The sequence below is a fragment of the Streptococcus tangpeifui genome, from assembly GCF_011038795.1.
GTDB classification, from domain to species: domain Bacteria; phylum Bacillota; class Bacilli; order Lactobacillales; family Streptococcaceae; genus Streptococcus; species Streptococcus tangpeifui.
Window position 1 is genome coordinate 1 of the sequence record NZ_JAAKDU010000001.1, and the last position, 57,671, is coordinate 57,671.

Consider the following 57,671-nt stretch of genomic DNA (forward strand, 5'->3'; position numbering starts at 1 on the left):
AGATGGCAAAGACGGTAAAGCAGGTGCCGCCGGTTTCGTCGATGTTGTGGATAACCACAACGGCACCAAGACGATTACGACTGGTACGGATACCAACGGTGATGGCATCGTTTCTGACGATGAAAAGAGCAGCGTGACGGTTTCCGATGGAGCCCAAGGCGCTAAAGGCGACAAGGGAGATAAAGGCGCTAAAGGAGATACTGGAGCTGCCGGTCGCGATGGCCGTGACGGCGTAGATGGTAAAGCTGGTGCGGCTGGTTACGTCAATGTTGTTGATAACCACGATGGTACCAAGACAATTACAACTGGTACAGACACTAACGGTGATGGCATCGTTTCTGACGATGAGAAGAACAGTGTTACTGTTTCTGATGGTGCCAAAGGTGATACTGGTGCCAAAGGCGATAAGGGTGAAAAAGGAGACACCGGAGCTAAAGGTGACAAAGGCGATACCGGAGCTGCAGGTCGCGATGGTGTAGATGGCAAGGACGGTAAAGCCGGCGCCGCAGGCTTCGTTGATGTCAAGGATAACAACAATGGCACTAAGACGATCACCACAGGTACGGATACTAATGGCGATGGTGTGGTCTCAGAAGATGAAAAGAGCCATGTCACTGTTTCCGATGGAGCCCAAGGAGCTAAAGGAGATACCGGAGCCGCAGGTCGAGATGGCCGAGATGGCAAAGACGGTAAAGCAGGTGCCGCCGGTTTCGTCGATGTTGTGGATAACCACAACGGCACCAAGACGATTACGACTGGTACGGATACCAACGGTGATGGCATCGTTTCTGACGATGAAAAGAGCAGCGTGACGGTTTCCGATGGAGCCCAAGGTGCCAAAGGTGACAAGGGTGATAAAGGAGACACAGGCGTTGCAGGTCGCGATGGTGTAGACGGTAAAGCAGGTGCCGCCGGCTTCGTCAATGTTGTAGATAACAATAACGGCACCAAGACAATTACGACTGGCACCGATACTAACGGCGATGGTGTCGTTTCTGACGATGAGAAAAACAGCGTGACAGTTTCAGACGGAGCCCAAGGTGTTAAAGGTGACAAGGGTGATACCGGAGCTACAGGTCGTGACGGCGTAGACGGCAAAGCAGGCGCCGCGGGTTACGTCAATGTTGTCGATAACCACAATGGCACCAAGACAATCACCACAGGTACGGATATCGACGGTGACGGCATCATTTCTGACGATGAGAAGACCAGCGTAATTGTTTCCGATGGCGCCCAAGGTGCCAAGGGTGACAAGGGCGATACAGGTGCCGCCGGTCGTGATGGCGTAGATGGTAAAGCTGGTGCCGCCGGTTTCGTCGATGTCGTGGATAACCACAACGGCACCAAGACAATCACTACAGGTACGGATACTAATGGCGATGGTGTAGTCTCAGAAAATGAGAAGAGCCGTGTCACTGTTTCTGATGGCGCCCAAGGCGTTAAAGGCGATAAGGGTGAAAAAGGAGACACCGGTGCCCAAGGTGCCAAGGGTGATACCGGAGCTACAGGTCGTGACGGCGTAGACGGCAAGGACGGTAAAGCCGGCGCCGCAGGCTTTGTCAATGTCGTGGATAATCACGACGGTATTAAGACGATCACCACAGGAACCGATACTAACGGTGATGGCATCGTTTCTGACGACGAAAAGAGCAGCGTTACCGTTTCCGATGGTGCCCAAGGCGTTAAAGGCGATAAGGGTGACAAAGGAGACACCGGAGCCGCTGGTCGTGACGGTGTAGACGGCAGGGACGGTAAATCGGCTACTGCAACCGTTAAAGATAACGGAAATGGTACATATACTATTACGCTAATGAATGGCGATGGAACAACCTCATCAGTAACTGTAAGAGATGGTAAAGACGGTAAAGATGGTAAAGCACCAATCGTACAAGTTACCGATAATCATGATGGTAGCTATACGATTACAGTAACGAATGCAGATGGATCAACGTCAACAGTGACTGTTAGGGATGGAAAAGATGGTCGTGGCGGTATCTGTGGTTGTCCGCCGGTAATTCCTGGTCAACCTCTGCCTCCGCTCCCTCCAATTGTACCTAATGCCCCTACTCCTGATTCATCTGACGATCCGGGGACTCATGATACTGATCTTCCAAATTCAGTTTCTAGTGAGAGTAGAAAGACCAGCGTCGTTGTTAATGAAGTACCTGTACAGTTGGTGACGAAAAAGCATGATAGACAGTCAAAACGTTTACCAGAGACAGGTGATAAAAATCTAAGTTTTGCTAGTCTTGCAGGTAGCGCTCTTGTCCTTGTAGTCATGGTTGGGGTATTTGGAAAAAGACAAGATGGCGATATTTAATTAACGCAATACGGAAGTTAAATTTAGCTTCATTTAGGTCTAAGTTGATAAATAGTCCCATACAGTAAAAGCAACAGTTGATTGACTGTTGCTTTTTAGCTTAAAGTGATTTGAGTTTTGTGGTATCTGTATTGATGTAGCAAACATTGATCATTTCATCATCAACTAACCGAGAAAGATAGGTTATGCAATAGTGTTTATTCGCATAGAAGAGGAACATTTCAATGCCAAATTTAAGACTTTTCAATTATAGTTTATTCCTATCGCAATCAAGGGAAGCGATTTGAGTTACGAACTGAATTAATTGTAATCTGACTTATTTTTGAATAAGCCTATTAAATCTGACTATCCATAGCAGGCTGCCAGATACTTTGTTGTTAGAAAAATAAATGGCCAATTCAACCTAGTATTTTGAATGGATTAGGCTAGTTGAATTATTGTATCGGTATGGCTTTTATGATAAAATATGATGTTAGTGACTATCGAAAGGAAAAGAGATGGCAAATATTTTACGCAAGGTCATTGAAAATGACAGAGGCGAAATTAGAAAATTAGAAAAGATGGCCAAGAAGGTTGAATCTTATGCGGACGAAATGGAAGCATTGTCAGATTCAGAACTTCAAGGCAAAACTGAGGAATTTAAGAAGCGTTATCAAGAGGGAGAGACGCTGGATCAATTGCTGTTTGAGGCATTTGCGGTTGTTCGTGAAGGCGCTAAGCGGGTGCTTGGCCTCTTCCCTTACCGTGTGCAAATCATGGGGGGGATTGTTCTCCACAATGGTGATGTTTCAGAAATGCGGACTGGTGAAGGTAAAACGTTGACGGCAACTATGCCTGTTTACCTCAATGCCTTAGCAGGCGATGGGGTTCATGTTATTACCGTCAACGAATATCTTTCCGCTCGTGATGCCACTGAGATGGGAGAGCTTTACAGCTGGCTTGGTCTCTCGGTTGGGATTAACTTGTCTTCTAAGTCGCCAGCTGAAAAGCGGGAAGCTTATAACTGTGACATTACTTATTCAACCAACTCAGAAGTCGGATTTGATTATCTTCGTGATAACATGGTTGTCCGCAAGGAGGATATGGTACAGCGTCCGCTTAACTACGCTCTGGTTGATGAAGTTGACTCGGTTCTAATTGACGAAGCGCGGACACCTTTGATCGTATCAGGGCCTGTCAGTTCCGAAACTAGTGCTCTCTATACACGGGCTGATAAGTTTGTTAAGACGTTGGAATCTGTCGATTATGCTATTGATGTCCCTTCTAAGACCATTGGCCTTATGGACTCAGGAATTGATAAGGCTGAGGAATTCTTCAATTTAGAAAACCTTTACGATATTGATAATGTTGCCTTGACCCATTATATTGATAATGCTTTGCGGGCCAACTATATCATGACTCTTAATATGGACTATGTGGTTTCTGAAGGAGAAGTTCTCATTGTCGATCAGTTCACTGGTCGAACCATGGAAGGACGGCGTTTTTCTGACGGTCTCCACCAAGCCATTGAAGCTAAAGAAGGTGTGCCAATTCAAGATGAATCCAAGACGTCGGCTTCAATCACTTATCAAAATATGTTCCGGATGTATCGTAAGCTCTCAGGGATGACTGGTACTGGTAAAACTGAGGAAGAAGAGTTCCGTGAAATTTACAACATGCGGGTCATTCCGATTCCAACCAACCGACCTGTCCAGCGTATTGACCACCCAGACTTGCTTTTTGCAACTACAGATGCTAAGTTTAGGGCGGTTATTGAAGATATTAAGGAACGTCATGAAAAAGGACAGCCTGTTTTGGTCGGTACCGTAGCAGTTGAGACTTCTGATTTAATCTCTAAGAAGTTGCAAAAGGCTGGTATTCCGCATGAGGTCCTAAATGCCAAGAACCACGAAAAAGAAGCGCAAATTATTATGAATGCGGGGCAACGCGGCGCTGTTACCATTGCAACCAATATGGCTGGTCGGGGTACAGACATTAAGCTTGGTAAGGGTGTTGTAGAGTTAGGCGGCCTTTGCGTTATTGGTACAGAACGCCATGAAAGCCGCCGGATCGATAACCAGCTGCGCGGTCGTTCAGGTCGTCAAGGAGACAAGGGAGAATCTCAATTTTATCTATCCTTCGAAGATGACCTGATGAAACGTTTCGGGTCTGAGCGAGTTAAGTTCTTCTTGGAGAGAGTCTCGCCAGAGGATGAAGATGTGGTGATAAAATCGCGCCTTCTGACCAGTCAGGTGGAGTCTGCTCAAAAACGCGTTGAAGGAAATAACTACGATATTCGGAAACAAGTCCTCCAATACGATGATGTCATGCGGGAACAGCGTGAAATCATCTATGCCGAGCGTTATGATGTTATTACGGCTGAACGCGATCTTGGCCCAGAAATTAAAGCGATGATTCGGCGGACCATTGACCGTACCATAGATGGTCATAGTCGCAATAGTAATGTTGACGAAGCCTTGGAAGCTATTCTTAATTTTGCTCACAATAATCTCCTGCCTGAAGATTCTATCAGTATGGATGACTTAGATGAGTGGTCTTATGAAGAAATGAAGGATGAACTCTACGACCGCGCTATGGACGTTTACGATTCGCAGATCGCTAAGCTGCCGGATCAAGAGTCTGTTATCGAGTTTCAAAAGGTGCTGATTTTACGAGTTGTGGATAACAAATGGACCGACCATATCGATGCTCTTGATCAATTGCGTAATTCCGTTGGTCTGCGTGGGTATGCCCAGAATAACCCTATCGTTGAATACCAATCTGAAAGTTTCCGCATGTTCAATGATATGATTGGAGCCATTGAGTTTGATGTGACTCGTCTGATGATGAAGGCACAAATTCATCAGCAAGAACGGGAAAAAACAACAGCTCAGGCTCATACAACTGCAGCGGCTAATATTGCAGCTCAAAGGTCTGGTCAAGTAGTAGCAGATCAAGACCTTGACTTCACCGATGTCAAGCGCAATGATCCTTGTCCGTGCGGTTCTGGTAAGAAGTTCAAAAATTGCCACGGCCGTCGTCGGGTTAGTTAGGCAGGCAGATTGTTGAGCCGTTTAAAGTCAGCAGAACTTAGAAACTGTATTCACAAGTTTAAATTCTTAGCGTCAGCTGGGAAAAGCGACCATAAGGTCGCTCAAAACAGACAGTTGCCGCCGTGGTAAAAAGACGATTGTCCTATTTAAGTCAATCGTCGAGGGGATTTTCAAGACTCTGGCTTGAAAATGAGCAATGGAACTCCGTTAGGAGGTCGCTTGCGTCCCTACCACATAAGGCTAACTGTCAAAAAATGTGAATACAAGTTCTTAATGCTGGTATAGAGTTGCATAACTGTCTAAAATCAGATTGAAATAAGACTAGAAAGTGATATAATGTATTTTATATCACTTTTACTTTTACAAATTCAAAATGTTACTGGGTTGTAAGGGCAATTTCCTCCCAAGTTTTTGGAGTTACCCTAGCAAATCTAGTCTTCAAAATAAGTCTCTTCGGAGTTTTATTTTATATTAAAAGGGAGGCAAGTATGGCATTTATTCCAGAAAGTGACAAAATTGATGTTGAGAAGGTTCGGCAGATTTCTAAATTAACCGGCCAAGCCTTATCACGTAAGGAAGCACGTGATAAAGAGCTAGAGGCGATTATCAAGGGAGAGGACGACCGTCTGCTCTTGGTTATAGGTCCTTGCTCATCAGACAATGAAGATGCTGTCTTAGATTATGCCCATCGTTTGGCTGATTTACAAGAAAAGGTCAAAGAACGCGTCTTTATGGTGATGCGGGTTTACACCGCTAAACCGCGGACCAATGGTGATGGGTACAAGGGTTTGGTTCACCAGCCAGATGCTCAAGGTCAGCCCAATCTGATTAATGGTATCAAAGCTGTTCGTAATCTCCATTATCGGGTGATTACCGAAACTGGATTGACCACGGCAGATGAAATGCTTTATCCAGAAAACCTCTCTTTAGTTGATGATTTGGTATCTTATATTGCTATTGGAGCTCGTTCGGTTGAAGATCAACAACACCGTTTTGTAGCTTCGGGTATTGATGTCCCAACTGGCATGAAGAATCCAACTTCAGGTAACCTCAATGTTATGTTCAATGGCATGTATGCTGCCCAATCTCCGCAGAACTTCCTCTATAACGGTCAGGAAGTCAAAACAACAGGAAACCCTCTAGCTCACGCTATTTTGCGGGGGGCTCTCAATGAGTATGGTAAGAATGTGCCAAACTACTATTATGATGATCTTCTGGCGACCATCGATCAGTATGAAGAGATGGGCTTGGAAAATCCATTTATCGTTATTGATACTAACCACGATAACTCTGGAAAGCAGTATCTGGAACAGGTGCGGATCGTCCGGCAAACCCTGATTAACCGTGACTGGAGTGATAAAATTAACAAATTTGTTCGTGGCTTTATGATTGAGTCTTATTTAGAAGACGGCCGTCAAAACCAACCAGATGTCTATGGTAAGTCTATCACTGACCCTTGCTTGGGTTGGGATAAAACTGCTGAACTCATCCACGAAATATACGAAACACTAGGAAAATAATATGGGAATTCATCAAAAGAGCCAAAAAATTAACGTTGCTCAAGTTAAACAACTGTCAAAACTTGAAGGAGAGGCACTGGCTAAAAAAGAAGCTAGAGATAAAGAACTAGATGCTATCATTAAAGGAGAGGACGATCGCCTGCTCTTGGTTATCGGACCTTGTTCATCCGATAATGAAGATGCTGTTTTAGAATATGCTCACCGCCTATCTGCCTTGCAGGAAGAAGTTAAAGACCGTGTTTTTATGGTTATGCGGGTCTATACAGCTAAGCCACGGACTAATGGTGATGGCTACAAGGGCCTGATTCACCAACCGGATACTTCAAAATTACCCGATCTCATCAATGGGATTGCAGCAGTCCGAAATCTGCACTATCGTGTGATTACCGAAACTGGTTTGACCACAGCAGATGAAATGCTCTATCCCTCAAATCTACCCTTAGTTGATGACTTGGTTTCCTACCATGCGATTGGGGCGCGTTCAGTTGAAGATCAGGAACATCGTTTTGTGGCTTCGGGGATTGATGTCCCAACTGGTATGAAAAATCCAACTTCCGGCAATCTTAATATTATGTTTAATGCTATCTATGCAGCTCAGAACAAGCAGAACTTTATCTATCATGATGCTGAAGTTGACACTGATGGAAATCCACTGGCTCATGCCATTCTGCGTGGAGCAACGAATGAACATGGTGAAAATGAGCCTAATTTTTACTATGATATTTTAGTCAAGGCCATTGAACGTTACGAGCAGATGGGATTAGCTTATCCCTTCATCCTGATCGACACTAATCATGATAATTCTGGCAAGAACTATCTGGATCAAATTCGAATTGTTCGGCAAACCTTGATTAATCGTGATTGGAATAAGCAGATTAACAAGTATGTGCGTGGCTTTATGATTGAATCTTATTTAGAAGATGGCCGTCAGGACAAGCCAGAAGTCTTTGGTAAATCTATTACGGATCCATGTCTGGGTTGGGATAAGACCGAAAAATTGATTCGAGAAATCTACCAAACCTTAGGTAAGGATTCCTTTGAAGACTTTTTAAATAACTAATGGTCGGGAGCTGGGAAAATCTCAGCTCCTTTACCGTGAGATTAAGGTGGAAGTCAGTGGCTAATCTCTTTTTAAAAATCACGCTTTTTAAGCTGAACGAGGGATTATTTTACTGAAACATACTGCAATAAGAAAGAGTCAGCCCGGGTTTCTAGGCTGGGATGAATTTTATGTGAAGGATAAAAGATGATTATTGGACACGGTATTGATTTGCAGGAGATTTCGCGGGTTGAAGGAGCTTATGTCCGCAATCCTGCTTTTGCTCAAAAAGTTCTGACCGATTTAGAGTTTCAGCGTTTTGACTCTCTCGAAGGTCGAAGAAAAATGGAATATCTGGCAGGACGCTGGTCAGCCAAGGAAGCTTTTGCCAAGGCCTGGGGGACTGGAATCGGTAAATTACGTTTTCATGATATTGAGGTGGCAACTAATGAAAAAGGAGCTCCTATTATTACCAGCAAGGTCTTCTCAGGTAATGCTTTTGTCTCTATTTCTCATAGCGGTGGTTTTGTTCAAGCCAGTGTGATTTTGGAAGTGGATTAGCGGAAGTTAGAATTTTTTTACTGTCTTTGAAATAAAATCAAAAAAGAGGTTCTGATATGATTTCAAGTTTACACCGACCAACTCTGGCTAAGGTTGATTTGTCAGCTATTTCAAATAATATTAAACAGGTTCAGGATCGTATTCCTCAAGCAGTTAAAACCTTTGCTGTTGTTAAGGCCAATGCCTATGGACATGGAGCTGTTGCTGTTGCCAGCCATATTCAAAGGTTGGTAGATGGTTTCTGTGTTTCTAATATTGATGAAGGGATTGAGTTGCGTCAGGCTGGAATAAGAAAGCCTATTCTCATCTTAGGTGTGGTTCTGCCAGATGAAGTTGCCCTAGCTCGAGATTATCGCCTGACTCTGACAGTAGCCAGTTTAGAATGGTTAGAAGCAGCTCAGCAGAAGCAGCTTGATTTAGAAGGAATTTTGATTCATGTTGCTGTAGATTCAGGTATGGGGCGAATTGGGGTTCGCAGTCTGGCTGAGGCTAACGACTTGATTTCAGGACTATTGAAGGCTGGCAGTCAGGTCAGAGGGATTTTTACCCATTTTGCTACAGCTGATGAAGCTGATGATCATAAGTTCCAAGAACAACTGGCTTTTTTCAAGGAGTTAGTAGCAGGCTTAGATTATTGCCCAGAAATTGTTCACGCGAGTAATTCGGCAACGAGTCTTTGGCACAGGGAGGGCATTTTTACCGCTGTTCGCTTAGGCTTGGTTATTTATGGTCTCAATCCTAGCGGTTGTGAGTTGACTTTACCCTATACAATAAAACCTGCTCTGACCTTGGAGTCTGCCTTAGTTCATGTGAAAAAAGTTCCGGTTGGCACAGATATAGGTTACGGGGCCACTTATACTAGTTCTGAGGAAGAATGGATCGGTACCCTGCCTCTTGGCTATGCGGATGGCTGGACCCGGGATATGCAAGGATTTGATGTTTTGATTGATGGGCAGAGATGCCCCATTGTCGGACGTGTGTCTATGGATCAGATTACAGTCAAATTGCCTCAAAGTTATCCTTTGGGGACAAAAGTGACTCTAATTGGTACAAGCGTTGATCAAACCATTTCAGCCACCGATGTGGCTCAAAAGCGGGGAACGATTAACTATGAAGTACTCTGCCTACTTAGTGATCGTGTACCGAGAGAATATGAATAAAAAGTAATCAAACAGCCCTCACTTAGCAACCGTTGTTGTTTCAGTGGGGGCTATTTCTATTATTTAAGGGGGGATTAAGCCTATTTTTCAGCTAGTCTCGTTAGCTTTTATCCTTATCCGTAAGAATTGCATATAGCAAAAGGGAGAGGCCAAGGAGGTTAATCACTTGCGCTAATAATCCCAGATGTCTAAATAAATTTGTGATTCCTAAAACTACTAAAATCAGTAAGGATGCTAATTTTTGTTTTCGCATATCCTGCTGGCCTCCTGATATGGTGAAAATGCAAGAGATGAACTTGATAAGAATTTAGAAAAATTTTCTTCAAATATATTAGGCAGGAATATAGTAGCATAAAATGTCAGTGATAATATATACTTGTCGTGAAACGGTCAAAATATGTCGTGAACGGGATATTATTATAAAAATCTGATAATTTAATTTTGGCAATCATAGGAATCGGCTATAGTAGCTGAGTATCCTTCCAGTCGGACGGTATGTTATAATAAACTCATGTTATGTGACCAACCAATTGCGGTACTCAAGGGATTTGGGCCCAAGTCCGCTGAAAAATTTACCAAGTTAGGCCTTTATACAGTGGAGGATCTCCTACTTTACTATCCTTTTCGCTATGAGGATTTTAAGGCTAGGTCTGTCGCCGAACTGATCGATGGGGAAAAGGCTGTTGTTACAGGAACTGTTGTGACACCTGCCAATGTTCAATATTATGGTTTTAAGCGCAATCGTCTATCCTTTAAGCTCAAGCAGGGTGATGCTGTGATTGCAGTCAGTTTTTTCAACCAACCTTATCTAGCCGATAAAATTGAGCTGGGGCAAGAAGTTGCTATTTTTGGCAAGTGGGATGCTCGCAAATCAGCTGTGACAGGTATGAAGGTCCTAGCTCAGGTCCAAGATGATATACAGCCAGTCTACCATGTAGCCCAAGGAATTTCGCAAAATGCCTTAGTCAAGGCCATCAAGGCAGCCTTTGATAGCGGAGCTTTGGAAGAACTTGAAGAGAATCTGCCTCAGGACCTGCTAGCAAGGTATCGTCTTTTAGATCGTCAGACAGCAACTAGGGCTATGCATTTTCCAAAAGACCTAGCTGAATACAAGCAGGCCTTGCGACGAATTAAATTTGAAGAACTCTTTTATTTTCAGCTCAATTTGCAGGTTCTTAAATCGCAAAACAGGGCGGCAAGCAACGGACTAGCTATCCCTTACGACGAGCAGGCCCTCAAAAAAGAGATTGACCAGCTCCCCTTTAGTTTGACTCAGGCCCAGAAGCGGAGTTTGGAAGAAATTTTAGCGGACATGAAATCAGGTGCTCACATGAATCGGCTTTTGCAAGGTGATGTGGGCTCTGGCAAGACAGTCATCGCCAGTCTGGCTATGTATGCAGCCTATACAGCAGGCTTTCAATCAGCCCTGATGGTACCGACAGAAATCTTGGCCCAACAGCATTTTGAGAGCCTGATTAAGCTCTTTCCTGATCTTAACATTGCTCTCTTGACTGCTGGCATGAAATCAGCGGTTAAAAAGGCAGCTCTGACTGGGATTGCAGACGGTTCGGTGGATATGATTGTTGGAACTCATTCCTTAATCCAAGACGGGGTTTCCTACCACAAGTTGGGGTTGGTCATTACCGATGAGCAGCACCGTTTTGGCGTTAATCAGCGCCGAATTTTCCGTGAAAAGGGGAATAATCCTGATGTTCTCATGATGACAGCTACTCCTATCCCTAGAACTTTGGCCATTACGGCTTTTGGCGAAATGGATGTCTCTGTTATTGACCAGATGCCAGCTGGGCGTAAGCCCATTATTACCCGCTGGGTTAAACATGAGCAATTAGAAACAGTCCTAACTTGGTTGCAGGGAGAAGTAGGCAAAGGAGCTCAAGCCTATGTTATTTCCCCCTTGATTGAAGAATCCGAGAGTCTGGATTTGAAAAATGCTCTTGATTTGCACCAAGAGCTGGTTGATTTCTTCGGAGCCCAAACTCAGATATCCCTCATGCACGGTCGCATGAAAAATGATGAAAAAGATCAGATTATGCAGGACTTCAATGATGGAAAGCTGCAAGTTCTGGTTTCAACGACTGTGATCGAAGTCGGAGTCAATGTTCCCAATGCCACAGTCATGATTATTATGGATGCCGACCGCTTTGGTCTCAGCCAACTCCACCAACTGCGAGGCCGAGTCGGTCGGGGTGATAAGCAGTCCTACTGTGTTCTGGTAGCCAATCCTAAAAATGAGGTTGGTAAACGGCGGATGCAAGCCATGTGTGAGACTACTGATGGTTTTGTTCTGGCTGAGGAAGATCTGAAAATGCGGGGGTCTGGTGAAATCTTTGGTACCCGTCAGTCGGGAATTCCGGAGTTTCAAGTGGCAGATATTGTCGAAGACTATAATATCTTAGAGGAAGCCAGAAAAGTTGCCAGTCAAATTGTTACTCAGAAGGATTGGCAGGCTGATCCCCGTTGGTCTATGCTCTCAGCCAATTTAAAAGAACAAGGAAATTTTGATTAGAAAACAATAAAAAATTCAGAAAAGAAATTTTTCCTTTCTGAATGGTTAAGTGGTTTAGGCTAAAACTTCCTTGATGACCTTAGCAGCATTTAAAACTCTAGCAATACCACAATAGTTGATGTCTTGAATCAAAATCTCAACGATTTCTTCTTTGGTCACACCAGCAGATAAGGCAGCATAAGTGTGCATCCGTAGCTGTTCTTCACAGCCTCCCATAGCCAGCAAGGTAGATATGGCTATAAGTTCCCGTGTTCTTAGGGATAATCCTTCTCTTTTGTAAACATCCCCAAACATTTCAATGACCATTCTAGAAAGGTCAGGCGAAATTTGGTCTAAATTTTCTTTGGTGGCCTGTCCTAACTCCCCGTCAATTTCAGCGAATTTTTCTAAACCAATGTCAAAGCGCGATTGTGTCATAAGATTTCTCTTTTCATTTTTTATTTCACAAATTCATGTGATATACTGATTGTAAAACTTAAAGGGAGGTTTAAGTCAAGGGAAAAATGAAAATTAGTGAATTTGCTAAAAAAACGGGGATTAAAGAGAGTACATTAAGGTATTATGAAAAGCAAGGTTTCCTGCAGGTCCAACGTCATAATGGTATTCGTGAGTTTTCGGAAAAGGATTTAGAATTTGCTGAGTTCATTAAACGCTTAAAGGCCATGGGAATGCCCTTATCCCAAATCAAACGCTATGCCGATTTGCGATATCAGGGTGAGGAAACTGTTAAAGAGCGTTTTGACATTTTACAAGAACACCAACTTTTTCTGGAATCTAAGATAGCCGATTATCAATTGTTTATGGAAAATTTGAAGGATAAAATGGCTATTTACCGAGATATGATGAAATGAAGAGAGTGGGACAAACAGCCATGATGGCTTCGCTCTCACCCACAAAACATTGTAATCTTTGAAGATTACGTATAAGAAACCAATTTTTTATATAAATTGACTTCGTCGTCCCATCTCCGCACAGCTGACTAGGATGGCCGCTAACAATTGCAGAGTAGTTAAACAGTCCAGTGGACTGTTTAAGGGGGTGCCTGAAAATGGGACTGCACCCCAAGATAAGGACCTCCAATCAGCAGTGGTTCATTGGTGCTGACTAAAGTACTTAATGAACTGTGCAGGGGTAAGACTTCTTGGTATAGCCAACAGGTCTTACTTTCAACCACTGCGTTAAACTGTTATTACTGCAAAAAAATAGAAGGCTGGAATACTTTTTTCCAGCCTTCTATTTCGAAATAGCTCTCTTAACGTAGTGGGGATTCGTGATGGTAGACTGGATGCTTTAAGCATTAATCAGTATCAGCGAGAATACAGTATTATACCTATAGGTTAAACAGTCTGGCGAATTAAGTTGGTCACCGAGTGCGGCTACTGGTCTTGTTCTTCCTCCATTGTTATCCCTCAATATATTCTTTTAATGCTTTTCCTTTTAACCCAGCACTGAGAGCGATAAGAAGCTTGAGTCTGGCCTTTTGACTATTGAGTTCCTTGACAAACATAACCCCAGATTCCTGCAATTTAGCGCCCCCACCAGGATAGGCGTAGACGGGCTCGGCAATGCCATTGAAGCAGCGAGAGACAAGCACAACTGGCACGTTTTGACTCATCAGCCATTCCAACTCACTCGCTGCTTCGGGTGGTAGGTTTCCAGCACCTAAGGCCTCGATAACTACCCCATCAATTTTCTGCGGATCTAAAAGACTGATAATCCCCTCGCCCACTCCCATGCCAGCATAAGCCTTGATGATGGGCACCGTTCCGGTGATGGTATCTAAGTCAAAACGGACCCTAGGTTCTGCCGTTTTAAAAAAGAGAATGTCATGTTTCATAATAATGCCAAGGGGACCGTGGGTTGGGGTATTAAAGGTAGCCACATTGGTGGTGTGGGTCTTGGTCACATACTTGGCTGCATGAATTTCATCGTTCATGACTACCAGAACTCCCTTGTCTGTCGCCTTATTGTGACTGGCTACTCGAATGGCTGACAGGTAATTATAGACGCCATCACTTCCCAGTTCATTGGATGACCGCATGGCTCCTGTCAAAACAATGGGAATCTCTGGGATTGCCATGGTATCCAAAAAATAGGCTGTTTCTTCTAAAGTGTCAGTCCCATGAGTGATGACCACTCCATCAAACTGATCGGCGCATTCCCTAATCTTATGGTAAAGGGCCAGCATGTGGTAAGGAGTCATGTGGGGGCTGGGAATATTAAGAAAATCAAGAACGGTTAACTCAATGTTGGACAAGTCTAGCCCAATATGGTTCATAGGGTTATCCTTGCTGGAGTTAACTTGACCAGCATCGTCTGCCTGCATGGAAATAGTACCGCCAGTATGGAGAACAAGGATTTTTTTCATCGTACTTTTTTCTTTCTGAAATTGTGTTATAATTTATTCTATCATAAAAGACTGGAAAGGAGCCGGCGTTTTGGCAATTAAGGCAGTATTTTTTGACATTGATGGCACGCTTTTGAACGACCGTAAAAACGTTTCGCGGACGACCCAGCAAGCTATTGCTGAGCTGAAAAATCAAGGCATCTTTGTCGGCCTAGCTACTGGTCGCGGTCCGGCTTTCGTCGCTCCTTTCATGGAAAATCTGGGGTTGGATTTTGCGGTCACCTATAACGGTCAGTACATCGTCAGTCGCGATCGGGTTATCTACCAGAATCAATTACCCAAATCAACTGTTTACCGCTTGATAAAATATGCTCAAGAACGCCGAAGAGAGGTTTCTCTAGGGACATCGGTCGGCCTCTTAGGTTCTAATATCATCAATATGGGAACTTCCCGCTTTGGTCAAGTGGCCAGTCGGCTGGTCCCCAAACGTCTGGCCAAGTTTGTTGAGCGGTCCTTTAAAAACATTATTCGTCGTGTCAAACCTCAGAACTTAGAGGCCCTAAAAACTATTATGCGAGAGCCTGTCTATCAGGTCGTCATGGTGGCAACTGAAGGCGAGACCAGTAAGATTCAGGAAAAATTTCCTCATATTAAAATCACTCGTTCCAGTCCTTACTCAGCTGACTTGATTTCAGAAGGTCAGTCCAAAATTAAGGGAATTGAACGCTTGGGTCAGATTTTTGATTTCGAGCTATCTGAAGTCATGACCTTTGGCGATTCGGAAAATGATATTGAGATGCTGCTGGGTTCTGGTATTGGTATTGCCATGGGGAATGGGACTGAGGCGCTCAAGCAGACGGCTCACTATATCACTGACTCCAACAATCAAAATGGTATTGCCAAGGCTCTGTCCCATTATGGTCTCATCCATCTGGGAAGTGAAAATGACTTTCTGTCAGCTGATGATAATTTCAATAAAGTGCGTGATTTTCACCGGCTTATGGATGGGGCAACTAACAATACTCCTCGAGTTTATGGTCTTGAAGAAGCAAGCCATCGGGCTGACTTTAAATTGGAGGAAATTGTTGAATTCATTTATGCAACCTGTCAGACCTCAGATGACTTTGAGCAGGCCCTAGCTAACTTGCATACTGCTTTAGATAAGGCAGCGACCAAGGTGCAAGCCAAGAAGCATCCAGAAAGTCCGCTGGTTGGGCAAGTTGATGCTTTGATTGATTTGCTCTATCTAACCTATGGCTCCTTCGTCCTGATGGGCGTTGATCCTAGTGGTGTTTTTGATATTGTTCATGCGGCTAATATGGGGAAGACCTTCCCGGACGGCAAAGCCCATTTTGACCCAGTGACTCATAAAATTTTAAAACCAGATGATTGGGAAAAGCGTTTTGCTCCAGAACCTGCCATTAAGCGAGAAGTTGATCGCCAGCTGCATAAAGCTCTGCGGCGAAAAGCCAGCGAGACTAGCAGTCTAAATGATTAGCTTTACTTTCCTAACTGAAAATAGCCGAAGCTATCAGAAAAATCCTTGCTCAACAGGCAAGGATTTTTCATCATTTTTGCAAACAGCTACTAGCTGATTTACAAAGTCTTTTGTTCATCACGAACAACTAAAATATCCACCTTGGCATGACGCATGATATACTCAGAAGAAGAACCAATTAAAAGACGTTCAAAATTATTAAGACCGGTCGCTCCTAAAAGAATCAAGTCAGTCTTTTCACGTTTAGGAATATCAATGGCTAAAAGACGTTTAGGGTTGCCGAATTCGATTACTTTACGGACTTCTTTGACGCCGGCTTCCTTGGCAGTTTTTTCGTAGCCGCCTAAAAGAGCATCAGCTTCTTTTTCAAGGTTTTCGTAGGTGAAGGTATCAACGGCAGCGATGTTCTGGATAGCCCGAGTATCAATAACATGGGCTAAGACAAGTTCGGCATCATTGCGCTTAGCAACAGCAATCCCTTTTTTAAAAGCCAATTCGGCCTGGTCAGAACCATCGACAGCAACGAGGATATGTTTATAAGCTTGAATCATAGGATTGTTCCCCCTATTCTTGTTTTCGTAAGTTTATTATACCTCTTTTTCAAACTTTATGAAAGCGATTGCTAGAATTTTCGGAAATTTCTTCCAATCCTCTCAGCTATCTTTTTTAGCGAAAGCTCTTAAAATTGTTTCCAATTTTTTATTAATTCAGCTATAATAAAGCGACAGAGGTTACAAGTAATGAAGCAATTTAATAAGTCATCCAAACTCGAACATGTGGCTTACGACATTCGTGGGCCGGTCCTTGATGAAGCTAATCGTATGTTGGCTAATGGTGAGAAAATTCTCCGCCTCAACACAGGGAATCCTGCAGCTTTTGGATTCACAGCTCCTGACGAAGTTATCCGAGACTTGATTTTAAATGTCAGAGAGAGTGAGGGGTATTCAGATTCTAAAGGAATTTTTTCTGCCCGCAAGGCTATTATGCAGTATTGTCAGACCAAGGGCTTCCCACCGGTTGATATTGATGATATTTATATCGGTAACGGGGTTTCTGAGCTGATCTCTATGTCCCTGCAAGCTCTGCTAAATGATGGGGATGAGGTTTTGGTTCCTATGCCCGACTATCCTCTTTGGACGGCTTGTGTCAGTCTAGCGGGAGGTAAGGCTGTCCACTATCTCTGTGATGAGCAGGCTGAATGGTATCCGGATCTCGATGATATCAAGTCCAAAATTAGCTCAAATACCAAGGCGATCGTGGTCATTAATCCCAATAATCCAACAGGTGCCCTTTATCCTAAGGATATTTTGGAAGACATTGTTGAGCTTGCTCGGCAGAATGATTTGATTATCTTTGCGGATGAGATCTATGATCGTTTGGTAATGGATGGGGCACAGCATATAGCCATCGCCAGTCTGGCTCCTGATGTTTTCTGTGTGTCTATGAATGGTCTCTCCAAGTCCCATCGTATCTGTGGTTTTCGGGTTGGATGGATGGTTTTGTCCGGACCTAAGGAGTCTGTCAAGGGGTATATTGAAGGACTTAATATGCTGTCTAACATGCGACTCTGCTCCAATGTTTTGGCTCAGCATGTTGTTCAGACTTCCTTGGGCGGCTACCAATCTGGTGATGAATTGTTAGTCCCAGGCGGTCGAATTTATGAGCAGAGAGAGTTTATCACTAAGGCTATCAATGATATTCCTGGCTTAACAGCCGTCAAACCTAAGGCTGGCCTCTACATCTTTCCTAAGATTGACCCGAATATGTATAGGGTCGATGATGATGAAGAATTTGTTTTGCGCTTGCTTAAGCAAGAGAAGGTCATGCTAGTTCCTGGTAAAGGGTTCAATTGGAACAAGCCTGATCACTTCCGCATTGTTTATCTGCCCCGAGTATCTGAACTGGCAGAGGTTCAAGAAAAGATCACTCGGGTCTTGGCTCAGTATAAACGTTAAAGTTATAAAGTCTATTATTGGAGAAACTTCCCTAGAATTGGGAGGTTTCTTTTTTCTGGCGTTTGCCAAGCATTGCAAAGATTTTCTTCGTAAAAAAGCGATAGCAGCTTGATTTTGAGCAAGATACCAGCGGGGCTATTATGTAAAAAGGGAAAAAGATCCATTAAAATCCGAACATTTTTATTAAAATTGTAAATTATTGACTATAATTTTGGAACTATAAGAAATTTTCTGATAATTGATTGCGATTTCAAAAAGACTCTGATATAATGAGGTGAAATCATAAAGAGGGAAAAGAGAAATGCCTAGCTTATTAGAAAAAACAAGAAAAATCACATCCATCTTGCAACGCTCGGTTGACAGTTTGCAAGAGGATTTACCTTACAATATTATGGCCTTGCAGTTGGCTGATATTATTGATTGTAATGTCTGTATCGTTGATGGTGGGGGAACGCTTCTTGGCTATGCCATGAATTATAAAACCAACACCGACCGTGTTGAGGAGATTTTTGACGCTCAGCAGTTCCCTGATGACTATATGCGGGGGATTAGTCGGGTTTACGATACCGAAGCCAATATCCCTGTCTCCAGCGAGTTAACCATCTTTCCAGTAGAGTCCCGAGATATCTATCCGAGAGGTCTGACCACTTTAGCACCGATCTATGGTGGTGGCATGCGGCTGGGATCTTTAATTATCTGGCGCAATGATGATGAATTTACCGATGATGACTTGATTTTGGTTGAAATTGCAGCGACCGTTGTTGGGATTCAATTGCTCAATCTGCAAACAGAAAATTTGGAAGAAACCATCCGCAAGCAAACAGCTGTTAATATGGCCATCAATACCCTGTCTTATTCGGAAATGAAAGCTGTAGCTGCCATTCTTAATGAATTAGGAGGTCTTGAGGGGCGTTTGACTGCTTCTGTGATTGCTGATCGGATTGGAATTACTCGTTCGGTTATCGTCAATGCTTTGCGAAAGTTGGAAAGTGCCGGTATTATCGAAAGTCGTTCTTTGGGAATGAAGGGAACCTACCTTAAGGTTATTAACGAAGGTATCTTTGATAAGATTAAAGATTTTGAGTAGTAGAAAAATCCTGTCCCTATGGCAGGATTTTTTAGTATAATGAAGAAAATATCTATGTCTAAAATGGAGGATAAAAATGACTAAAGCGCTGATTTCGATTGATTATACCTATGATTTTGTGGCGGATGATGGCAAACTGACAGCAGGTCAGCCTGCTCAGGCCATTGAAACAGCCATTGCTGCTAAAACCCAGACAGCCTATGAAGCTGGTGATTATATTTTCTTTGCCATTGATGGCCATGATGAAGGAGATACTTTTCATCCCGAAACCAAACTCTTTCCACCCCACAATATCAAGGGGACCAGCGGACGCAACCTCTATGGTCAGCTGGCTGATGTTTATGAAGCTATCAAGGATGACAGTCGGGTTTTCTGGCTGGATAAGCGCCACTATTCAGCCTTTGCGGGAACGGATTTGGATATTCGGCTGCGGGAAAGGTGGGTGACAACTTTAGTCTTAACTGGTGTTCTCACTGATATCTGCGTCCTTCATACAGCTATTGATGCTTATAATCTGGGTTATGATATTGAGATTCCTGCTTCCTGCGTGGCAAGCCTGACTCAAGAAAATCATCAATTTGCCCTTGATCATTTCAAGAATGTCTTAGGGGCGACTGTTACAGAATGAAAATCGAATCGCTATTTAAGCGATGACTAGGGGCGCAATTTTCGGTAAGCTTTACCTACTGAGTGCCATAATTTCAAACTTTGGGTAATACTCCCCCTTCTTTAAGTAGACACAAAAATAACCAACTGGATCTCAGACGGAAAAATTTCCTGATGTCCAGTTGGTCGCTTGAGTATGTGTCTGACTTAACTTAATGACAGTGGATTTATACGCAATCTTCAGAGATTCCCATATTTATGGGTGAAGGCAAAGCCATCATAGATGTTTGTTCTGGACTGGGGTGTCTTCCTGAACCTTATAAAAGGAGTGGCGGCAAAAGATGAAGAGGACTACAAGAGATATCAGCCAGATAGTTATTAAGATAGGGTTAATCGCTGAGGCAGGGAATGAGACTAGAAGACTTTTGAGCAGAATACTGAATACTATTAGAAAGAGCAATAGGAGCAGTAAGGAAAGTTTGTTGCTTACCTTTACCACAGATTCTCTATCTTCTCGAATATTTATAGTCAGTACTGGACTGGTAAATCCTAAGATATCTTTGACATAAACAGTGTGTTCGCTCGCTGGGATAGAGCATTCCCTCGGCTTGATAATTGTCAGTTGGCCAATATTCTTATTGTCAAGTATGAGAAAGAGCGGACTTCGGACGTTGAAAAGACTGATGTTTCGATGGATAGATAGCCTTGCCATAATGCGACCTCCATATTTTTGATTATTTTTGATAAAATCCTCGGACAACTAGAATCATATCCGCAACCTCTTGGGGAGATTCTTGAGCACCTGTTAGCATCCAATGAGCATAGATGCTTTCAATGCTGGCAACATAGGTTGTCAGCCTATAATCTTGGGGGAGGGGTAGATCTGGGTTGACCGCATCATAGAAGAGGGCAGGATCGTTCTCGACCAGCTCAGTAATAAACTGGCGTGTTTTTTGTGAAAAATTTATCGGTGCTATATCAATGATGAGCTTGATAAATTCTTGCTGGCTTTGTAGGTAATTGAGACTGTGAATGAGTTTTTCTTTAATACTGGCAGGATCATCGCTCAATTCTTTGCGGAGATGGTCAGTGATTTCGTGCATAAGCTTTTCAATCAAGTCATATTTATCTTGATAATGAAGGTAAAAAGTGCTGCGGTTGATGTGGGCTTTTTCAGTGATTTGACGGATAGTGATATCTCCAAATGCTTTCTTTTCTAGCAGCAGCTCGGTAATAGCTGCTTTTATTTTGGCCTTACTTTGTGTGTGACGTTTTTGAGTCATAGGATATCCTCTCTTTAAATAGACAAAAGTCTATATAATGCTGCTTGTTTTTCACTTTAGTCTATTATATACTAAAGGAAAGATTAAAGCAACAAGTGTCTAAATAAGGAGATGGTTAGATGAGTTATGTTGAAATGAAACATTCCTATAAGCGTTATCAGATGGGAGAAAGAGAAGTTATCGCCAATAATGATATCAGCTTTGGGATTGATGAAGGAGAGCTGGTTATTATCTTGGGAGCTTCTGGTGCCGGCAAATCAACGATTCTTAATATTCTTGGTGGTATGGATACGAATGATGATGGGGAAGTTTGGATTGATGGTAATAATATTGCCGCTTACAGTCCCAAAGAGTTAACGGCTTATCGCCGCAATGATGTTGGCTTTGTCTTTCAATTTTATAACTTGGTTCCCAACTTGACAGCCAAAGAAAATGTGGAACTGGCTTCAGAAATAGTGTCTGATGCTAAAGATGCTGCTGAAACCCTAGAGGAAGTTGGGCTTGGAAATCGGTTAGACCACTTTCCTGCCCAGCTGTCTGGGGGAGAGCAACAGCGAGTATCTATTGCCCGTGCTCTTGCTAAAAACCCTAAGTTACTTTTATGTGACGAACCTACAGGAGCTCTGGACTATCAAACAGGTAAGCAGATCCTAAAACTCTTACAGAATATGTCTCGTCAAAGAGGGGCCACTGTTATAATTGTCACGCATAACTCGTCCTTGGCGCCAATTGCTGACAGAGTGATCTATCTGCATGATGCCAAGGTTAGTAAGATTACCTGCAATGATCAGCCTTTAGATATTGATAGTCTTGAGTATTAAAGGGGTGATTTTATGAGAAAAAAGGTTTACTGGGAAACGATCTGGAAGGCCTTGTTGGGATCAAAAGGCCGCTTTCTTTCTATTATGCTTTTGATGTTTTTAGGATCGTTTACCTTTATCGGTTTAAAAGCAACAAGACCCAATATGCAAGGGCGAGCTGATGAGTATCTGCAAGCCCATCAAACAGCAGATTTATTTGTAACAGCCAGCCATGGTTTTAGTCAGGCTGATCAGGAAGAGTTAGAGCATGTTGATGGTGCTAAGGTAGAGTTTGGGAAAGTAACAGATGTGACGATTGAGGATACCGACAATGCTGTGAGGGTGTTTTCCAAAAGTCAGACCATCTCGACTTACCAGTTAGAATCAGGCAATTTACCCAAGAAACAGAATGAGATTGCTCTGGCTGCTCCTTTGAAAAAGAAATATCAACTGGGTGATAAATTATCCTTTCAGCTTTCTGAGAAGTCTAATTTGGTAGAAAAAGATTTCAAAATAGTCGGTTTCATCAAGTCATCTGAAATTTGGTCTAACTTAAATTTAGGATCATCGACAGCAGGAGATGGTAATCTGACAAGTTATGGTGTTGTGAATTCCTCAGCCTTTGCGAATAGCACCAATACTTTGGCTAGAATTCGCTATGACCGACTGAAAAAGCTTAATCCTTTTTCCGATGGTTACACTAAAAAAGTGAATAGTTATCAAGACGCGTTAGATACAGTGTTAGAGGATAATGGCCAAAAGCGTCTGGCAGACTTGAAAAAGGCACCGCAGAAAAAAGTTGACCAAAGTAAAATAGCCTTGGCTGACGCAAAAAAGAAGCTGCAAGAAAGTACAGCTGCTCTAGCATCAGCACCTCCTTATCAGCAAGAGTTGGCTCAGCAGTCTATTAGTCAAGCGCGCCAATCAATCGCTCAAAAGGAGCAGCAGATTCAAAAAGCTCAGGCTCAAATTGATGCCATGCCAAAACCAATCTATAATACTTATACACGTTCGACCATGCTGGGCGGAGAAGGTTATACGGTCTATTCTGCCAATGCAGACAGTATGGGCAATCTCGGCAATATTTTTCCTATTGTACTCTATGGTGTTGCTGCCTTGGTTACCTTTACGACGATGACTCGATTTGTTGATGAGGAAAGAAACAAATCGGGTTTACTGATAGCTCTGGGCTATACGAAACAGGATGTTATCCGGATATTTCTTATTTATGGTTTTGTAGCTAGCATGCTGGGCAGCCTCTTAGGTATTATCGGAGGCCATTATTTACTTTCAAGAATTGTGCTACAGATTTTTTCAGGGAATATGGTCTTGGGCAGTCCCCATTTATCCTTTTACTGGTCTTATACCTTAATCGCTGTTTTGTTAGGATTGGCGAGTGCTGTTTTACCGGCTTATCTTATTGCCAGTAAGGAGTTGGGTGAAAAACCGGCTCAGTTGCTGCTGCCTAAGCCGCCTGTGAGAGGGTCGAAGATCTTTTTAGAGCGGATAGGGTTTATGTGGCGGCGTTTGAGTTTTACTCATAAAGTGACCGTCCGTAATATTTTTCGCTATAAGCAGCGGATGCTGATGACGATTTTGGGGGTGGCTGGTTCAGTTGCACTTCTTTTTGCAGGATTAGGAATCCAATCCTCTTTGGGAAAGGTGATTAGGGAACAGTTTACGCAGTTGACCCCTTATCATCTGGTAGCTATGAAAAAGGAAGGTGTCAAAGATAATGATAGCTTAACGAACTTTTTAAGGTCAAAGGACGTTGCGCGTTATCAGAGTATTTATTACACTAACTTGACTGAAGAGGTCCCTCAGTTAAAAGACCGGCAGAGTATTGCTGTTATGGCAACGGATGGCGACAACTTTGACGACTTTGTTCGCTTAAAGGATGCCCGTACTAATCAGGACTTAAAACTGCCTAAGCACGGTGTCGTTATCTCTGAAAAATTAGCCCGCTTTTATAAGGTCGATGAGGGTAAGAGTTTTTATCTTAAGGACAGTGATGGTAAGAAGCGCCGTATCAAGGTTGCTGCCATTGCCAAGATGAATGTCGGCCACTATTTATTTATGACTCGGTCAGTCTATCAAGATATTTTTGGTCAGAAGCCCGATGATAATGCTTATTTTATCAACCTAAAGGATGATTCTTCTTCTCATATTAAGGATATATCAACGAAATTACTGGCTATGAACGAGGTTGCATCGGTGACTCAAAATACATCTCGGATGAAGATGATTAAAACAATTGTTACCTCTTTGAATGCAGCCATGATTGTTCTGGTTGTCAATACAGTTCTTTTGGCCCTTGTTATTCTTTATAACTTGACTAATGTCAATATTGTTGAACGTATTAGAGAGTTATCCACGGTAAAGGTTCTTGGTTTTTACGATAGTGAGGTTACCTTGTATATTTACCGTGAAACGATTGTTCTTTCAATGGTAGGAAATGTTTTGGGACTCTTAGCTGGTCATTATTTGCATCAAGTAATCATGGAGATGATTGGTTCTGATAATGTATTATTTGGGACAAATGTTGATATTCAGGTTTATGTGATCCCAATTGTTTTTATTTGTCTTATTCTTGTAGGATTAGGGGTATTTGTTCACTATCGACTCAAATATCTTGATATGCTGGAAGCTTTACAGGCAGCAGAGTGATAAATTTCCAGCAGAAGTGTTGGTGATATCATCCTCTCTGCAGGTTAAAAGAGGTTGGGAACGTTCCCAACCTCTTTATGATGTGCAAGATCCATTTACAAGAAGAAAGCTAGTATATGCAAGATCCAAAGATGGACAGGGTAAAAGATGTAGAAAAACCATCTGTGGATAGGCTTAGTGCTGCCTTTTTGCCCGTTATAGAAAAATAGGAAGGGAAGGAAGAGGAAGCTCATAGCATCGCTGTTGTAACAAAACATCTCAAACCAGACGCCCAGACTTGGGTAATGACTGATATTAAGGTCTGGTCCCATTATGATAAAGAGCAAGACGCTCCATAATCCAAAGACGAGCAGCTGCCTTTTAGGACTGCCGTAGAATCCCCAAAAAATCAGCATAAGAAAGAGAATTGGGACACCGCCTTCCAGTGTCAGGCTGAGGTGCTGGCCAAGAGGCAGACCGATAAGCGATAGGAAAAGTCCCATGATGAAAATCACTGTTCCCAAGATAAGATTAAGGCTGCGCTGATTGGTGGAGTCTTTAGCTTTTTGCCAAAAATAGATCATGCTGTAACCTAAAGCGAGGGTTAAAAAAATATTATCTACGATCTGGTGCTTAGATCCTAGGAGCAGCAAAGATAGGAAGTCACCCAGCTGCATGAGAATGGCAGCCACCCACAATCGAAGCAAATGTTTTTGCCGATTTCTGGTATGAAAGAAACCTTCCAGTGTTAAATAAGCAAAGACAGGAGCAACAAATCGTGTCATGAGATGCAGCCAGCTTGGCAAGCCAGGGAAGGCAAAAAATGCAGAATCCATTACCATAAAAGTCAGGGCGATGTATTTAAGCTGATTAGTATTCCATCCTTTTAGTGTTTTCATGGCATCTTCCTCCTTAATATCAGTGTACCAAAATAATGAAGCCCTGCCCTTACAATTTTGAAAGAATGTTTTTATCTTTAAAAGTGTGATATAATTTTGAAGACTATGTAATGCTTATAGGAGAAAAATGGATGAAAATTTCTGAAGAAGAAGTTCGCCATGTAGCGGCTTTGTCAAAGTTGTCCTTCTCAGATGAAGAAACGGCTGAATTTGCGACTACCTTGACCAAAATTGTCGACATGGTTGAGCTGTTGAATGAAGTTGATACGACTGGTGTGCCTATTACAACAACCATGGCTGACCGCAAGACAGTTATTCGCCCTGATGTGGCTGAAGAAGGAACTGATCGCGATCAGCTCTTTAAAAATGTACCGGAGTCGAAAGATTATTATATCAAGGTACCGGCGATCTTAGATGACGGAGGAGATGCCTGATGTCTTTTAATCATAAAACAATTGAAGAATTACACGACCTTCTGGTCAAAAAAGAAATTTCTGCGACTGAACTGACTGAGGCGACACTCGAGGATATCAAGGCGCGTGAGACGGCTGTTGGTTCTTTTATCACGGTAGCGGAAGAGGCGGCTTTGGAGCAGGCTCAGACTATAGATGAAGAAGGAATTGATGCGGATAATGTCCTGTCAGGAATTCCTTTAGCGGTTAAGGATAATATTTCGACTAAGGGGATTTTAACAACTGCTGCATCGAAAATTCTCTACAATTATGAACCCATCTTTGATGCGACAGCTGTTCAAAATGCCTATGGAAAAGGTATGATCGTCGTTGGTAAGACCAACATGGACGAGTTTGCCATGGGCGGCTCAACCGAAACTTCCTACTTCAAGAAGACTAAAAATGCTTGGGATCAAAGCAAGGTCCCCGGTGGTTCATCAGGTGGTTCAGCGACAGCAGTAGCTTCTGGTCAGGTTCGTCTGTCACTGGGATCTGATACGGGTGGTTCCATCCGTCAACCGGCAGCTTTTAATGGTGTTGTCGGTCTTAAGCCAACTTATGGTACGGTGTCCCGTTTTGGCCTGATTGCTTTTGGCAGCTCGCTGGATCAGATTGGTCCATTTTCGCAGACTGTTAAAGAAAATGCCCAACTGCTAAATGCTATTGCCAGCGAGGACAAGAAGGATTCCACCTCTGCTCCTGTTCGGATTGCTGATTATACCAGTAAGATTGGGCAAGACATCAAAGGGATGAAAATTGCCCTGCCTAAGGAATACTTGGGCGAAGGCATTGATCCACAAATTAAAGAAAATATTCTAGCAGCGGCTAAGCAGTTTGAAAACTTGGGAGCCATTGTTGAAGAAGTTAGTCTGCCCCATTCCAAGTATGGTGTGGCGGTTTATTACATCATTGCTTCTTCAGAAGCTTCCTCCAACCTGCAACGCTTCGATGGGATTCGCTATGGTTTCCGAGCAGAAGGTGCCGAATCTCTAGAGGATATCTATGTCAAGACTCGCAGCCAAGGTTTTGGTGATGAAGTTAAACGCCGTATCATGCTGGGGACCTTCAGTCTGTCGTCTGGTTACTATGATGCCTACTTTAAAAAGGCTGGTCAGGTACGTAGCTTGATTATTCAAGATTTTGAAAAGGTCTTTGTCAATTATGACCTTATCCTTGGTCCTACAGCACCGCAGGTAGCTTTTGGCCTGGATACACTCAATCATGACCCTGTTGCCATGTATCTAGCTGACCTTTTGACCATTCCGGTCAATCTAGCTGGGCTGCCAGGAATTTCGATCCCGTCAGGCTTTGTGGAAGGGTTGCCAGTTGGATTGCAATTAATTGGTCCTAAATATGGTGAGGAAACTATCTATCAAGCAGCCTCTGCTTTTGAAGCAGTGACTGACTACCATAAGCAGCAGCCAGCAATTTTTGGAGGTGAGAACTAATGAACTTTGAAACCATTATTGGGCTGGAAGTCCATGTGGAATTAAATACCAATTCAAAAATTTTCTCACCATCATCGGCTCATTTTGGTGAGAATCCCAATGCCAACACTAATATCATCGATTGGTCCTTCCCGGGTGTTTTGCCGGTTATGAATAAGGGTGTTATTGATGCAGGCATAAAAGCTGCTTTGGCGCTCAATATGGATATTCATCAGACCATGCACTTTGACCGCAAGAACTATTTCTATCCAGATAATCCTAAAGCCTATCAAATTTCACAATTTGATGAACCAATCGGTTATGATGGCTGGCTGGAAGCGCAGCTGGATGATGGTTCAACAAAGAAAATTCGTATTGAACGGGCGCATTTGGAAGAAGATGCTGGTAAGAATACCCACGCTGATGATGGTTATTCCTACGTTGACCTCAATCGTCAGGGTGTGCCTTTGATTGAAATCGTTTCTGAGGCTGATATGCGCTCTCCTGAAGAGGCTTATGCTTATTTGACAGCTTTAAAGGAGATTATCCAATACACCGGTATTTCTGATGTCAAAATGGAAGAAGGCTCCATGCGGGTCGATGCCAATATTTCCTTGCGTCCCTATGGTCAAAAGGAATTTGGTACTAAGACCGAACTCAAGAATCTCAATTCCTTCAGCAATGTTCGCAAGGGCTTGGAATATGAAGTAGAGCGTCAAGCTAAAATCCTGCGTTCCGGTGGTGTGATTCGTCAGGAAACCCGCCGTTACGATGAAGCTGGAAAACAAACAATTCTTATGCGGGTTAAAGAGGGTTCGGCCGATTACCGTTATTTCCCAGAGCCCGATCTGCCAATCTTTGAGATTTCTGATGATTGGATCGAGGACATGCGGAGTAGCCTGCCTGAATTTGCCAAAGACCGCCGAGCTCGTTATGTGAATGAATTGGGTCTGACGGACTATGATGCTAGTCAATTGACAGCGACTAAAGCGACATCAGACTTCTTTGAAAAAGCTGTTGGCCTAGGCGGCGATGCCAAGCAGGTTTCCAATTGGCTCCAAGGTGAAGTGGCCCAATTTCTTAATAGCGAAGCTAAAACCATTGAACACATTAATCTGACACCAGAAAATCTGGTAGAAATGCTGGGCTTGATCGAAGATAGCACCATTTCATCTAAGATTGCTAAAAAGGTCTTTGTCCATCTGGCTAAAAATGGCGGTTCTGCGCGTGACTATGTGGAAAAGGCTGGTTTGGTACAGATCTCCGATCCAGATGTCTTGATCCCGATTATCCACCAAGTCTTTGCGGATAATGAAGCAGCTGTCGCTGACTTCAAATCAGGTAAACGCAATGCCGACAAGGCCTTTACTGGTTTCCTCATGAAGGCAACCAAAGGCCAAGCTAACCCGCAGGTGGCTCAAAAACTGCTCAAGGAAGAGTTGGCAAAACTATTAGATTGATATAAACCTAAACCCTAAGAGAGAGTGGGACTTAATCAGTAAATCGTGATAAAATCACGATTTTGATTTTCCTCGCTCTCCCTTTTTGATATAACTAATAACTATGTTTTTCTATATAAAATATATATTTTACACTTATAGCACCCTCTGATACAATGAACCTATAACAATCAAGAGGTAGAATACATGACAAAAAAATATTTTGAACACGTAGGTAGCTTTTTACGGCCAGCAGAATTGAAGGAAGCACGTGCAGCTTTTGAAGCTGGTAAGATTTCGAAAGCAGACTTGACTGCAGTTGAAGACCGGCTGATTACAGACTTGGTCGATAAGCAGGTTGCTGCTGGTCTTGAAAAAATAACTGATGGTGAGTTTCGTAGGGCTAACTGGCATGTGGATTTTTTCTGGGGCTTTGATGGCATTAAGCGCTATCAGTATGGGGAAGGTTTGGCCTTTCAAGAGGTAGAAACTAACGATGATTCGGCTATCGTTACTGGTAAAATTGGTTTTACCAAGGAACATCATCCCTTCATCAAGCACTATCAGTTTTTGAAGAAACTGGCTGATGAGCGTGGCGTGGAGGCTAAAATCAGCATTCCCGCACCAGCTCAGTGCTTGGTTGAATTGCAACGCGGCACTAATATCCAAAAGGCCTTAGCGGTCTATCCTAATCAGCAAGACTTGATTGACGATTTGGCTGCAGCCTATCACGATGCTATCCTTGCTTTTTACGAAGAAGGTGCTCGTACGGTTCAGCTGGATGATTGTACCTGGGGTATTATCATGGATGATGAGTTTTATAAGACCGTAACAGGTGGTCAGATTGATAAGGATGCCATTCGTGAAGGGTTGCTTTATATCAATAATAAGGCCTTGGAAAATCTTCCAGAAGACCTCCAAATTAATACCCATGTCTGCCGTGGAAATTACCAGTCAACCTATGCGACAACAGGACCTTACACAGCAGTGGCTGAGACACTCTTTGGTCGCGAACGGGCGACAGCTTACTTCCTTGAATACGATAATGAGCGGTCTGGTGGATTTGAACCTTTGGCAGAATTTAAGAATCCTGATAAGGTAGCTGTTCTTGGCTTGATTACGACAAAGGAAGGAAAACTAGAGGATAAAGAGGCTGTTATCAAGCGTATCCGTCAAGCTCAGGAGATTTTGCCCCTGGAACAACTCTGGCTAGCAACTCAATGTGGCTTTGCTTCAACTCAAGAAGGCAATCTCATCACAGAAGAAGATCAGTGGAACAAGCTGGCTCTTGTTAAAGAGATTATTGATGAGGTTTGGGGCTAAGCGCATCTCGCTCAACGACTACTAGCAAGTCATTCTTAGGAATGGCTTTTTTTTACGGCTTCAGCCATCTTTAGGTGTTGGCTAGCTTTATAGCTTATGCTCTGATTCCACATCACTAATTAGGAGTCTCAGGATGTCAATTGAGCTGGTGCCGTGAAAATTATCGGCTAGTTTTAGCTTGAGCGATTGGCTGATAAAAGTTCACGAACTTTACCACGTTTTGCGGGTTAATCTTGGTCAGCAGTCTGCTGAAAGATGGGTAAGAGAACTCGAAGATATTTTCACAAAATGCGGATGACTGGAACCTTTGCTATTTAGATCAAGTCCCGCTATAATACTAGAAAAGGGAGGTTCTTATGCTCAAGATTGGTTCAGTATTGTTCAGGACTAAATGGGATGAACTTAGAAAAGATAAAGATGCTAGTAAGGCACTGCGCTTCCTTCTGGAAAGACTGGATCTGCCTAGGGATCTATCAGGAGATTTGACAGAGAATCAAGCCTTGGTCGCCAGGTTTTCAGAGGACTTAGCTCCTCACGATAAATTTTGGGCTGATCTGGCCAAACAGGTTCGTCTAGCAATGAAGGGGCAGGATTTTCAAGAGCAGACTCTCTTTAATCGTCAGCTTCATCAACTTCGATACATCATTTCAAGTCAGCAGGCTCAGTATGTCCGTCGATTTTATAGAAAATCAAGCATGACAGATCAGGAAGCCTTGATTGCTTATCTGCGGGATAACTATTTGCGCCCTAGTCTTTGGGATCATGCCCGCTTGCATAATAAACGGTGCTTGAAGGCAGGTGATTTTCTCTTTCCAGATGGTCAAGAATCTTATAATATAAAGGTTTTACTCCAGTTCCGGACAGAATTTATTATTGACAGTCACGGGAATTTTCTCAATGAAGTTGATGCTGAAAGAATGACTGCCAATGGGATTATTAATGGGGCTAGTTTTAATTATGGCAACACAACTAAAAGTCATTTCCGTCTTGATGTTTATCCTGTTGGTCCGCACGATCCTGCATTTCGCCGTCAAGCAACCAAGGGCTATCGCTCCCCTAATCGAACGGGTAGAGTCCGACTGGCTCGATTTTGGAAGGAAAGAAAAACAGCTGACTTTGACCGCAGCTTTTATAATAAGAGAGGCGGTTATGCCAAAGAAGGGCAAGCCTTGATCAGTTTGGTTAAAAAGCAGAAGAAGAGCTTCAAAAGAGCCCTGAAGGCCAGAAACTAGCCGAGTAGGTTAGCAAGAAACCTAGTATTTACAATAAGAGAGGCCAGATTAGGCCTCTCTTATTGTTATTGTCTAAAGGAATAGAATTTATAAAATAGCATCAAAAGATTCTGGCAAAATCTGTCCGCAATCTTTGTCCGATAATGTAGTAGTGAGCTTCTTTTGATGCAAGGAAGGCGTCAGCTGTGCTAATATCCCCAGGAGCTCCCAATGTGTGTATCGGTATAGTTTTTTTTCATTTCATTTAAATAGGATTGACCTTGGGCAATCAGGCCTTCAGTTAGAACATTGCCCGGTTGAACGGTATTGATAGTGATACCGTTCTTTGTGTATTCTAAGGCAGCACTGCGCATAAAGCCCAATTGACTAACCGATTTTAGTGCTTAGTCAAAAACTCCACTTCTTTGTAACGTTATTGACATATTATATATATATATAATAGTTTTGTAAAATTAAAAAATGGAGGAAAAGAGATGAAACCTGTTAAAGAAGATGAGAAGAAAGTTTTGGGGATCATTGCTTTAATCTTTGGTGGTATCGCCTTGGTGACTTCATGGATACCCTTTGTCAATAACGCCTCCGCCGTTCTAGCGATTATTGCCTTTGTTTTGGGAATGATTGCTTTGTTCATTAACCTGAAAAAGAAAAAATTGCTAGCTCTAATTTCAATTATGATTGCCATCATTTCTTTTATCGTTGTTCTGGTGACACAGGCGAGTTATGGGGCTGTACTGGATAATGCTTTGGGGAAAAATGATAAACCAACAAGGCAAAGCGAAAAAAGAGGTTCAAGTATTTCCAAATCGTCAGAAAGTCAAAAGACTTATAAGGTTGGCGACAAAATCACTTTTAAAGGGGAAGTTGAGTACACCATTACGTCAGTTGAATGGACGGATGAGCGAAATGAGTTTGAAGATACGCAGCCTAAAAAGGTATTGAAGGTTACTTATGATGTTAAAAATTTATCAGACGATGACTATGTTATTGGAGATGATTTAGAGCTTTATGCAAACGGAGCTAAAATGGAATCTTATGCTAATGACAATACTTTCGAAACTATTTCCGCTGGTCGCGATTATAAAGGGGCAACTCAACATTTTGCTGTTAACAGTGATGAAGATTTAGAACTAGAAATTAAACCGTATTTTTCGTTCAAAGGGGAACCAGCAGTTGTTCCGCTGGAATCAGAGTGATTAATTGATAATTTCGCAGAGTTGGAAGTAGGTGTCATTCGTGAAATATTTATCTGTTATATTAGTTATCCTCGGAGTATGTTTAGCCTTTTTAAATCTTTGGTTAGGAATAATTGTAATAATTTTAGGATACCTTGTGAAAGGGAATTAACCATGATTAAAAAGACTTTAACCTATTTCGTTTGGATTGTGTGTATTGGGCTTGTAGTAATTTTTATTATGGGATCTGGCTTCTTAAATAGTTTTTTTGAGCAAAAGCCAACTACAACTGTAAGTGCTAGGATTACTTCCTTAGAAAAAGTTAATCAAATTACGTTCCTTAATGTTGGTATCCAAAAAGTCATTACTTCGAAAGAAACGACGAAAGTCCTTTTTACAGATTTAGATCTGCCATTTTCCGAAAAGGAAGCTATTATCATCCTTAATTATAAGGCAAAGTTTGGTATTAAAAAACCTGTAAAAGTGCAGAAATTGGGAGAATCAAGCTATAAAGTTATCGTTCCAAAATTTGAGGTTATAGGTTTTGAATTAGCTAAAGACAATCCTTACCAATTGTATGATACTTCTGGTGGCTTCTTAAGTGGAGCAACTGATGATGTCGATACTGGAAAGCTTGTTGCAGGTGGTCTAGCTGATAAGGAACAAGAGGGTTATCTAAAGGAGTACAAGGAAATGATCAAAGATTCTGCTAAAGAATACTATCGGCAACTTCTAACTTCTATTGATAAGGATGCAAAAGTAGAATGTGAGTTTCAGGATTGATTGGTAGGTCAGTACTTGTAGCACTTGATAATCTTTGTCGTTTTTGCTAAATCATATTAATAATCTCACAGAGGCTGGGCGAAAACTCGTCCAGCCTTCTTGTTTCGGAATGAACTCTTACCCCTGTACGTTCATTAGAGAGTGGGACAAACAGCCATGATGGCTTCGTTCTCACCCACAAAACATTGTAATCTTTGAAGATTACGTATAAGAAGTCGATTTTTTATATAAATTGACTTCGTTGTCCCACCTCCAACCAACCACTGCGTCAAACTGTTATTACTGCAAAAAATAGAAGGCTGGAATACTTTTTCCCCAGCTTCACTGAACCACTGCTAGCTGGACAAGATCAAATTGGAAAAACTAAACAAATGTGATAACCAGCGTTTATCTTATTTCCAACCTTAAAAGGTCCCTTGGATCTTTTAAGCTGTGCGGGGGTAGGGAAAGGACAGTTTCAGGTCACCCCCTTAAATCAGGACGTGGTGAGAGCTGAAATTTTCAATTTTAGGGCTCGTTCTCACTCTTTTTGCTTTTCTAAATGAATGAGGACAGTGATTGCCTCAAGAATGTTGACGCTTACATTTTTTGTGCTAGAATATAGGTGTGTAGATAGATGACATGCCATGGAGTTACTGATGCAAGTCAGTACAGACAATGGGAAGTTTGGAATATACCACTGTAGTCTCTCAGACTGCTTGTCTCATTATACTTCTGGCGATGGTTGGCTTCAGAAAGTGAAGCTTTTGGACTTTCCATTCTAGTGTCAGCACTTGTAAAATTTTTTAGTAAAGGGGAAAGGATATGAGTAAGAAGAAGTTAATATTAGGTTTTCTAGCTTTAAGTTTTTTGATCGTTGGTTGTTCAGGCTTGAAAGGAGATTCAGGTGTGGCTATTGATAAAGTAAATCTTGGTATTAAAGGATATGAATTTGGTCCGGCTGTCCGTCAGTTGGTTATTGACCTGGATAGTGCTGTCACCAATGTTTCGTCAAAAGACTTAAGCGTCACTACGGCTGGTGTTAAGCAAAAAGTAGAAACAGTTTTTCTCTCTGATGCTGAGGGCAATCGGACGTCTAAAAAATCCAGCCATCATGTGACGATTCAGCTTCCTGTTTCTTTTGATACTAAGAAAAGTGCAGCGGTTGCCAGTCCTTTCAGCTTTGATTTGGATGATTTCCATAACCATTGGGTGACGGCTTATACGGTATCTATTAAGGGACTTAAAGTCTCAAAGAGTGGGAAGACAACGAGTCTAAACTATAAGGAAAACGTTATTGGCAATCGGATCTTAACTCAGGCAGATAGCTTTAATAAACGTGATGACTTTACAGGCAATTATAGCAATCCAATCACTCAGGTTAAGGAAAACCTTACCCTGCGTTATGCGGCCTATGAGCCAGATTCCTTAGCTGGCGGTAAGAAAAATCCTCTGCTTATTTGGCTTCATGGACAAGGTGAAGGCGGCGATGACCTGAATATTACGCTTCTAGGCAATGAAGCCGTTGCCTTGGCACAAAAGACTATTCAAAATCACTTTACAACTGGGAAGACCAAAGGAGCTTATGTCTTGGCGGTGGAATGCCCGACCTATTGGATGGATGAAGGAGATGGCAGCAATGGTTCTGGTTCAGGAAATTCTCGTTATACTGAGGTTTTGATGGCAGCGATTAAAAAATATGTGGCTAGTAACCCAGATATTGATACCGATCGTATTTATTTGAGTGGGGGCTCTAATGGCGGCTATATGACACTCAACATGGCTATTCATTATCCTGATTACTTTGCAGCCCTTGTTCCTCAATCAGCAGCCTATTCTTATTACAATTATGAACGTAATAATGATGGAACCTATAAAATGGTGGCCAGCAAGGACAGTCTGTCAGGCTATGCAGCCGTGAGGACGGATGAGGTTTACTTTGATACTGAAAAAGTAGCCGCCTTGAAGGATATACCAATATGGTTTATCCACGCAGAAAATGATAAGGTTGTTAATCCAGAACTTTATGCTCTGCCTGTTTACAAAGCCTTGGTGGATAGCGGTGCCAAAAATAAATGGTTCTCTTTCTTTAAGTCTGTTGAAGGTTCTGATATGAAAGGAATCCACTATAATGGCCATTGGTCTTGGACTTATTACTTTAACGATAAGGTCAAAGGTGTTCAGGATGTCCAAAAAATCAGTAGTCATGATGACTTAACGGGTTTCCAAGCTGACAACCAATCAGCCGGCGGTACTGCTCAGGCTGAGGTTGATGGTAAAGCTTACGATAATCTCTTTGACTGGCTGAATGATCAGCACCGGTAAAGTTTTTTTCTGTGTGATAGGACATTTGGATTTTTGAGTATCATTTTCAGATGTAAACAAGCCTTAGTACTACTGGGGCTTTTTACATACTCATTCGTGGACAGAGATGTTTTTGTATATGGCATCATAATTTGAGAGGCCATAGTCCTATTATCGTAAAGGTAGGATAGTAAAGAATGCTACTAAGGATAAATTTTTTTCTCCCCTCAAAAGAGCTCTAAATTATGCTATAATAGGGCGTACTATCATATTTTGGAGAAAGCTGTGAGTATTGAAGATTACATACCCACCTTTGCGGTGGAAGCTGTTTATGATTTGAAGCCTGCAAGCTTGCGTAAGCATGGCATTGCGGCGGTGCTGGTGGATTTGGATAATACCTTGATTGCTTGGAATAATCCTGATGGCACACCAGAGCTGCGGGAGTGGCTGGATGATATGACAGAGGCTGGTATCCCAGTGGTCGTCGTCTCCAATAATAAATTTGAACGTGTGAAACGTGCGGTTGAACCTTTCCATGTGGATTTTGTCAGCCGTGCCATGAAACCCTTCACTCGTGGTATTAACAAGGCGATTGAGCGCTATAGCTTTGATCGCAATGAAGTTGTCATGGTTGGTGACCAGCTTATGACGGATATTAGGGCCTGTCACCGAGCAGGTATCCGTTCTATCTTGGTCAAACCGTTGGTGAGGTCGGATGCCTGGAATACCAAGTTTAATCGTGCTAGGGAGCGGCGGGTTATGCGCAAGATTACTGAGAAATACGGTGAAATTACTTACAAAAAGGAAATTTAATGGAAGAATTATATTGTATTGGCTGTGGCGCTAGGATTCAAAGTGAGAATAAGGATGCTGCTGGTTATACGCCCCGCTCCAGTATTGAGAAGGCAGCAGAAGGCGATGGTGAACTATACTGTCAGCGTTGTTTTCGTCTGCGCCACTACAATGATATCGTTGATGTCCATATTAGCGATGACGAATTTTTGACCTTGCTTCATGAAGTTGGGGATAGTCAGGCTTTAGTCGTCAATGTTGTAGATATTTTTGATTTTAATGGCTCTGTTATTCCAGGTCTCAGCCGCTTTGTATCTGGGAATGATGTTCTCCTAGTAGGGAACAAAAAAGATATTCTGCCCAAGTCTGTTAAGGATGGCAAGGTCACCCAGTGGCTGCGTGAACGCGCGCACGAAGAAGGCTTGCGACCAGTAGATGTTGTTTTGGCCAGTGCTCAAAATCATCATGCCATCAAGACTTTGATTGAGCGGATCGAGGAGCTTCGTGCTGGCCGTGATGTTTATGTGGTCGGAGTGACCAATGTTGGGAAATCAACGCTGATTAATGCTATCATTAAGGAAATCACTGGAGACAAGGATGTTATCACGACCTCACGTTTTCCAGGGACAACACTCGATAAGATTGAGATTCCACTGGATGATGGTTCTTATATCTTTGATACACCGGGGATTATTCATCGCCACCAGATGGCCCACTACCTGTCTGCCAAGGACCTCAAGTATGTCAGTCCTAAAAAGGAGATTAAACCCAAGACTTATCAGCTCAATTCTGAACAGACCCTATTTTTAGGGGGGCTGGCACGCTTTGATTTTATTCAGGGAGATAAGCAGGGCTTTACGGCCTACTTTGACAATAATCTCAAGCTCCACCGGACTAAACTTGAGGGAGCTGATGAATTTTACGACAAGCATACGGGCAGTCTTTTGACACCACCATCTGCTAAGGACAAGGATAATTTTCCTAGACTGGTTCGTCACGAATTTACCATTAAAGATAAGGCTGATTTGGTCTTTTCTGGTCTTGGTTGGATACGCATTGCTGCCAAGCCTGACAAACCTGTCCTTGTTGCTGGCTGGGCTCCTGAAGGTGTTGGAGTGCTGGTTCGCAAGGCTTTGATTTAAAAAAGAAGGAAATTATTATGTTAACATCAAAACAACGTGCCTATCTCAATAGTCAGGCTCATGCGATGAAGCCGATCGTTCAAATCGGTAAGAACGGCCTCAACGACCAAATCAAGACCAGTGTTCGCAATGCCTTAGATGCGCGTGAGCTCATCAAGGTCAAGCTGTTGCAAAATACTGATGAGACGATTCATGAGGTAGCTGAAATTTTAGAGGATGAAATTGGAGCCCAGTCGGTTGCCAAAACTGGCCGCATCCTTACTCTTTATAAGCAATCTGCCAAAAAGGAAAATCGAAAACTATCTCAGAAAGTCAAGGAAATTTAGCGTTTAGTGTCTTATAGTTTTGTGAAAGTATAAGCCTTGTTAATAGTCTTGAAAAGTAGTCTTATCGCTTTCAACCAGCCGTTTTGTCGGCTTTTTCTTTTGCCCTATTTATGCTATAATGAAAGCTAAAAGAGTTGATACGTAAAGCATGAGGAGAAGTCTATGGCACTTGATTTAGTAACGCCATTTACTAAGGTGGAATTGGAGACAGCTGTTGAGAAAACTGGTCGTAAGCAGGTTGGAATTTTAGGCGGCAATTTTAACCCTGTTCATAATGCTCATCTGCTTGTCGCTGATCAGGTTCGTCAGCAGCTGTGTCTAGATGAAGTTTTTCTGATGCCGGAATTCATTCCTCCTCACGTTGATAAAAAGGAGACCATTGCTGAGCAGCACCGTCTCAATATGCTCATGTTGGCTATCAATGGTATCGAAGGTTTGGATATCGAGACGATTGAGCTGGAGCGTCAAGGCATTAGCTACACCTATGATACGATGAAGTATCTGACGGAGAAGAATCCCGATACGGATTATTACTTTATCATCGGGGCGGATATGGTGGAATATCTTCCTAAATGGCACCGCATTGACGATCTGGTTGAGCTGGTGCAGTTTGTTGGGGTGCAGCGTCCCAAGTATAAAGTCGGGACGTCTTATCCGGTTATCTGGGTTGATGTGCCCCTAATGGATATTTCCTCAACTAATGTTCGGGAGTTGATTAAGACTGGCCATACCCCCAACTTTATGGTACCTCAGTCAGTCTTAGCCTATATCAAGAAAGCGGGGCTCTATCGCTGATGTATCAAGATTATATTGGTTTTGGCTATGATCGAGATGGGCTTTTGTCTCTTATGGCATCAAGACTCAGTCAGAAGCGTTTTCAACATTGTCTAGGTGTGGAAAAATCAGCTATGACATTAGCTAGGCAAAATGGTTATGAACCTGAAAAAGCAGGTTTAGCAGGGCTTTTGCATGACTATGCCAAGGAACTCTCTGATGAGGAGTTTCTGGCTCTGATTGACAAGTATGGGCTGGATCCAGACTTGAAAAACTGGGGCAATAATATTTGGCATGGCAAGGTCGGTATTTATAAGATTCAGGAAGATCTAGGGGTAACAGATTCTGAAATCCTAGCTGCTATTGAAGATCATACGACAGGAAGCAAGGATATGAGTGTCTTAGCTAAGATTGTCTATGTAGCTGACTATATCGAAGACAATCGTCATTTTCCAGGCGTTGAAGAAGCGCGTCAACTGGCCGAAGTATCTTTGGATAAGGCTGTTGCCTATGAAACAGCCCATACCATTGAGCATTTGGCTCACCAAGCTGTGCCCATCTATCCGCAGACCATTGAGACCTATAATGCTTATGTCAGTTATTTGAAGGAGACCTAGATGGTGACAGCTTTATTGGTTGTAGATGTGCAGAATGGATTAATGGCGGAGCAGCCTTATCAGGTGTCGCTTTTCTTAGAAACTGTGGCGCAAACCATAAAACAAGCACGTACACGTCAGACTGAGGTAATTTATGTCCGCCATCATGATGATGACTTGCCAATGGGCAGCAGGGAGTGGAAGATACATGACTCAGTAGCGCCTCAAGCAAATGAATTGGTTATTGATAAAGCCTATAATTCGGCTTTTAAAGAAACAGGTTTGCGAGCTTATTTAGCAAGCAAGGGTGTGGAGCGGTTGATTATTGTAGGGATGGCAACTGATTACTGCATCGATACGACGGTCAAGGTGGCTTTTGAGATGGGTTATGAAGTTGCTGTGGTGGAACATGGTACGACGACCTTTGGGACATCAGATATCCCAGCAAATATCTTGATTGACTACTATGAGACGATTTGGCATGACCGCTTTGCTCAGGTTTTGCCTCTGGAGAGACTATTTAATTAAAGGAAATAAAGATTAATGACTAAAGACGAACTTTTAGAATTGGTTGTTAAAGCTGCTGATGAAAAGCGGGCTGAAGATATTGTTGTGCTTGATCTAGCTGGTTTAAGCAGTTTGACAGATTATTTCGCCATCATGAGTGCTATGAACAGCCGTCAGTTAGAAGCTATTTCGGATAATATCCGTGAAAAGGTCAAGGAAGCTGGTGGTGATGCTAGCCACATTGAAGGGGATAGCAAAACCGGTTGGGTTCTCCTTGATCTCAATGACGTGGTCGTCCATATCTTTACCGAAGAAGCGCGCGACCACTATAATCTGGAAAAACTCTGGCACGAAGCACCGATGGTGGATGTGACGGCCTATCTTGGATAACAATGAGCAGTCGCTGAGACTGCTTTTTTAGAATAGGGATAAGAGATATGACAACTTATGAAACTTTTGCGAGAGTCTATGACAGTATCATGGAGGATTCACTTTATGATCAATGGACGGACTTTTCGCTGCGCCATTTTCCAAAAACAAAAAATGCCAAACTCCTAGAATTGGCTTGTGGGACGGGGATTCAGTCCATTCGTTTTAAACAGGCAGGATTCGATGTGACAGGGCTGGACTTGAGTGACGAGATGCTGAACTTAGCCCGTAAACGTGCCCAGTCTGCCCATCTTGACATTCCCTTTATTCAGGGGAATATGCTGGATTTATCGCCTGTCGGAATCTTTGATATGGTGACTTGCTATTCGGACTCTATCTGCTACATGGAAGATGAGGTAGATGTGGGTGATGTCTTTGCGCAGATTTACGCTCATCTCAATGACGGTGGTGTTTTTATCTTTGATGTGCATTCTACCTATCAGACAGATGAAGTTTTTCCAGGCTACGCTTACCATGAAAATGCGGAAGACTTTGCTATGGTTTGGGACAGCTACGAAGATGAAGCGCCACATTCAGTGGTGCATGAGCTGACTTTCTTCATCCAAGATGAGGATGGTCGATTTACCCGCTTTGACGAAGTTCACGAAGAGCGCACCTACGAGCTTCTCACCTACGATGTCTTATTGGAACAAGCTGGTTTTAAAACGGTCAAGGTCTATGCGGACTTTGAAGACAAAGAGCCGACAGCAACCAGCAAAAGATGGTTCTTTTTGTGTGAGAAGTAGGGAGGAACAGTTATGAAGGATTTAGCTTTTGTCATAGGCTTGGCGTTAGCGGGCATTGATCCTGTTGGCATGATATTGCTGATGACCATGCAGGCAGTAGGTTTACCTCTTAAAAAAGTCTATCTTTTTGGTGGCTTAATCCTGTTTGGAACAGCTTTGCTAGGTTTCAGTTTATCACTCATATTGGGTAATGGGATATCTAATCTAGCACAAGCCCTTGGTCAACTTCCTGATAGAGTATGGGTTTGGATTTATTTGGTACTTATTGCTGTTTTAATAGCTTGGGGTATCAAACGTCTGCTGGCAATAGAAGATCTGGGCAATCAAAATAGTCAAAAGAATAGCAAGGGAATCTACGCAGCAGCTCTCTTCATGATTTCCACAGCCATTATGGATCCAACTTTTTTAGCCGTGCTAGCTTTGTCTGGTCAAGTAAATGATACTTTCTTATCGCTGCTTTACAATTTTCTCTGGGTACTGATCAGCCAAAGTCCGCTCTTCCTGCTGATTTTAGCTGTTATGTGCAACAAACATCATGTCTTTATTGGTAAATTTAATACTTTTTATAAAAGATATCGGCAACCTATCAGATGTGGTATAACAGGAATGATTTTTTTATCAGCTATTATCTTGATAACTGATTTATCATCTTATTGTTTTTTAGATAGCTGGCTTTTAGGCTAAAATGGAGGAAACCTCATGACCTCAACAGGCATTATCGCTGAATTCAATCCCTTTCACAATGGGCACAAGTATCTGTTGGATCAGGCAGAAGGTATCAAGATCATTGCTGTGTCTGGTAATTTTGTCCAGCGGGGGGAGCCTGCCCTTATTGATAAATGGACACGGACCCAGATGGCTTTAGAAAGCGGTGCTGACTTAGTGATTGAGTTGCCGTTTTTGGTGTCGGTTCAGTCAGCTGATTATTTTGCTCGGGGGGCTGTGGATATATTGGCACGATTGGGCATTGATCAGTTGGTCTTTGGAACTGAGGAAGCTTTGGATTACCAAGCTATTTCAGATACTTATGCAGCGAGGGGGACTGAGATGGAGACCTTTCTTTCCCAGTTACCTGACAGTCTGTCTTATCCCCAGAAGACTCAGAAAATGTGGGAAAAGTTTGCAGGTGTAGATTTTTCTGGAAATACTCCTAATCATATTCTGGGTTTAGCTTATGCCAAGGCTTGCGCAGCCTACGGTATCAAACTAGCACCTATTTCGCGCATTGGGGCAGGCTATCATTCCGACAGCAAGCGAGAGCAAATTGCCTCAGCCACTGCTATTCGTAAACATTTGAATGATCGAGAGTTTTTAGGGAAAACTATGCCTGCTCCTCAGCTCTTAGAGCAGGCAACGAAGGTCAATTGGGCGAATTATTTTCCTCTACTCAAGTATCAAATTATGACAAATCTTGATCTGACTGCTATTTTTCAGGTCAATGAGGAGCTGGCTAGCCGAATCAAAGAGGCTGTTAAGACGGCGGTTAACTTTGATGATTTGGTGGATAAGGTGGCGACTAAACGCTACACTAAGGCACGGGTGCGACGTATCCTGACCTATATTTTGGTCAATGCTAAAGAAACAGCCTTACCAGAGGCTATTCATGTCTTGGGCTTCACGCATAAAGGCCAGCAACATCTCAAGTCCGTGAAAAAATCTGCGGAGATTATCACTCGTATCGGTGCCAAACCGTGGGATGCCATGACCCAGCAAGCTGACAGAGTTTATCAACTAGGCAGCCTAGATATTCAGGAACAAAACTGGGGGCGGGTGCCGGTGAGAATCACCAAGGAGGAAAAGGAGCATGAAAAGAATTAGCTTAGAAAAATTTAAAGCCAATCTAAATGCCTATATAAAGCAAGCCAACCGAACTCTTCAACCTATAGAGGTTGTTTCAGATAATGAAGATGAAGCCATAGTTGTCCTATCTAAGAAGGAGTGGGATGGTTACCAAGAAACGTGGGCAATCGCCCAAAATACCTATTTGTCAGAAAAAATTAAAGCAGGTTTGGCTCAAGCTAGAAGTGGAAAAGTCAAGCAAAGATTATAATGACCTAGTTTGTGCTAGGTCTTTTTGATATACTTGAAGAAATGATATAGTGAGGTGATTACGCGTGAGAGAAGAAAGTAAGATAAGGAAAGGGATAAGTTCTTTGACTTCTAATGATAGATGGTATATGAGTTATGTCAAGAGAAATGGGTGGGATCAAAAAATAAATAAGGAATTTCATAAATTATTGAAATACAGGCGTACAGTGCTTAGTTTCTTTGGAATTGATCTTATAGCTGTAATAGTGATTAATTTGTGGTCCAGATTATTTGATGAAATTATTTCTTTATACAGTATATTTAAATTTCAATATCAAACTGACTGGATGATAGCTATAATAGTTTTTATTTTTGCTATATTAAAATCTTTTTTACTTGTAAGTTACAGTAAGTTAGAAGGTACAACCCATTCTAAGGTATATAGTCTATTTTTAATTATTTTTAATTTATTGCCGTTTTTAGTACTTGAAGTAATATTATGTCGAAGCTTAAGAGCGGGTATCGTAGCTTTTATAATAGAGATTATTATTTATCTACTTGCTGACTGGTTTAGGAAATTTAATTTGTTCCCACATATAATAGCGGACATTGCTACTTTTATAATGTTATCTATAGTGTCATTATATTTTGAGAATTTGAATGACACTTATATGACAGCTTTTTCTATAGGAATTATTTTTATACGATACCTTATGATTACTATTTTTAATAGAGAATGGAGACGAACTTGTATTAACTTTAAAGACTTGCTGTATTATAATGGCCAATTTCATTTTTTCTCTGAAGTTTTTTCAACCTCTTTGTTATCAATCGTAATAACGGTAAGTAGTAAATGGCAGGAGAGTGGTGTGATTTTATCTTTACTTTTAGGCGGATTTATTTACTATTTGGCAATGCCTTTCAGATTATTTTGCTACACAAAATATGGAGTAAAGTCAAAGGAAATGATTCATTGGTCTGTCGGAGGCTTATTGTTGTTTATATACATTGGATTAGTTAATTGGATTGATCCAGATGGTTTTTTATCGTTTTTTCCATTAGTGTTAACATTAATATTTAATAAATTACCTAGACTGGCAGAAGATAAATGGAAAAATTATGAATTAAGAATAAGTGAGGAAGGGAAGAAAATTTTTACGAGGTTCGAATTATTTTTTGCTATAGTTATTTTTACTAACTATGTTTTACTAAAAAAGGGTTCTAATTGGTTATCTAAACAAGGTTGGTTTCGAATTCCCGAAAAAATAATGCCTCCTCCATTTAATCAAGATTATTCTTTTATCCCTATTTTATCCATTGTTATTGGGGCAATATCTATTGTAGTATTGCTAAAGCTGATTAATTTATTTATTATACAAAATAATTATTTAGTTGATAAAAAATTAAAAGAAGGGGTTGACCCAACTGATAAAAACGTTAATTCTTGAGAGATTCTCAAAAAAGCAAAAACAATATCAAAATTTATAAAAGTCCCCCCTTGACCCTCACGTCACGTCATGGTCTATACTCATAGTTGAGGTGAACAGAGCCTACACTTCTGTGAACATAGCTAAGTCTTTCTAAGTGTTTGATTACTTTTGTCGGGCTTGTTAAGATCTTGGAGTGTAAGAGCTTAGTATCCTCAGTAGAGAGGAGGTTCCTATGAAGACCGTTAAGGAGATGAGTCAGCTGTCGGGTATCAGTGTGCGCACGCTGCATTATTATGATGAGATCGATCTGCTCAAGCCCAGTCAGGTGGCTGAGAATGGCTATCGCTATTATGATCATGAGGCGATAGAGCGCCTTCAGGAAATCTTGCTGTTTCGGGAGCTGGAATTTCCTCTCAAAACCATTAAGAAGATTGTGGACAGTCCGAGTTATGACCGTAAGGTGGCTTTGACCAAGCAGATAGCCCTTTTGGAAGCCAAGAAGGCACACTTGGAAGGCGTTTTGGCGCATGCTCGTCGTCTGCAAGAAGGAGGAGATAAGATGACATTTACCGCTTATGATAAGTCTCAGCTGCAAGCCCTTGAGACTGAGGCCAAGGAGCGCTGGGGTGACACTCAGGCTTACCAAACTTTTGAGGCCAAGACGGATAAGGAAGCTTTTGCCCAAGTGACTGATGAGATGTTGACTATCATGGCTGAGTTTGGACGCCTGAAAGATTTGGATGTCGTTGATGATAAGGTTCAAGCCCAAGTTAAGCTCCTGCAGGATTATATCTCAGAGCATTTCTACCCTTGTAGCCCAGAAATCTTAGCCGGACTTGGGAAGATGTATGCGACTGATAATCGTTTCAGTCAAACCATTGATCAAGCTGGCGGAGCAGGAACTGCTGATTTTGTTAGCCGTGCTATTGAACGGTATTGCCTATAGTGAGTATATAAAAAAGGAGAGTGGGACAGAAATTAATCATTTCAAGAATTTGATTTCTCTCCGCTCTTTTATTTCTAGGCGTTCGACCTGAAACGATCTGCCAGACCGTTTCACTACCACCTCCGCATAGCTCCAAAGATCTGGGAGACCGGAAATATGATGAACAAAGTTCATGATATTAGATAACCTCCAACAGTTCCCCAAACTGTTGGAGCTATCACTTGTAGAGTAGTTAAATAGTCCAGTGGACTGTTTAAGGGGGTGCCTGAAAATAAGAATGCGCCCCAAGATAAGGCTATCCAACCAGCAGTGGTTCATTGGTGCTAAAGCACCTAATGAACTGTGCAGGGGTAAGACTAAGCTGGCACAGCCAACAAGTTTTACTCCCAACCACTGTGCCTAGCAAATAAAATTGACCAAATAAATAAGGCTGAGAACTTTTGTCTCAGCCTCTTTTCTTTTTGGTGAGGATTAATGAATTAAAGTAGCTTTCCCTTTATCGTCAAGTTGGTAGGTATGTCCCTCGTAGTCCAGTGTGCGATTGACCCAAAGTTCACCAGAGTCAGGGTCGAAGTAGTACTGATTGCCATCAATGTCGACCAATTCTCCCTTGACTTGGATACCAGTGCTTTCTGTAAATTGCAGGCGCTTATATTCGTCACCGACACCCTTATCAATATGACCAAGACTGAAGTAGTAGGTTTTGCCATCAATTACCTGCCAGCCGGTCAGGACTTTTCCATTGGCATCTAGATAGCGCCACTCATTTCTATCTGGGTATGCTTGATACCAACCGCTTGGCTTGAGTTCTCCGCTGTCTTTATCAAAACCATAGACATCCTGATCAACGCCGTGAACTCCGTTTGCACGTGTGTATGACGGCTGATAGATATCTGCATTTTCGGGTTCTACGGTATAGTAGGTTTTGCCATCTTTTTCATACCAACCTTGTTGCAGTTTACCATCAGCACCAAAGTAGCCAACCTGATTATTATAAGATGGATTATAGCCAAATGATGCGAGGCCATACTGCACTAAGGTGTCTGTGACTACTTGGTCATTCTTGATATAGTAAAGATCATCTTCTACATAGATAGGGCGTGGATAATTGCTGGAAACAGATTGACCGCCATCTCCAAAGTAATAGCGTTTGCCATCGATAGTTTGGAAACCTTTAACCCCATAGCCATCTTTGCCAAAGTAATAGGTGCTGTAGTAGCGACTACCCTGGAAACCGTAGAGAGCGTGGTCTTCGTCCAAAATAATTTTATTTTTTACCATTTCCCCTGTTTCTTTATCGAAATAATAATTTTTATGATCGATAACGATTAAGCCCTTGGCATAGTTGCCATCTTCTAGTTGATAATAAGTTTTGCCATCTTCCTTGGTAATAAAACCGTAGTTTTCCTGGGCTTTGCCATCCTGTCCTAGGGTGTAATCTTTTCCATCAACAGTTACTGTTTCTATCTTCGGATATCCCAGAGGCTCTGAAGGATTATTGTTTTTATCAATAGTTACTGTTTTATTTTTTACCAGCTCACCAGTATTTGGGTCAAAGTAATATTTGGCACCATCGATGATCAGCATTTGCCCCTTAATCTGTCCAAATCTAGTCCGATGATCATAATAGTATGTTGTGTCTTCTGGTTTAGCGAAGTAGTAGGTTTTACCATCAATGGTTTTCCAGCCTTCAGCCAATTGTCCATCTTCGTTAGCATAGTAATAGCCCTGATAGTCTTCGGTATTCACTTGAATAAAGGCATTTTTTACAGGACGGCCATTGCTGTCAAGATAGTAGTAGCCGGCAGCACTGCCGTCTAAGCCTTGTTCTTGCTGGTGATAGACGGTATTTTTATATTGACCGCCGTACTTTTTATCAAAGTGATAGAGCACTCCGTCGATAAGCTGATCGCCTTTGACGGCTTTGCCATCTTCTCCAATATAGAGCCAGCCTGTTTGATGGGCACTTCGCTTGATATTAGTTGGATAGTCTCTATCATAGACAAAGCGGTTGCTGACAGTATTGCCGTTTTCATCATAATAGATAATATCAGACTGGCCTTTGGTGAAGGTTCTGCTGACTTGGTCACGGTACTGAGCTGTTCTGGCTGCTTCTCCTTCTAGGATAATACCTGTATCTTTATCTGTGACGATAGCTTTTCCATACTTATCATAACCGATTCCTTTAAGCTGACGGCCGTCTTGTTTAAAGTAGTAATTCAGACCATCAATCGTCTGATAACCATAAACTAATCGTCCGTTTTCGTCAGCATAGTAGTAAACGAGTTGTCCTGAGTCTTCATCAATGTGAGGGACAAATTGCTTCTTAAAGAGTGTACCGTCTTGGCTGTCGAAGTAGTAACGGGAACTCTGAACTTTTTTGAGTCCACCTGTGCGGTTTACATTACCGTTTTCATCAAAATAGTAAGTCTTCCCGTCAATGTCCGCAAAGCCATCTGTTACTTGGTAGCCCTTATTGAAATAAACTTGTTTGTTATCGATGGTCTGCCAGCCAGAGAAACCCTTGCTGTCGGCAATACTGAAATCATCGTTGAAATAATAGGTCTTCCCATTAACTTCGTGTAAACCAGTGACATCTAGTCGACTACCGTCTTCAGCAAAGTAATAGGTCTTAGAACCAGGGGTAACCCCAATTTTGTCAGTAATGACTTGTCCGCTGTCCTTATCAAGATAATAGGTTTTGCCATTGTTCTCAGCAATGTTGCCTCTAACTTGGTTGCCATCTTGGTTGAAGTAAAACTTTTTGCCATCGATGGTCTGCCAACCAGTCACCTTTTGTTTATTGGCGTCAAGGAAGTACCACTGGCCGTTTTCTTCGTTAAATGAATTAGCCGCTTGGCTGTTGTTTGGTGCTTGGATAGTTAATTCAGCAGGCTGAGCCGGAGTTGCTGGTTGTTCTGCCTGATTGTTGGCTGGTGCCTCTTGTTTTTCAGCTGCTTTGCCATTTTGAGCAGCCGCTTGATTGGCAACTTGTCCCTCTTGTTTCTCAGCTGCTTGGCCATTTTGGGCATCGGCTTGTTTATTATTAGCTTGGATATCTTGATTATCAGTTGCCTTGTCGTTTTGTTCAGCGGCTTGCTTAACTTCTCCAGGCTGACCTTGGTCACCGCCCGTTTCGTCTTGGTTTGGAGCCACCTCAGGTGTGTCTTGAGCTTGTTTTTGTTCGGCTACTGGAGTTTCTTGCTGCACAACAGGTGCCTGTTCTGCTTTTTGATCACCAGCCTGATTGGCTGGGGTATCTTGCTGAGCAGCTGCCTGTTCTTGAGGAGCTGGTGCCACTTGGTCAGCGCTGGCTTGACTGCCCGCTGCAAAAAGTGCTGTAGCAGCTGTTGCGGTTACCGCGATAGTCACCCAGTGTTTTTTGACTTTATGCAGTTTGAAGCGTGTTTGTTTTTCCATAGAAAATACCCTCACTTTAAAATAATTTTTAGATTATTCTAGCATTTTTTGGAATCGATTTCCTGAAAAATTTTAAAATGATAAAGAATTGTAAATTGTAGATATTATTAAAATATAAAATGACATATTTATAAATAACTTTCTTGTGGCTATTTAAGGTATTAGTGCAATTATTCTTAATTTGATGGAATTGATAAAAAAGGTCAAAAAAAGTCAGAAAAACTATTGACCTTTACTGACCAAAGTGGTATATTAGTATCACAGGGTTAGGAGATGAGAGGAGAGCCCTGATGAAGAAGCTGGCAGCTAAAAAATTAGATTTGGCTTTTTATTTTTTATATAAAGGTCAGAACAGTGCTTTACTCGTAGAGCTAGCTGTTCTGAAAAATTTTTCAGCTAAAGGTCAGTAATGGTCAAAAATTTAAATAGAAAAGTAGAAGAGGTAAAGCTATGAACAACAATTTTGGATTTAATAATATGGATGATATTTTCAATCAACTGATGGGGAATATGGGTGGTTTCAATTCGGAAACTCGCCGATATCGTATCAATGGCCGGGAAGTCACTCCTGAAGAATTTAACTATTACCGTCAAACCGGTCACCTGCCTAATCAAGAAGCGGTGCAAGAAGAATCTGCTCAAGCTGGCAAAGGTCAGCTCAAACAGGATGGTATTTTGGCTAAATTGGGCCGTAACTTGACTGAGGAAGCTCGTCAGGGTAAGCTGGATCCTGTAATCGGGCGGAATCAAGAAATTCAGGATACGGCTGAAATCTTGGCTCGCCGGACTAAGAATAATCCCGTTTTGGTGGGGGATGCCGGTGTTGGTAAGACTGCGGTTGTCGAAGGCTTGGCTCAAGCCATTGTCGCTGGGGATGTTCCAGCGTCAATCAAGAATAAGGAAATCATCTCTATCGATATTTCTGGTTTGGAAGCTGGTACCCAATATCGGGGGGCCTTTGAAGAAAATATCCAAAAACTGATAGATGAGGTCAAGACTGCTGGAAATATTATTCTCTTCTTTGATGAAATTCATCAAATCCTCGGAGCTGGTAGTACTGGTGATGGTCAAGGTTCAAAGGGTTTGGCTGATATTATCAAACCTGCCCTCTCTCGTGGTGAGCTGACGGTTATTGGGGCAACAACCCAAGATGAATACCGCAACACCATTTTGAAGAATGCGGCTTTGGCTCGCCGTTTCAATGAGGTCAAGGTTAATGCTCCTTCGGCAGAAGACACTTTTGCTATTCTGAGAGGCATTAGACCTCTCTATGAACAACACCACAATGTGGAATTACCAGATAAGGTCTTGAAGGCTGCGGTAGATTACTCTATTCAATATATGCCACAAAGGGCCCTGCCTGATAAAGCTATTGATTTGATTGATGTCACTGCAGCTCACTTGGCAGCTCAACATCCAGCGACCGATGTTAAAACCCTAGAAGCTGATATAGCTAAGGCGCGTGATCGTCAGCAAGCCGCGGCTGATAAGGAAGATTATGAAGCAGCTTTGGCTGAAAAGGTTAAGATTGATGAGTTGCAAAAACAAATCGATAACCACACTGAAAATCAAAAGGTTGTGGCGACTATTAATGATGTTGCTCAAGCTGTTGAGCGTATGACCGGTATTCCTGTTTCGCAAATGGGTGCTTCTGATATTGAACGCCTGAAAGAAATGGGCAGCCGCCTTAAAGGTAAAGTCATCGGCCAAGATGAAGCTGTACAGGCTGTTAGCAAGGCCATTCGCCGAAACCGTGCGGGCTTTGACGAAGGAAATCGTCCAATCGGTAGCTTCCTTTTTGTCGGACCTACTGGTGTCGGTAAGACTGAGTTGGCTAAGCAATTGGCTTTGGATATGTTTGGCACCAAGGATGCGGTTATCCGTCTGGATATGTCAGAGTACAGCGATCGCACTGCCGTTTCTAAGCTGATTGGAACAACTGCCGGCTATGTAGGCTACGATGATAATGCCAATACCTTGACCGAACGGGTCCGCCGCAATCCTTACTCCATTATCCTCCTAGATGAAATCGAAAAGGCTGATCCACAAGTTATTACTCTGCTCTTGCAAGTATTGGATGATGGCCGTCTGACTGACGGTCAAGGTAACACCGTCAACTTCAAGAATACTGTGATTATCGCAACCTCTAATGCTGGTTATAGCTTTGGGGCTGCCTCAGAAGAGGATGGTAAAGAACTCAGTCTGCGCGATAAATTGGCCCCATTCTTCCGTCCAGAATTTCTCAACCGTTTCAACGGTGTCATTGAGTTCTCTCACCTCTCGAAAGAAGATTTGAAAGAAATCGTTGATCTTATGCTGGATGAAGTTAACCACACTCTGGCTAAAAAGAATATCACATTGGAAGTGAGCGAAGCAGCCAAGGCCTACCTAATTGAGGAAGGTTACGATGAAGCCATGGGGGCTCGGCCTCTGCGTCGGGTTATTGAAGGCCAAATTCGTGATAAGGTAACAGATTTCTACCTTGATCATCTTGATGTTAAAGCACTTAAGGCCGATATGGTAGATGGACAGTTGGTCATTTCTAAAGCCTAGGTTTTTGGAGCTGATAAATTCGTTTATGAAGACTCTCGCCTCCATGAGGTGGGGGTCTTTTAGCAACTTAAAAAACGGACAGGCTATCTGAGGCGTGCTATAATGAAAAAAGAAAGTGAGGCAAACTATGACGGTTATTGCTTTAACAGGGGTGACAGGCCATCTAGGCGGTCTGGTTGCTCAAGCACTAGACGGAAAAAAGATGGATTTGCGTTATTTAGCCAGACGCCCAGAGCGGGCTCCCAAGGTTGCTGGTGTTCCTGTTTTTCAATCGGCCTACGATCGGTCTCAAGAAACATTAGAAGCCCTGACTGGTGTGGATGTTCTCCTCATGGTCTCGGCTAGTGAAAGTGTGGATAGATTGGAGGAGCATAAGGCTTTTATTGACAGTGCCAAAAAGGCTGGAGTCAAGCAGATTGTCTATACCTCTTTTTATGGTGCTGAGCCTGATGCGACTTTTACGCTCAGCCGCACCCATGCAGGGACAGAAAATTATATCAAAGAGCAGGGCTTTACCTATACCTTTGTTCGTGATAATTTTTACTTGGATTTCTTTGTTGAATTGGGTCGAGCCTATGGTCAAATTAAGGGCCCTGCTGGAGATGGCAAAGTTTCAGCGGTGGCCCGTCAAGATGTTGCTCAGGTCTTGGCCAAGATTTTAGAAAATCCAAGTAAATGGGCCAACCAAACTTTGAATATGACAGGGCCTGAAGAGCTGACAATGGGCGAGATAGCTCGGATTCTCAGCCAAAGTCTGGGGAAAACGGTCACTTATGTCCCAGAGACGGTCGAAGAAGCCTACGAATCCCGCAAGGCTTGGTCAGCAGAGGATTGGGAGTATGACGCTTGGGTGTCCACTTATACGGCCATTGCCAAAGGAGAACAGGCTGGGCTTTCAAATGACATCGAGCGCGTCTTGGGACGCAACCCCATCGGTCTAGCAGAACTAACCAAGTGAGAGCACTGAGCCTTAGGCAAGATAAATGAAAAAACGTTGGAATATTCCAGCGTTTTTTGCTCTGCATTTTAAAAATAACAGTCAATGCCGTGTTTCAGAAAAACAGCTTGGTAATCATAAAGATCTTCTGGATGAAGGGCTGCATAGTCAGACATTTCGTATTTGCGGTTTAGAAGTTTATATTTATTTTCTCCAAATTGATGAAAAGGGAGCAGCTGAACTTTGTCCACTTGAATATCATTAAATAGTTTTGCAAAGTGTTTGGCATCCTCTAATGAGTTATTAAAATCAGGAATAACGGGAATTCTTAAAACAATTGTTTTATTGTGTGTAAAGGCATAATTGATATTTTGAATAATAAGATTGTTATTGACACCTGTCACCTTGCGATGACGAATCGTATTGTAGTGCTTTAAATCTGTGTAAATAAAATCAACATATTGGATTAAGTCAGTAAATTTTTCGTGTTCGGCAAAAGCTGTTGTTTCAATGGCTGTGTGAAGCCCTTCTTCTTTAGCACGTTTGAGAATGGCTTTAGCAAATTCAAACTGTGCAAAAATTTCACCGCCAGATAGAGTAAGACCGCCACCGGATTCTTCATAAAAATCGACATCTTTTTTTACTTCAAATATAATATCGTCCACTGTCTTTACTTCTCCCATAATCGTTGGAAGCTTTGTTTCAGCATCCAGCATTTGTTCAGGCTGACGCTTTTGAGATTCAGGATTGGAACACCAAGGGCATCGCAAGGGACAGCCCTTTAAAAAAACAGTTGTACGAATGCCTGGGCCATCATGGATAGAGAAATGCTGAATATTGAAAATGATTCCTTTTTCACCAGTCATGGTTTTACCTTCCTTTTTTATCTTAATGTCAGTCTATCACAAAAACGAAATTCAATCAATTACGAACGTAATCTTTTGCTTTGCTTTCTTTTTTAATATTTATCTGTTAAAATAAATCCAGAGGTGATTGTATGAAGCGTTTAGATGATATTATTAATTTAGTTTCTCAAGCTAAAAAAATAGATGTTAATACCCTATCTGAAAAGTTAGGTGTATCAAAAGTAACTGTCCGTAAAGACTTGGACAAGTTAGAAAGTAGAGGCTTACTGCATCGTGAGCATGGCTATGCAGTATTGAATAGTGGCGATGATTTAAATGTCAGACTTTCTTATCATTATAAGATCAAAAAAGCCATTGCGGAAAGGGCAGTTGAATTGGTCAGTGATAATGAAACGATTATGATTGAATCAGGATCGACCTGTGCTTTATTAGCAGAAGCCATTTGTCAACATAGACGTAATGTTAAAATTATTACTAATTCTTGTTTTATTGCGTCTTACGTTCGAAAGTATGATTCCTGTCAGGTGATTTTGCTTGGCGGCAATTACCAAGCTAACTCTGAAGTAACGGTTGGACCTTTGCTAAAAGAGATGGTTAAGTCGTTCCATGTTGAAAAATTATTCGTAGGGACAGATGGCTTTGATAAAGCATTAGGTTTTATGGGAAAAGACATGATGCGGTGTGAAGTTGTTCAATATATGGCTAAATCAGCTGATGAATTAATTGTTTTAACAGATTCAAGTAAGTTTACTAAACGCAGTTTGGTCAATCAATTTGCTTTAAGCCAAGTCTCGCAAGTCATAACAGATTCTGATGTTTCAAAAACCTTACGTGAGCATTTAAGGGCTAATCATATTAATCTAAAATTGGTGGACTAAAAATAATAATAGTGTAAAACTGCTATGAATAAAGAAAAAAGACGTTTGCTGGCTAAAACATCAATCATTTGGTGACTGACAAGTCTACTATTTTAAAAGTTTTAGAGTTAGATCAGGATCTTGATACAGCTAATCTAGGATAAAAATTCAGTTGACATTGTTGGTTAATAAAAAAGTTTTTGGTTTAAAATAAAATCTAGAAATCTGGCTTTGTCCAGATTTTTTTGTTAAAATGTTTAGGTTTGCACAAAAAGCAAAAAGGGTCAGTGGTTTCATTCACCAAAGCTGATCCTTTTTTAAAAAAAACGATTGTATTTTAAGAAAAATAATTGCATTTCAGGGAAGATACTGTTATTATAATTTCGAAAGAAAATAAAAAAATTACGAACATAAAAGGAGGAGGAAATGACAGTTCAACTTTTAACTCAAAAATATACCAATGATGTTCAAAAAAATTCTCAAAAACACTTTGGTTATTTAACAGAACGCATGTATAACTACCGTGATAAGGTTCTTGACAAGAAGCCTTACATTGATGCAGAACGTGCCCTTCTTGCTACTGAAGCTTATAAAGAACATCAGGAAAAACCAAATGTTCTTAAGCGTGCTTACATGCTTAAAAATATCTTGGAAAAAATGTCTCTCTATATTGATGACGAGACCTTGATTGTTGGTAACCAAGCTTCCGGTGATAAAGACGCACCAATCTTTCCTGAATACACCCTTGAATTTGTTTTAAATGAACTGGATCTTTTTGAAAAACGTGATGGGGATGTTTTCTACATTACAGAAGAAACCAAAAAGCAAATTCGTGAAATTGCTCCTTTCTGGGAAAATAATAACCTGCGTGCTCGAGCAGGTGCTATGCTTCCGGATGAAGTGCAGGTGTATATGGAAACAGGCTTCTTCGGCATGGAAGGTAAGATGAATTCCGGAGATGCTCATTTGGCTGTCAATTATCAAAAACTACTTGAACTAGGACTCATTGGTTTTGAAAAGCGTACGCGTGAAGCTAAAGCCAATCTTGATTTGACAGATCCAGCCAGCATTGATAAATACCACTTTTATGATTCTATTTTGATTACAATAGAGGCTGTCAAGACTTATGCAGAGCGTTTTGCAGCTTTGGCAAAAGAAATGGCAGAAACAGCTAATGCTAAACGTCGCAAAGAACTGCTTGACATTGCAGCGATTTGTGAGCACGTACCTTACCATCCAGCCAGAACCTTTGCAGAAGCTGTCCAGTCTGTCTGGTTTATCCAATGTATTCTTCAGATTGAATCAAATGGTCACTCGCTTTCTTACGGGCGTTTTGACCAATATATGTATCCATATATGAAGGCCGATATCGAAGCAGGTCGTGAAACTGAAGAGTCAATTGTTGAGCGCTTGACCAATCTTTGGATTAAGACACTGACGATTAATAAAGTGCGCAGCCAAGCCCACACCTTCTCATCTGCTGGATCACCGCTTTATCAAAATGTCACTATCGGCGGTCAGACACGTGATAAAAAAGATGCGGTTAACCCTTTGTCTTTCCTTGTTTTGAGATCAGTTGCTCAAACACATTTGCCACAGCCTAACTTGACGGTTCGTTACCATGCTGGACTTGATCCAGATTTCATGAATGAAGCTATTGAAGTGATGAAATTGGGCTTTGGTATGCCAGCCTTTAACAATGATGAAATCATCATTCCGTCTTTTATCAACAAGGGTGTAACAGAAGAAGATGCTTATGATTATTCAGCAATTGGCTGTGTGGAAACGGCAGTTCCTGGTAAATGGGGCTATCGCTGTACCGGCATGAGTTATATGAATTTCCCTAAAGTATTGCTCATTACTATGAATAATGGTATTGATCCAGCTTCTGGCAAACGCTTTGCCCCAGAATTTGGTCACTTTGTCAACATGAAGTCCTATGAAGAACTCAAGACTGCTTGGGATAAGACCCTTCGTTATTTGACGCGGATGAGTGTCATTGTAGAAAATAGCATTGACCTAAGTCTTGAACGTGAGGTTCCAGATATTCTTTGTTCAGCTTTGACTGATGACTGTATCGGTCGTGGTAAGCATTTGAAAGAAGGCGGTGCAGTCTATGACTACATTTCCGGACTTCAAGTTGGGATCGCTAATCTTTCTGACTCTCTGGCTGCTGTTAAGAAATTGGTCTTTGAAGAAAAACGTTTAACAACGGCTGAACTTTGGGAAGCTCTTCAATCAGATTATGCTGGTAAGCACGGTGAAGAAATCCGTCAAATGCTTATTAATGAAGCTCCTAAATACGGTAATGACAATGATTACGCAGACCAATTGGTATGTGATTGCTATGATGTTTATGTTGATGAAATTGCTAAATACCCTAATACACGCTATGGTCGTGGTCCAATCGGCGGTATCCGTTATTCAGGAACATCTTCTATCTCAGCCAATGTTGGACAGGGCCGCGGAACTTTAGCCACTCCTGATGGCCGTCATGCCGGAACACCGCTTGCTGAAGGCTGCTCGCCATCCCACAATATGGATAAGAATGGTCCAACATCTGTGCTTAAATCTGTTTCTAAATTACCAACGGATGAAATTGTCGGCGGAGTTCTTCTCAATCAAAAAGTAAATCCACAAACCCTAGCAAAAGAAGAGGACAAACAAAAACTTATTGCTCTGCTTCGAACCTTCTTCAACCGTCTTCACGGCTATCATATCCAGTATAATGTGGTTTCCCGCGAGACTTTGATTGACGCTCAGAAATATCCTGAAAAACATCGTGATTTGATTGTTCGTGTTGCAGGTTATTCAGCCTTCTTCAATGTTCTTTCTAAAGCAACTCAAGATGATATTATTGCACGGACAGAACACGCATTTTAAGAAAAAGAGGAAAAGAAAATGGAATTTATGCTTGACACACTCAACTTAGAGGAGATTAAAAAATGGGCTGCCATCTTGCCATTAGCCGGTGTGACATCCAACCCATCTATCGCTAAAAAAGAAGGGGAGATTGACTTTTTCGAACAGATGAAAAAGGTTCGTGCTATTGTTGGCGAAGAACCAAGTCTTCATGCTCAAGTTGTTGCAGAAGATGTGGAAGGTATCATCAAAGATGCTCATAAACTTCGAGATACACTTGGAGGCAATCTCTATATTAAAATACCTGTTTCTCCAGAAGGTCTGACAGCTATTAAGCAGCTTAAAAAAGAAGGGTTTCAAATTACAGCAACGGCTATTTATACTGTTTTTCAAGGCCTTTTGGCCATTGAAGCTGGAGCAGATTATTTAGCACCTTATTACAATCGTATGGAAAATCTTAATACAGATCCAGTTGAGGTAATCAGTCAGCTTGCTTTGGCTATTGAGCGTAAACAAGCCACTACAAAAATTTTAGCCGCAAGCTTTAAAAATGTTTCTCAAATGACCAAAGCTCTAGCTGCCGGTGCTCAAGCTGTTACCGCTGGAGCAGATATCTTTGCTGCTGGTTTTGCCAATCCGTCTATTCAAAAGGCAGTTGATGATTTTACTGCGGATTGGGAAAGTACCCAAGGACGTTCAACTATATAGTATTATAGTATTTAAAAATTTTTGAGATAAAAGGAGATCCTACGATGAGAATTTTTGCCAGTCCCTCTCGCTATATTCAGGGAGAAAATGCCTTATTTAATAATCCAAAGGCCATTATCAATTTAGGAAGTCGCCCAATTCTACTTTCTGACGAGACTGTTTATCAGATTATTGGACAGCAGTTTGAAACTTATCTTAATCAAGAAGGCCTGCTTGTAAAATATGTTCCTTTTAATGGAGAAGCTTCGACAAAAGAAATTGACCGAGTTGTCTCAATTGCAGAAGAAAACAAGAATGATTTGATTATCGGCCTTGGCGGAGGCAAGACGATTGACAGTGCAAAGGCAATTGCAGATATCCT

General features: G+C 42.0%; 48 protein-coding genes and 2 pseudogenes (1 of these 50 running past the window's edge). 41 read left to right on the forward strand and 9 right to left on the reverse strand.

Going from position 1 to position 57,671, the window contains the following annotated elements; all coding sequences use genetic code 11:
* The 6 genes from G7Y32_RS00005 to alr form a co-directional block, all read left to right on the forward strand.
* On the forward strand, window positions 1-2,320 hold a 2,320-nt coding region (locus G7Y32_RS00005), incomplete at its 5' end, for a collagen-flanked surface repeat-containing protein (protein WP_165208878.1).
* 497 nt (window positions 2,321-2,817) lie between these two features.
* Complete coding sequence (secA, locus tag G7Y32_RS00010; RefSeq protein ID WP_165208882.1) at window positions 2,818-5,352, forward strand: preprotein translocase subunit SecA; 2,535 nt, start codon at window positions 2,818-2,820, stop codon at window positions 5,350-5,352.
* Between the two features lie 488 nt (window positions 5,353-5,840).
* Window positions 5,841-6,872 (forward strand): 3-deoxy-7-phosphoheptulonate synthase, encoded by a 1,032-nt coding sequence (locus G7Y32_RS00015; protein WP_165208886.1) that lies wholly within the window; start codon window positions 5,841-5,843, stop codon window positions 6,870-6,872.
* A 1-nt stretch (window position 6,873) separates the two neighbouring features.
* The gene (locus tag G7Y32_RS00020; protein WP_165208891.1) at window positions 6,874-7,932 is read left to right on the forward strand and encodes a 3-deoxy-7-phosphoheptulonate synthase; all 1,059 of its coding nucleotides are present in this window, start codon (window positions 6,874-6,876) and stop codon (window positions 7,930-7,932) included.
* Between the two features lie 186 nt (window positions 7,933-8,118).
* Window positions 8,119-8,472, forward strand: a complete 354-nt coding sequence (acpS, locus tag G7Y32_RS00025) for a holo-ACP synthase (protein WP_165208895.1) — start codon at window positions 8,119-8,121, stop codon at window positions 8,470-8,472.
* A gap of 56 nt (window positions 8,473-8,528) precedes the next feature.
* On the forward strand, window positions 8,529-9,632 hold the full coding sequence (alr, locus tag G7Y32_RS00030) for an alanine racemase (RefSeq protein WP_165208898.1): 1,104 nt from the start codon (window positions 8,529-8,531) through the stop codon (window positions 9,630-9,632).
* 100 nt (window positions 9,633-9,732) lie between these two features.
* Here the strand turns inward: alr and G7Y32_RS00035 are convergent, their stop codons facing one another.
* Complete coding sequence (locus G7Y32_RS00035; RefSeq protein WP_165208902.1) at window positions 9,733-9,885, reverse strand: hypothetical protein; 153 nt, start codon at window positions 9,883-9,885, stop codon at window positions 9,733-9,735.
* Between the two features lie 258 nt (window positions 9,886-10,143).
* On the opposite strand from G7Y32_RS00035, the gene recG reads away from it, so the two are divergent.
* Window positions 10,144-12,159, forward strand: a complete 2,016-nt coding sequence (recG, locus tag G7Y32_RS00040; RefSeq protein WP_165208905.1) for an ATP-dependent DNA helicase RecG — start codon at window positions 10,144-10,146, stop codon at window positions 12,157-12,159.
* A gap of 54 nt (window positions 12,160-12,213) precedes the next feature.
* Here recG and G7Y32_RS00045 read toward each other — a convergent pair whose 3' ends face one another.
* Window positions 12,214-12,576 (reverse strand): carboxymuconolactone decarboxylase family protein, encoded by a 363-nt coding sequence (locus tag G7Y32_RS00045; RefSeq protein WP_165208909.1) that lies wholly within the window; start codon window positions 12,574-12,576, stop codon window positions 12,214-12,216.
* 86 nt (window positions 12,577-12,662) lie between these two features.
* On the opposite strand from G7Y32_RS00045, the gene G7Y32_RS00050 reads away from it, so the two are divergent.
* Entirely contained in the window at window positions 12,663-13,010 is a 348-nt protein-coding gene (locus tag G7Y32_RS00050) for a MerR family transcriptional regulator (protein ID WP_165208913.1), read from the forward strand.
* Between the two features lie 551 nt (window positions 13,011-13,561).
* Here G7Y32_RS00050 and G7Y32_RS00055 read toward each other — a convergent pair.
* A complete protein-coding gene (locus tag G7Y32_RS00055) occupies window positions 13,562-14,527 on the reverse strand; it encodes an asparaginase (RefSeq protein WP_165208916.1) in 966 nt (321 codons plus the stop codon).
* Between the two features lie 70 nt (window positions 14,528-14,597).
* Between G7Y32_RS00055 and G7Y32_RS00060 the strand changes: the two genes are divergently transcribed.
* Window positions 14,598-16,004 carry a Cof-type HAD-IIB family hydrolase gene (locus G7Y32_RS00060; protein ID WP_165208919.1) on the forward strand — a complete coding sequence of 469 codons (1,407 nt, stop codon included), beginning with the start codon at window positions 14,598-14,600 and terminating at the stop codon, window positions 16,002-16,004.
* Between the two features lie 98 nt (window positions 16,005-16,102).
* On the opposite strand, the gene G7Y32_RS00065 is transcribed toward G7Y32_RS00060, so the two are convergent.
* Window positions 16,103-16,552, reverse strand: coding sequence for a universal stress protein (locus tag G7Y32_RS00065; protein WP_172459641.1), 450 nt, complete (start codon window positions 16,550-16,552; stop codon window positions 16,103-16,105).
* 192 nt (window positions 16,553-16,744) lie between these two features.
* Between G7Y32_RS00065 and G7Y32_RS00070 the strand changes: the two genes are divergently transcribed.
* The 3 genes from G7Y32_RS00070 to G7Y32_RS00080 all read left to right on the forward strand — a co-directional run bounded on the left by G7Y32_RS00070 (window position 16,745) and on the right by G7Y32_RS00080 (window position 19,674).
* Entirely contained in the window at window positions 16,745-17,959 is a 1,215-nt protein-coding gene (locus tag G7Y32_RS00070) for a pyridoxal phosphate-dependent aminotransferase (protein ID WP_004228433.1), read from the forward strand.
* Between the two features lie 301 nt (window positions 17,960-18,260).
* Window positions 18,261-19,046, forward strand: a complete 786-nt coding sequence (gene codY, locus G7Y32_RS00075; RefSeq protein WP_004226020.1) for a GTP-sensing pleiotropic transcriptional regulator CodY — start codon at window positions 18,261-18,263, stop codon at window positions 19,044-19,046.
* Window positions 19,047-19,122: 76 nt separating this feature from the next.
* Entirely contained in the window at window positions 19,123-19,674 is a 552-nt protein-coding gene (locus G7Y32_RS00080) for a cysteine hydrolase family protein (protein ID WP_165208924.1), read from the forward strand.
* Window positions 19,675-20,386: 712 nt separating this feature from the next.
* Here the strand turns inward: G7Y32_RS00080 and G7Y32_RS00085 are convergent.
* On the reverse strand, window positions 20,387-20,935 hold the full coding sequence (locus tag G7Y32_RS00085) for a TetR/AcrR family transcriptional regulator (RefSeq protein WP_165208928.1): 549 nt from the start codon (window positions 20,933-20,935) through the stop codon (window positions 20,387-20,389).
* A 119-nt stretch (window positions 20,936-21,054) separates the two neighbouring features.
* On the opposite strand from G7Y32_RS00085, the gene G7Y32_RS00090 reads away from it, so the two are divergent.
* Together G7Y32_RS00090 and G7Y32_RS00095 are read left to right on the forward strand one after the other, a co-directional pair.
* A complete protein-coding gene (locus tag G7Y32_RS00090) occupies window positions 21,055-21,756 on the forward strand; it encodes an ABC transporter ATP-binding protein (RefSeq protein WP_165208931.1) in 702 nt (233 codons plus the stop codon).
* A gap of 12 nt (window positions 21,757-21,768) precedes the next feature.
* Window positions 21,769-24,402 carry an ABC transporter permease gene (locus G7Y32_RS00095; protein ID WP_165208934.1) on the forward strand — a complete coding sequence of 878 codons (2,634 nt, stop codon included), beginning with the start codon at window positions 21,769-21,771 and terminating at the stop codon, window positions 24,400-24,402.
* Window positions 24,403-24,497: 95 nt separating this feature from the next.
* Here the strand turns inward: G7Y32_RS00095 and G7Y32_RS00100 are convergent, their stop codons facing one another.
* The gene (locus G7Y32_RS00100) at window positions 24,498-25,280 is read right to left on the reverse strand and encodes a TraX family protein (protein WP_165208937.1); all 783 of its coding nucleotides are present in this window, start codon (window positions 25,278-25,280) and stop codon (window positions 24,498-24,500) included.
* A gap of 131 nt (window positions 25,281-25,411) precedes the next feature.
* Between G7Y32_RS00100 and gatC the strand changes: the two genes are divergently transcribed.
* The 5 genes from gatC (at window position 25,412) to G7Y32_RS00125 (ending at window position 31,153) form a co-directional block, all read left to right on the forward strand.
* Entirely contained in the window at window positions 25,412-25,714 is a 303-nt protein-coding gene (gatC, locus tag G7Y32_RS00105) for an Asp-tRNA(Asn)/Glu-tRNA(Gln) amidotransferase subunit GatC (protein ID WP_165208940.1), read from the forward strand.
* Window positions 25,714-27,180, forward strand: a complete 1,467-nt coding sequence (gene gatA / locus G7Y32_RS00110) for an Asp-tRNA(Asn)/Glu-tRNA(Gln) amidotransferase subunit GatA (protein ID WP_165208943.1) — start codon at window positions 25,714-25,716, stop codon at window positions 27,178-27,180. Before gatC ends, gatA begins: the two co-directional genes overlap by 1 nt.
* Window positions 27,180-28,619, forward strand: a complete 1,440-nt coding sequence (gene gatB / locus G7Y32_RS00115) for an Asp-tRNA(Asn)/Glu-tRNA(Gln) amidotransferase subunit GatB (protein WP_165208947.1) — start codon at window positions 27,180-27,182, stop codon at window positions 28,617-28,619. Before gatA ends, gatB begins: the two co-directional genes overlap by 1 nt.
* 186 nt (window positions 28,620-28,805) lie before the next feature.
* Window positions 28,806-29,921: a 5-methyltetrahydropteroyltriglutamate--homocysteine S-methyltransferase gene (locus G7Y32_RS00120; RefSeq protein WP_165208951.1), complete on the forward strand. Its 1,116-nt coding sequence runs from the start codon at window positions 28,806-28,808 to the stop codon at window positions 29,919-29,921.
* A 356-nt stretch (window positions 29,922-30,277) separates the two neighbouring features.
* Window positions 30,278-31,153 (forward strand): DUF3114 domain-containing protein, encoded by an 876-nt coding sequence (locus tag G7Y32_RS00125; RefSeq protein WP_165208956.1) that lies wholly within the window; start codon window positions 30,278-30,280, stop codon window positions 31,151-31,153.
* Between the two features lie 87 nt (window positions 31,154-31,240).
* Here G7Y32_RS00125 and G7Y32_RS00130 read toward each other — a convergent pair.
* Window positions 31,241-31,518 (reverse strand): annotated as a pseudogene (locus G7Y32_RS00130) (SDR family oxidoreductase); the annotation flags it as partial.
* Between the two features lie 108 nt (window positions 31,519-31,626).
* Here G7Y32_RS00130 and G7Y32_RS00135 point away from each other — a divergent pair.
* From G7Y32_RS00135 to G7Y32_RS00215, 16 genes and pseudogenes are all read left to right on the forward strand, one after another.
* Entirely contained in the window at window positions 31,627-32,346 is a 720-nt protein-coding gene (locus G7Y32_RS00135; RefSeq protein ID WP_165208960.1) for an immunity protein, read from the forward strand.
* Window positions 32,347-32,499: 153 nt separating this feature from the next.
* On the forward strand, window positions 32,500-33,108 hold the full coding sequence (locus G7Y32_RS00140) for a DUF4230 domain-containing protein (RefSeq protein ID WP_165208964.1): 609 nt from the start codon (window positions 32,500-32,502) through the stop codon (window positions 33,106-33,108).
* Window positions 33,109-33,912: 804 nt separating this feature from the next.
* A complete protein-coding gene (locus tag G7Y32_RS00145; protein ID WP_165208968.1) occupies window positions 33,913-35,412 on the forward strand; it encodes a prolyl oligopeptidase family serine peptidase in 1,500 nt (499 codons plus the stop codon).
* A 264-nt stretch (window positions 35,413-35,676) separates the two neighbouring features.
* Complete coding sequence (locus G7Y32_RS00150) at window positions 35,677-36,204, forward strand: YqeG family HAD IIIA-type phosphatase (protein ID WP_165208972.1); 528 nt, start codon at window positions 35,677-35,679, stop codon at window positions 36,202-36,204.
* Window positions 36,204-37,325, forward strand: coding sequence for a ribosome biogenesis GTPase YqeH (gene yqeH, locus G7Y32_RS00155; RefSeq protein ID WP_165208976.1), 1,122 nt, complete (start codon window positions 36,204-36,206; stop codon window positions 37,323-37,325). Before G7Y32_RS00150 ends, yqeH begins: the two co-directional genes overlap by 1 nt.
* Window positions 37,326-37,339: 14 nt before the next feature.
* Window positions 37,340-37,651, forward strand: coding sequence for a ribosome assembly RNA-binding protein YhbY (yhbY, locus tag G7Y32_RS00160; protein WP_165209752.1), 312 nt, complete (start codon window positions 37,340-37,342; stop codon window positions 37,649-37,651).
* 162 nt (window positions 37,652-37,813) lie between these two features.
* Complete coding sequence (locus tag G7Y32_RS00165) at window positions 37,814-38,446, forward strand: nicotinate-nucleotide adenylyltransferase (RefSeq protein ID WP_165208980.1); 633 nt, start codon at window positions 37,814-37,816, stop codon at window positions 38,444-38,446.
* The gene (gene yqeK, locus G7Y32_RS00170; protein WP_206221336.1) at window positions 38,446-39,042 is read left to right on the forward strand and encodes a bis(5'-nucleosyl)-tetraphosphatase (symmetrical) YqeK; all 597 of its coding nucleotides are present in this window, start codon (window positions 38,446-38,448) and stop codon (window positions 39,040-39,042) included. The genes G7Y32_RS00165 and yqeK overlap by 1 nt, the downstream gene beginning before the upstream one ends.
* The gene (locus G7Y32_RS00175) at window positions 39,043-39,549 is read left to right on the forward strand and encodes a cysteine hydrolase family protein (RefSeq protein ID WP_165208984.1); all 507 of its coding nucleotides are present in this window, start codon (window positions 39,043-39,045) and stop codon (window positions 39,547-39,549) included.
* 15 nt (window positions 39,550-39,564) lie between these two features.
* Window positions 39,565-39,918 (forward strand): ribosome silencing factor, encoded by a 354-nt coding sequence (gene rsfS, locus G7Y32_RS00180; RefSeq protein WP_165208988.1) that lies wholly within the window; start codon window positions 39,565-39,567, stop codon window positions 39,916-39,918.
* 47 nt (window positions 39,919-39,965) lie between these two features.
* Entirely contained in the window at window positions 39,966-40,703 is a 738-nt protein-coding gene (locus tag G7Y32_RS00185; protein ID WP_165208992.1) for a class I SAM-dependent DNA methyltransferase, read from the forward strand.
* Between the two features lie 69 nt (window positions 40,704-40,772).
* Window positions 40,773-40,982, forward strand: a pseudogene (locus tag G7Y32_RS10505) (hypothetical protein); the annotation flags it as partial.
* A 420-nt stretch (window positions 40,983-41,402) separates the two neighbouring features.
* On the forward strand, window positions 41,403-42,521 hold the full coding sequence (locus G7Y32_RS00200) for a nucleotidyltransferase (RefSeq protein ID WP_165208996.1): 1,119 nt from the start codon (window positions 41,403-41,405) through the stop codon (window positions 42,519-42,521).
* Entirely contained in the window at window positions 42,508-42,753 is a 246-nt protein-coding gene (locus G7Y32_RS00205; RefSeq protein ID WP_165208999.1) for a type II toxin-antitoxin system prevent-host-death family antitoxin, read from the forward strand. Before G7Y32_RS00200 ends, G7Y32_RS00205 begins: the two co-directional genes overlap by 14 nt.
* 64 nt (window positions 42,754-42,817) lie before the next feature.
* Window positions 42,818-44,179: a hypothetical protein gene (locus tag G7Y32_RS00210; RefSeq protein WP_165209002.1), complete on the forward strand. Its 1,362-nt coding sequence runs from the start codon at window positions 42,818-42,820 to the stop codon at window positions 44,177-44,179.
* Window positions 44,180-44,393: 214 nt separating this feature from the next.
* Complete coding sequence (locus G7Y32_RS00215; RefSeq protein ID WP_165209005.1) at window positions 44,394-45,107, forward strand: MerR family transcriptional regulator; 714 nt, start codon at window positions 44,394-44,396, stop codon at window positions 45,105-45,107.
* 471 nt (window positions 45,108-45,578) lie between these two features.
* On the opposite strand, the gene G7Y32_RS00220 is transcribed toward G7Y32_RS00215, so the two are convergent.
* Window positions 45,579-48,527, reverse strand: coding sequence for a KxYKxGKxW signal peptide domain-containing protein (locus G7Y32_RS00220; protein WP_165209761.1), 2,949 nt, complete (start codon window positions 48,525-48,527; stop codon window positions 45,579-45,581).
* Between the two features lie 450 nt (window positions 48,528-48,977).
* On the opposite strand from G7Y32_RS00220, the gene G7Y32_RS00225 reads away from it, so the two are divergent.
* Entirely contained in the window at window positions 48,978-51,080 is a 2,103-nt protein-coding gene (locus tag G7Y32_RS00225) for an ATP-dependent Clp protease ATP-binding subunit (protein ID WP_165209008.1), read from the forward strand.
* Between the two features lie 127 nt (window positions 51,081-51,207).
* Entirely contained in the window at window positions 51,208-52,038 is an 831-nt protein-coding gene (locus G7Y32_RS00230) for an SDR family oxidoreductase (RefSeq protein WP_165209014.1), read from the forward strand.
* Between the two features lie 68 nt (window positions 52,039-52,106).
* Here the strand turns inward: G7Y32_RS00230 and G7Y32_RS00235 are convergent, their stop codons facing one another.
* Entirely contained in the window at window positions 52,107-52,883 is a 777-nt protein-coding gene (locus tag G7Y32_RS00235; RefSeq protein ID WP_004229269.1) for a glycyl-radical enzyme activating protein, read from the reverse strand.
* A 131-nt stretch (window positions 52,884-53,014) separates the two neighbouring features.
* Between G7Y32_RS00235 and G7Y32_RS00240 the strand changes: the two genes are divergently transcribed.
* The 4 genes from G7Y32_RS00240 to G7Y32_RS00255 all read left to right on the forward strand — a co-directional run.
* Window positions 53,015-53,761: a DeoR/GlpR family DNA-binding transcription regulator gene (locus G7Y32_RS00240; RefSeq protein WP_165209018.1), complete on the forward strand. Its 747-nt coding sequence runs from the start codon at window positions 53,015-53,017 to the stop codon at window positions 53,759-53,761.
* A gap of 405 nt (window positions 53,762-54,166) precedes the next feature.
* Window positions 54,167-56,623 carry a glycyl radical protein gene (locus tag G7Y32_RS00245; protein WP_165209021.1) on the forward strand — a complete coding sequence of 819 codons (2,457 nt, stop codon included), beginning with the start codon at window positions 54,167-54,169 and terminating at the stop codon, window positions 56,621-56,623.
* An 18-nt stretch (window positions 56,624-56,641) separates the two neighbouring features.
* Window positions 56,642-57,310, forward strand: coding sequence for a fructose-6-phosphate aldolase (locus G7Y32_RS00250; RefSeq protein WP_165209024.1), 669 nt, complete (start codon window positions 56,642-56,644; stop codon window positions 57,308-57,310).
* 44 nt (window positions 57,311-57,354) lie between these two features.
* Window positions 57,355-57,671: the start of a glycerol dehydrogenase gene (locus G7Y32_RS00255; protein WP_165209027.1), read on the forward strand. It continues 775 nt past the right edge of the window; the window shows 317 of its 1,092 coding nt (coding positions 1-317); its start codon is at window positions 57,355-57,357; its stop codon lies beyond the right edge, outside the window.

Coding starts and splice junctions, on each gene's coding strand:
- G7Y32_RS00175 (WP_165208984.1), top strand. CDS start 39,043: ATGGTGACAGCTTTATTGGTTGTAGATGTGCAGAATGGATTAATGGCG.
- G7Y32_RS00125 (WP_165208956.1), top strand. CDS start 30,278: ATGCTCAAGATTGGTTCAGTATTGTTCAGGACTAAATGGGATGAACTT.
- G7Y32_RS00250 (WP_165209024.1), top strand. CDS start 56,642: ATGGAATTTATGCTTGACACACTCAACTTAGAGGAGATTAAAAAATGG.
- secA (WP_165208882.1), top strand. CDS start 2,818: ATGGCAAATATTTTACGCAAGGTCATTGAAAATGACAGAGGCGAAATT.
- yqeK (WP_206221336.1), top strand. CDS start 38,446: ATGTATCAAGATTATATTGGTTTTGGCTATGATCGAGATGGGCTTTTG.
- G7Y32_RS00035 (WP_165208902.1), bottom strand. CDS start 9,885: ATGCGAAAACAAAAATTAGCATCCTTACTGATTTTAGTAGTTTTAGGA.
- G7Y32_RS00090 (WP_165208931.1), top strand. CDS start 21,055: ATGAGTTATGTTGAAATGAAACATTCCTATAAGCGTTATCAGATGGGA.
- G7Y32_RS00095 (WP_165208934.1), top strand. CDS start 21,769: ATGAGAAAAAAGGTTTACTGGGAAACGATCTGGAAGGCCTTGTTGGGA.
- G7Y32_RS00135 (WP_165208960.1), top strand. CDS start 31,627: ATGAAACCTGTTAAAGAAGATGAGAAGAAAGTTTTGGGGATCATTGCT.
- gatA (WP_165208943.1), top strand. CDS start 25,714: ATGTCTTTTAATCATAAAACAATTGAAGAATTACACGACCTTCTGGTC.
- codY (WP_004226020.1), top strand. CDS start 18,261: ATGCCTAGCTTATTAGAAAAAACAAGAAAAATCACATCCATCTTGCAA.
- yqeH (WP_165208976.1), top strand. CDS start 36,204: ATGGAAGAATTATATTGTATTGGCTGTGGCGCTAGGATTCAAAGTGAG.
- gatC (WP_165208940.1), top strand. CDS start 25,412: ATGAAAATTTCTGAAGAAGAAGTTCGCCATGTAGCGGCTTTGTCAAAG.
- G7Y32_RS00100 (WP_165208937.1), bottom strand. CDS start 25,280: ATGAAAACACTAAAAGGATGGAATACTAATCAGCTTAAATACATCGCC.
- G7Y32_RS00020 (WP_165208891.1), top strand. CDS start 6,874: ATGGGAATTCATCAAAAGAGCCAAAAAATTAACGTTGCTCAAGTTAAA.
- G7Y32_RS00050 (WP_165208913.1), top strand. CDS start 12,663: ATGAAAATTAGTGAATTTGCTAAAAAAACGGGGATTAAAGAGAGTACA.
- G7Y32_RS00165 (WP_165208980.1), top strand. CDS start 37,814: ATGGCACTTGATTTAGTAACGCCATTTACTAAGGTGGAATTGGAGACA.
- G7Y32_RS00120 (WP_165208951.1), top strand. CDS start 28,806: ATGACAAAAAAATATTTTGAACACGTAGGTAGCTTTTTACGGCCAGCA.
- recG (WP_165208905.1), top strand. CDS start 10,144: ATGTTATGTGACCAACCAATTGCGGTACTCAAGGGATTTGGGCCCAAG.
- G7Y32_RS00200 (WP_165208996.1), top strand. CDS start 41,403: ATGACCTCAACAGGCATTATCGCTGAATTCAATCCCTTTCACAATGGG.
- G7Y32_RS00225 (WP_165209008.1), top strand. CDS start 48,978: ATGAACAACAATTTTGGATTTAATAATATGGATGATATTTTCAATCAA.
- alr (WP_165208898.1), top strand. CDS start 8,529: ATGATTTCAAGTTTACACCGACCAACTCTGGCTAAGGTTGATTTGTCA.
- G7Y32_RS00240 (WP_165209018.1), top strand. CDS start 53,015: ATGAAGCGTTTAGATGATATTATTAATTTAGTTTCTCAAGCTAAAAAA.
- G7Y32_RS00235 (WP_004229269.1), bottom strand. CDS start 52,883: ATGACTGGTGAAAAAGGAATCATTTTCAATATTCAGCATTTCTCTATC.
- G7Y32_RS00215 (WP_165209005.1), top strand. CDS start 44,394: ATGAAGACCGTTAAGGAGATGAGTCAGCTGTCGGGTATCAGTGTGCGC.
- rsfS (WP_165208988.1), top strand. CDS start 39,565: ATGACTAAAGACGAACTTTTAGAATTGGTTGTTAAAGCTGCTGATGAA.
- G7Y32_RS00245 (WP_165209021.1), top strand. CDS start 54,167: ATGACAGTTCAACTTTTAACTCAAAAATATACCAATGATGTTCAAAAA.
- G7Y32_RS00015 (WP_165208886.1), top strand. CDS start 5,841: ATGGCATTTATTCCAGAAAGTGACAAAATTGATGTTGAGAAGGTTCGG.
- G7Y32_RS00140 (WP_165208964.1), top strand. CDS start 32,500: ATGATTAAAAAGACTTTAACCTATTTCGTTTGGATTGTGTGTATTGGG.
- G7Y32_RS00070 (WP_004228433.1), top strand. CDS start 16,745: ATGAAGCAATTTAATAAGTCATCCAAACTCGAACATGTGGCTTACGAC.
- acpS (WP_165208895.1), top strand. CDS start 8,119: ATGATTATTGGACACGGTATTGATTTGCAGGAGATTTCGCGGGTTGAA.
- gatB (WP_165208947.1), top strand. CDS start 27,180: ATGAACTTTGAAACCATTATTGGGCTGGAAGTCCATGTGGAATTAAAT.
- G7Y32_RS00230 (WP_165209014.1), top strand. CDS start 51,208: ATGACGGTTATTGCTTTAACAGGGGTGACAGGCCATCTAGGCGGTCTG.
- G7Y32_RS00220 (WP_165209761.1), bottom strand. CDS start 48,527: ATGGAAAAACAAACACGCTTCAAACTGCATAAAGTCAAAAAACACTGG.
- G7Y32_RS00145 (WP_165208968.1), top strand. CDS start 33,913: ATGAGTAAGAAGAAGTTAATATTAGGTTTTCTAGCTTTAAGTTTTTTG.
- G7Y32_RS00185 (WP_165208992.1), top strand. CDS start 39,966: ATGACAACTTATGAAACTTTTGCGAGAGTCTATGACAGTATCATGGAG.
- G7Y32_RS00045 (WP_165208909.1), bottom strand. CDS start 12,576: ATGACACAATCGCGCTTTGACATTGGTTTAGAAAAATTCGCTGAAATT.
- G7Y32_RS00085 (WP_165208928.1), bottom strand. CDS start 20,935: ATGACTCAAAAACGTCACACACAAAGTAAGGCCAAAATAAAAGCAGCT.
- G7Y32_RS00205 (WP_165208999.1), top strand. CDS start 42,508: ATGAAAAGAATTAGCTTAGAAAAATTTAAAGCCAATCTAAATGCCTAT.
- G7Y32_RS00080 (WP_165208924.1), top strand. CDS start 19,123: ATGACTAAAGCGCTGATTTCGATTGATTATACCTATGATTTTGTGGCG.
- G7Y32_RS00055 (WP_165208916.1), bottom strand. CDS start 14,527: ATGAAAAAAATCCTTGTTCTCCATACTGGCGGTACTATTTCCATGCAG.